The organism is Bacillus sp. LQ01 (genome assembly GCF_057624735.1).
The window spans coordinates 172,394-230,064 of sequence record NZ_JBYEZL010000003.1 but is presented as its reverse complement, the minus strand read 5'-3'; the positions used below and the strand labels follow the sequence as shown (position 1 = coordinate 230,064).

Annotated in this window: 58 protein-coding genes, 1 tRNA gene, 1 other RNA gene and 1 pseudogene (1 of these 61 cut by a window edge); 48 read left to right on the top strand and 13 right to left on the bottom strand. The window is 36.9% G+C overall.

Annotation, left to right across the window (positions count from 1 at the left end):
* Window positions 1-90: 90 nt before the first annotated feature.
* From AC22L0_RS21855 to AC22L0_RS21760, 20 genes and pseudogenes are all read left to right on the top strand, one after another.
* Window positions 91-318 carry a hypothetical protein gene (locus tag AC22L0_RS21855; protein ID WP_000524139.1) on the top strand — a complete coding sequence of 76 codons (228 nt, stop codon included), beginning with the start codon at window positions 91-93 and terminating at the stop codon, window positions 316-318.
* A gap of 100 nt (window positions 319-418) precedes the next feature.
* A complete protein-coding gene (locus AC22L0_RS21850; protein WP_000260337.1) occupies window positions 419-1,180 on the top strand; it encodes a MerR family transcriptional regulator in 762 nt (253 codons plus the stop codon).
* Window positions 1,177-1,797 carry a hypothetical protein gene (locus tag AC22L0_RS21845; RefSeq protein WP_000025225.1) on the top strand — a complete coding sequence of 207 codons (621 nt, stop codon included), beginning with the start codon at window positions 1,177-1,179 and terminating at the stop codon, window positions 1,795-1,797. Before AC22L0_RS21850 ends, AC22L0_RS21845 begins: the two co-directional genes overlap by 4 nt.
* A gap of 45 nt (window positions 1,798-1,842) precedes the next feature.
* The gene (locus tag AC22L0_RS21840; RefSeq protein WP_000152001.1) at window positions 1,843-2,274 is read left to right on the top strand and encodes a DUF4362 domain-containing protein; all 432 of its coding nucleotides are present in this window, start codon (window positions 1,843-1,845) and stop codon (window positions 2,272-2,274) included.
* A gap of 150 nt (window positions 2,275-2,424) precedes the next feature.
* Complete coding sequence (gene uvrB / locus AC22L0_RS21835) at window positions 2,425-4,401, top strand: excinuclease ABC subunit B (protein WP_000441055.1); 1,977 nt, start codon at window positions 2,425-2,427, stop codon at window positions 4,399-4,401.
* A 5-nt stretch (window positions 4,402-4,406) separates the two neighbouring features.
* Window positions 4,407-7,283 carry an excinuclease ABC subunit UvrA gene (uvrA, locus tag AC22L0_RS21830; protein WP_087965229.1) on the top strand — a complete coding sequence of 959 codons (2,877 nt, stop codon included), beginning with the start codon at window positions 4,407-4,409 and terminating at the stop codon, window positions 7,281-7,283.
* A gap of 59 nt (window positions 7,284-7,342) precedes the next feature.
* A pseudogene (locus AC22L0_RS21825) lies at window positions 7,343-7,791 on the top strand (DUF4275 family protein).
* Between the two features lie 115 nt (window positions 7,792-7,906).
* Window positions 7,907-8,287, top strand: a complete 381-nt coding sequence (locus AC22L0_RS21820) for a phage holin family protein (RefSeq protein ID WP_001267308.1) — start codon at window positions 7,907-7,909, stop codon at window positions 8,285-8,287.
* Between the two features lie 156 nt (window positions 8,288-8,443).
* Complete coding sequence (gene hprK, locus AC22L0_RS21815; RefSeq protein ID WP_001127250.1) at window positions 8,444-9,373, top strand: HPr(Ser) kinase/phosphatase; 930 nt, start codon at window positions 8,444-8,446, stop codon at window positions 9,371-9,373.
* Window positions 9,374-9,399: 26 nt separating this feature from the next.
* Window positions 9,400-10,212, top strand: a complete 813-nt coding sequence (lgt, locus tag AC22L0_RS21810; RefSeq protein ID WP_000922848.1) for a prolipoprotein diacylglyceryl transferase — start codon at window positions 9,400-9,402, stop codon at window positions 10,210-10,212.
* 67 nt (window positions 10,213-10,279) lie between these two features.
* The gene (gene ppaX, locus AC22L0_RS21805; RefSeq protein WP_002097946.1) at window positions 10,280-10,930 is read left to right on the top strand and encodes a pyrophosphatase PpaX; all 651 of its coding nucleotides are present in this window, start codon (window positions 10,280-10,282) and stop codon (window positions 10,928-10,930) included.
* A 33-nt stretch (window positions 10,931-10,963) separates the two neighbouring features.
* Window positions 10,964-11,476: an acyltransferase gene (locus tag AC22L0_RS21800; protein ID WP_001255073.1), complete on the top strand. Its 513-nt coding sequence runs from the start codon at window positions 10,964-10,966 to the stop codon at window positions 11,474-11,476.
* 139 nt (window positions 11,477-11,615) lie between these two features.
* Window positions 11,616-13,127 (top strand): tetratricopeptide repeat protein, encoded by a 1,512-nt coding sequence (locus tag AC22L0_RS21795; RefSeq protein WP_000517720.1) that lies wholly within the window; start codon window positions 11,616-11,618, stop codon window positions 13,125-13,127.
* An 85-nt stretch (window positions 13,128-13,212) separates the two neighbouring features.
* Complete coding sequence (trxB, locus tag AC22L0_RS21790; protein WP_001288079.1) at window positions 13,213-14,169, top strand: thioredoxin-disulfide reductase; 957 nt, start codon at window positions 13,213-13,215, stop codon at window positions 14,167-14,169.
* A gap of 165 nt (window positions 14,170-14,334) precedes the next feature.
* Window positions 14,335-15,141: a DUF368 domain-containing protein gene (locus tag AC22L0_RS21785; protein WP_000455196.1), complete on the top strand. Its 807-nt coding sequence runs from the start codon at window positions 14,335-14,337 to the stop codon at window positions 15,139-15,141.
* 229 nt (window positions 15,142-15,370) lie between these two features.
* Entirely contained in the window at window positions 15,371-15,829 is a 459-nt protein-coding gene (locus AC22L0_RS21780; RefSeq protein WP_001190080.1) for an NUDIX hydrolase, read from the top strand.
* A gap of 20 nt (window positions 15,830-15,849) precedes the next feature.
* On the top strand, window positions 15,850-16,731 hold the full coding sequence (rapZ, locus tag AC22L0_RS21775) for an RNase adapter RapZ (protein ID WP_000138459.1): 882 nt from the start codon (window positions 15,850-15,852) through the stop codon (window positions 16,729-16,731).
* A gap of 3 nt (window positions 16,732-16,734) precedes the next feature.
* Window positions 16,735-17,688 carry a gluconeogenesis factor YvcK family protein gene (locus AC22L0_RS21770; protein ID WP_087965231.1) on the top strand — a complete coding sequence of 318 codons (954 nt, stop codon included), beginning with the start codon at window positions 16,735-16,737 and terminating at the stop codon, window positions 17,686-17,688.
* 88 nt (window positions 17,689-17,776) lie between these two features.
* Window positions 17,777-18,727, top strand: a complete 951-nt coding sequence (gene whiA / locus AC22L0_RS21765; protein WP_000006560.1) for a DNA-binding protein WhiA — start codon at window positions 17,777-17,779, stop codon at window positions 18,725-18,727.
* Window positions 18,728-18,750: 23 nt separating this feature from the next.
* Window positions 18,751-18,999: an HPr family phosphocarrier protein gene (locus AC22L0_RS21760; protein ID WP_000250307.1), complete on the top strand. Its 249-nt coding sequence runs from the start codon at window positions 18,751-18,753 to the stop codon at window positions 18,997-18,999.
* A 327-nt stretch (window positions 19,000-19,326) separates the two neighbouring features.
* On the opposite strand, the gene clpP is transcribed toward AC22L0_RS21760, so the two are convergent.
* The 8 genes from clpP to AC22L0_RS21720 all read right to left on the bottom strand — a co-directional run bounded on the left by clpP (window position 19,327) and on the right by AC22L0_RS21720 (window position 23,915).
* Window positions 19,327-19,908, bottom strand: a complete 582-nt coding sequence (gene clpP / locus AC22L0_RS21755) for an ATP-dependent Clp endopeptidase proteolytic subunit ClpP (protein WP_001049162.1) — start codon at window positions 19,906-19,908, stop codon at window positions 19,327-19,329.
* Window positions 19,909-20,148: 240 nt separating this feature from the next.
* Entirely contained in the window at window positions 20,149-21,018 is an 870-nt protein-coding gene (locus AC22L0_RS21750) for a DUF421 domain-containing protein (protein WP_000018924.1), read from the bottom strand.
* 20 nt (window positions 21,019-21,038) lie between these two features.
* Entirely contained in the window at window positions 21,039-21,245 is a 207-nt protein-coding gene (locus AC22L0_RS21745) for a DUF1657 domain-containing protein (protein WP_000215909.1), read from the bottom strand.
* An 11-nt stretch (window positions 21,246-21,256) separates the two neighbouring features.
* Window positions 21,257-21,607 (bottom strand): stage V sporulation protein AE, encoded by a 351-nt coding sequence (spoVAE, locus tag AC22L0_RS21740; protein ID WP_000575919.1) that lies wholly within the window; start codon window positions 21,605-21,607, stop codon window positions 21,257-21,259.
* Window positions 21,604-22,620: a stage V sporulation protein AD gene (spoVAD, locus tag AC22L0_RS21735; RefSeq protein ID WP_000938972.1), complete on the bottom strand. Its 1,017-nt coding sequence runs from the start codon at window positions 22,618-22,620 to the stop codon at window positions 21,604-21,606. Before spoVAD ends, spoVAE begins: the two co-directional genes overlap by 4 nt.
* Window positions 22,621-23,097 carry a stage V sporulation protein AC gene (gene spoVAC, locus AC22L0_RS21730; protein ID WP_000095408.1) on the bottom strand — a complete coding sequence of 159 codons (477 nt, stop codon included), beginning with the start codon at window positions 23,095-23,097 and terminating at the stop codon, window positions 22,621-22,623.
* A 29-nt stretch (window positions 23,098-23,126) separates the two neighbouring features.
* Window positions 23,127-23,615 carry a YhcN/YlaJ family sporulation lipoprotein gene (locus AC22L0_RS21725; protein WP_001226064.1) on the bottom strand — a complete coding sequence of 163 codons (489 nt, stop codon included), beginning with the start codon at window positions 23,613-23,615 and terminating at the stop codon, window positions 23,127-23,129.
* 93 nt (window positions 23,616-23,708) lie between these two features.
* Complete coding sequence (locus AC22L0_RS21720) at window positions 23,709-23,915, bottom strand: DUF1657 domain-containing protein (protein WP_000216166.1); 207 nt, start codon at window positions 23,913-23,915, stop codon at window positions 23,709-23,711.
* Window positions 23,916-24,119: 204 nt separating this feature from the next.
* Between AC22L0_RS21720 and AC22L0_RS21715 the strand changes: the two genes are divergently transcribed.
* The 9 genes from AC22L0_RS21715 (at window position 24,120) to eno (ending at window position 33,175) form a co-directional block, all read left to right on the top strand.
* Window positions 24,120-24,195: transfer RNA gene (locus tag AC22L0_RS21715), tRNA-Arg, on the top strand.
* 258 nt (window positions 24,196-24,453) lie between these two features.
* Complete coding sequence (gene rpoN, locus AC22L0_RS21710) at window positions 24,454-25,761, top strand: RNA polymerase factor sigma-54 (RefSeq protein WP_000647955.1); 1,308 nt, start codon at window positions 24,454-24,456, stop codon at window positions 25,759-25,761.
* A gap of 9 nt (window positions 25,762-25,770) precedes the next feature.
* Complete coding sequence (locus AC22L0_RS21705; RefSeq protein ID WP_000869730.1) at window positions 25,771-26,016, top strand: glutaredoxin family protein; 246 nt, start codon at window positions 25,771-25,773, stop codon at window positions 26,014-26,016.
* Window positions 26,017-26,151: 135 nt separating this feature from the next.
* Window positions 26,152-27,180: a gapA transcriptional regulator CggR gene (gene cggR, locus AC22L0_RS21700; protein WP_001258185.1), complete on the top strand. Its 1,029-nt coding sequence runs from the start codon at window positions 26,152-26,154 to the stop codon at window positions 27,178-27,180.
* A 26-nt stretch (window positions 27,181-27,206) separates the two neighbouring features.
* Window positions 27,207-28,211 (top strand): type I glyceraldehyde-3-phosphate dehydrogenase, encoded by a 1,005-nt coding sequence (gene gap / locus AC22L0_RS21695; RefSeq protein WP_087965233.1) that lies wholly within the window; start codon window positions 27,207-27,209, stop codon window positions 28,209-28,211.
* A gap of 139 nt (window positions 28,212-28,350) precedes the next feature.
* Complete coding sequence (locus AC22L0_RS21690; RefSeq protein ID WP_001036350.1) at window positions 28,351-29,535, top strand: phosphoglycerate kinase; 1,185 nt, start codon at window positions 28,351-28,353, stop codon at window positions 29,533-29,535.
* A 32-nt stretch (window positions 29,536-29,567) separates the two neighbouring features.
* The gene (tpiA, locus tag AC22L0_RS21685) at window positions 29,568-30,323 is read left to right on the top strand and encodes a triose-phosphate isomerase (RefSeq protein ID WP_001231038.1); all 756 of its coding nucleotides are present in this window, start codon (window positions 29,568-29,570) and stop codon (window positions 30,321-30,323) included.
* A complete protein-coding gene (gene gpmI / locus AC22L0_RS21680; protein ID WP_001231158.1) occupies window positions 30,320-31,849 on the top strand; it encodes a 2,3-bisphosphoglycerate-independent phosphoglycerate mutase in 1,530 nt (509 codons plus the stop codon). The genes tpiA and gpmI overlap by 4 nt, the downstream gene beginning before the upstream one ends.
* A 30-nt stretch (window positions 31,850-31,879) precedes the next feature.
* Window positions 31,880-33,175: a phosphopyruvate hydratase gene (gene eno / locus AC22L0_RS21675; protein ID WP_001142111.1), complete on the top strand. Its 1,296-nt coding sequence runs from the start codon at window positions 31,880-31,882 to the stop codon at window positions 33,173-33,175.
* Window positions 33,176-33,226: 51 nt separating this feature from the next.
* Here the strand turns inward: eno and AC22L0_RS21670 are convergent, their stop codons facing one another.
* Window positions 33,227-34,177, bottom strand: coding sequence for a nucleoside hydrolase (locus AC22L0_RS21670; protein WP_001125064.1), 951 nt, complete (start codon window positions 34,175-34,177; stop codon window positions 33,227-33,229).
* A gap of 352 nt (window positions 34,178-34,529) precedes the next feature.
* Between AC22L0_RS21670 and AC22L0_RS21665 the strand changes: the two genes are divergently transcribed.
* The 13 genes from AC22L0_RS21665 (at window position 34,530) to alo (ending at window position 47,702) form a co-directional block, all read left to right on the top strand.
* Window positions 34,530-34,898 carry a CidA/LrgA family holin-like protein gene (locus tag AC22L0_RS21665; protein ID WP_000673222.1) on the top strand — a complete coding sequence of 123 codons (369 nt, stop codon included), beginning with the start codon at window positions 34,530-34,532 and terminating at the stop codon, window positions 34,896-34,898.
* Window positions 34,895-35,587 (top strand): LrgB family protein, encoded by a 693-nt coding sequence (locus tag AC22L0_RS21660; protein ID WP_000078304.1) that lies wholly within the window; start codon window positions 34,895-34,897, stop codon window positions 35,585-35,587. Before AC22L0_RS21665 ends, AC22L0_RS21660 begins: the two co-directional genes overlap by 4 nt.
* Window positions 35,588-35,681: 94 nt before the next feature.
* Window positions 35,682-35,915: a preprotein translocase subunit SecG gene (gene secG, locus AC22L0_RS21655; protein WP_000557264.1), complete on the top strand. Its 234-nt coding sequence runs from the start codon at window positions 35,682-35,684 to the stop codon at window positions 35,913-35,915.
* 161 nt (window positions 35,916-36,076) lie between these two features.
* On the top strand, window positions 36,077-36,817 hold the full coding sequence (gene estA / locus AC22L0_RS21650; protein WP_000761976.1) for a carboxylesterase: 741 nt from the start codon (window positions 36,077-36,079) through the stop codon (window positions 36,815-36,817).
* A 142-nt stretch (window positions 36,818-36,959) separates the two neighbouring features.
* Window positions 36,960-39,386, top strand: a complete 2,427-nt coding sequence (gene rnr / locus AC22L0_RS21645; protein ID WP_000391096.1) for a ribonuclease R — start codon at window positions 36,960-36,962, stop codon at window positions 39,384-39,386.
* Between the two features lie 126 nt (window positions 39,387-39,512).
* A complete protein-coding gene (smpB, locus tag AC22L0_RS21640; protein WP_001123919.1) occupies window positions 39,513-39,980 on the top strand; it encodes an SsrA-binding protein in 468 nt (155 codons plus the stop codon).
* A gap of 126 nt (window positions 39,981-40,106) precedes the next feature.
* Window positions 40,107-40,461: a transfer-messenger RNA gene (gene ssrA / locus AC22L0_RS21635) on the top strand.
* A 399-nt stretch (window positions 40,462-40,860) separates the two neighbouring features.
* Window positions 40,861-41,538, top strand: coding sequence for a response regulator transcription factor (locus AC22L0_RS21630; protein ID WP_087965235.1), 678 nt, complete (start codon window positions 40,861-40,863; stop codon window positions 41,536-41,538).
* Between the two features lie 327 nt (window positions 41,539-41,865).
* A complete protein-coding gene (locus AC22L0_RS21625; protein ID WP_087965237.1) occupies window positions 41,866-42,882 on the top strand; it encodes a siderophore ABC transporter substrate-binding protein in 1,017 nt (338 codons plus the stop codon).
* A gap of 19 nt (window positions 42,883-42,901) precedes the next feature.
* Entirely contained in the window at window positions 42,902-43,918 is a 1,017-nt protein-coding gene (locus AC22L0_RS21620; RefSeq protein WP_000042063.1) for an ABC transporter permease, read from the top strand.
* A complete protein-coding gene (locus AC22L0_RS21615; RefSeq protein WP_000631245.1) occupies window positions 43,915-44,979 on the top strand; it encodes an iron chelate uptake ABC transporter family permease subunit in 1,065 nt (354 codons plus the stop codon). The genes AC22L0_RS21620 and AC22L0_RS21615 overlap by 4 nt, the downstream gene beginning before the upstream one ends.
* The gene (locus AC22L0_RS21610) at window positions 44,976-45,728 is read left to right on the top strand and encodes an iron ABC transporter ATP-binding protein (RefSeq protein WP_000590071.1); all 753 of its coding nucleotides are present in this window, start codon (window positions 44,976-44,978) and stop codon (window positions 45,726-45,728) included. Before AC22L0_RS21615 ends, AC22L0_RS21610 begins: the two co-directional genes overlap by 4 nt.
* A 435-nt stretch (window positions 45,729-46,163) precedes the next feature.
* Complete coding sequence (alo, locus tag AC22L0_RS21605; RefSeq protein WP_087965239.1) at window positions 46,164-47,702, top strand: anthrolysin O/cereolysin O family cholesterol-dependent cytolysin Alo; 1,539 nt, start codon at window positions 46,164-46,166, stop codon at window positions 47,700-47,702.
* Between the two features lie 34 nt (window positions 47,703-47,736).
* On the opposite strand, the gene AC22L0_RS21600 is transcribed toward alo, so the two are convergent.
* The 3 genes from AC22L0_RS21600 to AC22L0_RS21590 form a co-directional block, all read right to left on the bottom strand.
* On the bottom strand, window positions 47,737-49,017 hold the full coding sequence (locus AC22L0_RS21600) for a purine/pyrimidine permease (RefSeq protein WP_061655240.1): 1,281 nt from the start codon (window positions 49,015-49,017) through the stop codon (window positions 47,737-47,739).
* 127 nt (window positions 49,018-49,144) lie between these two features.
* Window positions 49,145-49,594, bottom strand: coding sequence for a cyanase (gene cynS, locus AC22L0_RS21595; RefSeq protein ID WP_025709810.1), 450 nt, complete (start codon window positions 49,592-49,594; stop codon window positions 49,145-49,147).
* Between the two features lie 55 nt (window positions 49,595-49,649).
* Window positions 49,650-50,231, bottom strand: coding sequence for a beta-class carbonic anhydrase (locus tag AC22L0_RS21590; protein WP_087965432.1), 582 nt, complete (start codon window positions 50,229-50,231; stop codon window positions 49,650-49,652).
* A gap of 167 nt (window positions 50,232-50,398) precedes the next feature.
* On the opposite strand from AC22L0_RS21590, the gene AC22L0_RS21585 reads away from it, so the two are divergent.
* Window positions 50,399-50,830, top strand: a complete 432-nt coding sequence (locus tag AC22L0_RS21585; protein ID WP_025709812.1) for an Lrp/AsnC family transcriptional regulator — start codon at window positions 50,399-50,401, stop codon at window positions 50,828-50,830.
* 208 nt (window positions 50,831-51,038) lie between these two features.
* Here AC22L0_RS21585 and AC22L0_RS21580 read toward each other — a convergent pair whose 3' ends face one another.
* Complete coding sequence (locus tag AC22L0_RS21580) at window positions 51,039-52,004, bottom strand: DUF4822 domain-containing protein (RefSeq protein ID WP_087965434.1); 966 nt, start codon at window positions 52,002-52,004, stop codon at window positions 51,039-51,041.
* Between the two features lie 442 nt (window positions 52,005-52,446).
* Between AC22L0_RS21580 and AC22L0_RS21575 the strand changes: the two genes are divergently transcribed.
* The 5 genes from AC22L0_RS21575 to AC22L0_RS21555 form a co-directional block, all read left to right on the top strand.
* The gene (locus AC22L0_RS21575; protein WP_000635744.1) at window positions 52,447-53,409 is read left to right on the top strand and encodes a nuclease-related domain-containing protein; all 963 of its coding nucleotides are present in this window, start codon (window positions 52,447-52,449) and stop codon (window positions 53,407-53,409) included.
* A gap of 49 nt (window positions 53,410-53,458) precedes the next feature.
* Window positions 53,459-53,863, top strand: coding sequence for a phosphate-starvation-inducible protein PsiE (psiE, locus tag AC22L0_RS21570; RefSeq protein WP_000834708.1), 405 nt, complete (start codon window positions 53,459-53,461; stop codon window positions 53,861-53,863).
* A gap of 142 nt (window positions 53,864-54,005) precedes the next feature.
* Window positions 54,006-54,521, top strand: coding sequence for a spermidine N1-acetyltransferase (gene speG / locus AC22L0_RS21565; RefSeq protein WP_001071092.1), 516 nt, complete (start codon window positions 54,006-54,008; stop codon window positions 54,519-54,521).
* Between the two features lie 437 nt (window positions 54,522-54,958).
* A complete protein-coding gene (locus AC22L0_RS21560) occupies window positions 54,959-56,506 on the top strand; it encodes an ABC-F family ATP-binding cassette domain-containing protein (protein ID WP_087965438.1) in 1,548 nt (515 codons plus the stop codon).
* A gap of 5 nt (window positions 56,507-56,511) precedes the next feature.
* Window positions 56,512-57,671 carry the 5' portion of an MFS transporter gene (locus AC22L0_RS21555; protein WP_001293750.1) on the top strand. The gene runs 34 nt beyond the window's last position, so only the first 1,160 of its 1,194 coding nucleotides appear in the window; it begins with the start codon at window positions 56,512-56,514; the stop codon falls past the right edge of the window.

Sequence of the window (57,671 nt, the reverse complement as noted above, 5' to 3'; positions counted from 1 at the left end):
ATATAAGGATTGGTTTTGATTTATTAATTAGCATCGCATCAACGAGCGTGTTAGCAACAAGGAATAATAGATAGAAAAAGGGGAACTGGGATGGGATTACCGGTGTTATGTGTCGCTACAGCTATATTTTCGCTTCTTTGGGGAATGCAAAACTTTTCTCGTAATCCAGTGCCGAGCATTTGTATTATGATTGGTACTGTAGGTTTATCGTATTATTTATTATTATTAGCCCATTATCATAAAACGGCAACGAGTGTTGTTGTTGGAGCACTTATTTTATTTTGTGGGCGCGCCATACAAAAGGGGTTATTTCCATAAAAGCTGTTTATACACTTTGTATAAACAGCTTTTTGTATTTTTTTTACAAAACGCTTGAAAGTTACGTAACGTCATCTTTTATAATGAGAGGGAAGAGGTGATGGTAGTGATTTCAATACAAGAATTGACGAAAGAAACAGGGGTTACAGTACGTACACTACGTTATTATGATCAAATAGATTTATTAAAGCCGAGCGGAAAAACAGAGGGTGGACATCGGTTATATAGTGAAAATGACGTTATTCGTTTGCAACAAATTTTATTTTTGAAAGAAATGGGATTTTCATTAAAAGAAGCTGCGAATATGTTAGTAAAAGGTGAGCTGGATTTAAAAAATTCGCTTGAAAAACAACTTCGGTTTGTACAGGAAGAACAAAAGAAATTTAATCGAATGGAGCGTGTTTTACAAGCAGTTGTTTATTCGGTAGATGTAGAGGGAGAACTTGATTGGAAAGTTATGTTTGAACTTATTCAGCTTTCAAAACAGTCTCCTCGTATACGTGAAATATTTCAAAATGAAGTATTTTCAAAGGAAGAACAAAAATTGCTTCAGAATTTGCCAAATATGAGTGAGGAAGATCCGAATGTTTTAGAATGGGTAGATTTATTAAAGCAATTACGTACTTTTATGAAAGACGGTAAAGAAGTCGCAAGTGATGAAGTACAAGAGGCAACGAAGAAATTAATGCAGAAATGTTTAGAAATGGCTAATGGTGACGAAGCGTTTTTAGATAAGTTATGGGAAGTTAGAAAATCGAAGGAAGATTCACAGAAAATGAGCATGTATCCAATTGAAGAAGAACTTTTAGCATATATGGATGAGGCTTTTCGTATTTATGATGAAAGGGAGAAGGATAAATGAGTATACTCGCAGAATATCGTTGGTATTTTTTAATTGGGGCAGAAATTGTATTTTGGTTATCAGCTATCGGTTTCTTTTTACTTCGCTACGGATTCCGTTTGAAAAGAGCGAGTTTTATTATGGGGATTGTACTCCTCGTAAATGAAGTATTTATTTTAACTTTAGGGGTAGTGGACTATTATCAAACAGGAAAGTTCTCTAACTTTCAGATTATTACTGTAATCATTTTATTATATGCAGTTTTCTACGGGAAAAAGGATTTAAAGAAGCTTGATATATTTGTACAAAAATCAGTTGCGAAATGGCGTAATGAACCGGCGCCTATTATTGAAGAACAGGTAGAATTAACAGGTATGGCCTATGCAAAGCAGGAAATAAAAAATTGGGTATTACATCTTGTTTTATTCGTTGGTGTGCACATATTCTTTTTCTTCGCGTATGGATTTATTCCATTTGAACAATGGGGTAATTGGTTAGAATCGGGAATCGTTTTAAATAAAGCTGCAAGTCGCGTGAGTCAAGTGTGGGCGATTATATTTTTAGTTGATACAGCGATTTCATTTTCATATGTGATTTTTCCGAAGAAGGAGAAAGGAAAAGAAAAGCTACTTTCATAATTGAAAGTAGCTTTTCTGGTATACAAATAATTTTTATAGGAGAGGATGACAATAGGAAAAAGAACCAGTTTTATAAGTCTATTTCTCTTTAGTTTAGTAGCATGTTCACCATCTAGCACTACAATTGATAAGAAGAATGATGTCATTGTAAAGGGAGCAGGAATTCTCAATCTAGATAAATTTGAAAAGTTCGTTTTGAATGTCGAGCAAAGGGAAGTTGATAAAATAAGAATTGTACAGTATACCCTTGAAGGGGACCCGATTTTTCAAACGTTAGAGTATAGTGGGAACGATATATTTTATGTGTCAGATAATAGAAAAGACAAATTTGCTGGGAAGGATAAAGGGTTACATAAAGATAGTTGTAAAGGTATTGTTAAAGAGCAGCGCGAATCAGAAAGTACTTATCGGTTAATAGATTGTATGAATGAAGCTGGGCGCAATGGATATGACTTAGTATATGTACCTAAAAAATAGAATTAGTAGAGGAAGGAAGTATTTACTCCTTCCTTTTTCTATGTGTATATTGTCGAAAACTTTACCGAATATCTGTTCGTTTTTTTAGGTTTTTTATAGGTATTCGTGGTAAAATAATAATACAGATTTTTATGAGGAGGTCGGATTTTCTTGGAACGTCAATTTGAAATTGTCTCAGCGTATTCCCCGCAAGGTGATCAGCCGGTAGCTATAGAGAAGCTTGTAGAGGGAATTAATAGTGGAAAGAAAAAGCAAGTGTTGCTTGGAGCGACAGGAACGGGTAAGACATTTACGATTTCAAATGTCATTAAAGAAGTGCAAAAGCCAACACTTGTTATGGCTCATAATAAAACGTTAGCAGGGCAGTTATATAGTGAGTTGAAAGACTTTTTCCCGAATAATGCAGTTGAATATTTTGTTAGTTACTACGATTATTATCAGCCAGAAGCGTATGTACCACAAACAGATACGTTTATTGAAAAAGATGCGCAGATTAATGATGAAATTGATAAATTGCGTCACTCGGCAACGTCTGCATTATTTGAACGGGACGATGTAATTATCGTTGCGAGTGTTTCGTGTATATATGGCTTAGGTTCTCCAGAAGAATACCGCGAGCTAGTTGTTTCGCTTCGAGTTGGTATGGAAAAAGACCGTAATCAATTGCTTCGTGAACTTGTTGATGTACAGTATGGACGTAATGATATTGATTTCAAGCGTGGTACATTCCGTGTACGCGGAGATGTAGTTGAAATCTTCCCAGCATCACTTGATGAGCATTGTATTCGAATTGAGTTTTTCGGTGATGAAATCGATCGTATTCGTGAAGTAAATGCGTTAACAGGTGAAGTATTAGCAGAACGTGATCATGTAGCAATCTTCCCAGCATCTCACTTCGTTACACGTGAAGAGAAAATGAAGGTCGCTATTGAAAATATCGAAAAAGAATTAGAAGAACGTTTAAAGGAGTTAAATGATAACGGTAAGTTGTTAGAAGCGCAGCGTATAGAGCAACGTACACGTTATGATTTAGAAATGATGCGCGAGATGGGCTTTTGTTCAGGTATCGAAAACTACTCCCGTCATTTAACACTTCGTCCAGCGGGGGCAACGCCGTATACGTTATTAGACTATTTCCCGAAAGATTTCTTAATTGTTATGGATGAGTCGCACGTATCAGTACCACAAGTAAGAGCGATGTATAACGGTGACCAAGCACGTAAACAAGTGCTTGTGGATCATGGATTCCGTCTGCCATCGGCTCTAGATAATAGACCGCTTATGTTTGATGAGTTTGAAGAGAAAACAAATCAAGTTATTTACGTTTCAGCAACGCCAGGACCGTATGAGTTAGAGCAGTCACCAGAAGTAATAGAACAAATTATTCGTCCAACAGGGCTTTTAGATCCACCAATTGATATACGACCAATTGAAGGGCAAATTGACGATTTATTAGGAGAGATTCAAGATCGTATTGCAAAAAATGAACGTGTATTAATTACGACTTTAACGAAGAAAATGTCAGAGGATTTAACGGATTACTTAAAAGATGTAGGAATTAAAGTTAACTATCTTCACTCTGAAATTAAAACGTTAGAACGTATTGAAATTATCCGTGATCTTCGCCTCGGTAAATTTGATGTACTTGTCGGCATTAACTTATTGCGAGAAGGATTAGATATTCCGGAAGTATCACTTGTAGCTATTTTAGATGCTGATAAGGAAGGGTTTTTGCGTTCAGAACGTTCATTAATTCAAACAATTGGTCGTGCCGCGCGTAATGAAAACGGCCGCGTTATTATGTATGCAGATCGTATAACGAAATCTATGGGGATTGCGATTGAAGAAACGAAGCGTCGTCGTAGTATACAAGAAGCTTACAATGAAGAGCATGGTATTACACCGAAAACGATTCAAAAAGGCGTTCGTGATGTTATCCGTGCAACGACAGCTGCTGAAGAGACAGAAACATACGAAGCAACTCCTTCTAAGAAAATGACGAAAAAAGAGCGCGAAAAGACAATTGCGAAGATGGAAGCAGAGATGAAAGAAGCAGCAAAAGCGTTAGACTTCGAGCGTGCAGCTGAACTAAGAGATTTACTATTAGAATTAAAAGCGGAAGGGTGAAAAAAGTGAGTAAGAGCAAGGATTTTATCGTTGTAAAAGGTGCTAGAGCACATAACTTAAAAAATATTGATGTAACCATTCCGAGAAATCAGCTTGTCGTTGTAACGGGATTGTCTGGTTCGGGGAAATCATCATTAGCATTTGATACGATTTATGCAGAAGGGCAGCGCAGATACGTAGAATCATTATCTGCGTATGCGCGCCAGTTTTTAGGACAAATGGATAAGCCAGATGTGGACACGATTGAAGGATTGTCACCAGCGATTTCAATCGATCAAAAAACGACGAGTCGTAATCCACGTTCAACTGTCGGAACGGTAACGGAGATTTATGATTATTTACGTTTATTATTTGCGCGAATTGGTACGCCAATTTGTCCAAATCATGGAATTGAAATTACATCACAAACAGTAGAGCAGATGGTAGACCGTGTTCTTGAATATCCTGAACGTACGAAATTACAAGTGTTAGCTCCTATCGTGTCTGGGCGTAAAGGTGCACATGTGAAAGTACTTGAAGATATTAAGAAGCAAGGATATGTTCGTGTACGTGTTGATGGTGAAATGCTTGATGTATCTGAAGATATTACGTTAGATAAAAATAAGAAGCATTCCATTGAAGTTGTAATTGACCGTATTGTTGTAAAAGAAGGAATCGCAAGCCGTCTTGCTGATTCACTTGAAAGTGCATTAAAGCTTGGCGGAGGCCGAGTGTTAATTGATGTAATGGGAGAAGAGGAACTTCTATTTAGTGAACATCATGCTTGTCCGCATTGTGGTTTTTCAATCGGAGAATTAGAGCCGCGTATGTTCTCATTCAACAGTCCGTTCGGAGCATGTCCTTCTTGTGATGGACTTGGTTCAAAGCTAGAGGTAGATTTAGAGCTTGTTATCCCGAACTGGGATTTATCGTTAAAGGAACATGCGATTGCGCCTTGGGAACCGACAAGCTCACAATATTACCCGCAACTTTTACAATCTGTATGTAATCATTATGGCGTTGATATGGATGTGCCTGTGAAAAATATACCGAAAGATTTATTTGATAAAGTGTTATACGGAAGCGGTGAAGAGAAGGTTTATTTCCGCTATGTAAATGAATTTGGTCAAGTAAAGGAAAATGAGATTTTATTTGAAGGTGTTATTCCAAATATTGAACGTCGTTATCGTGAAACGAGTTCTGATTATGTTCGTGAGCAAATGGAAAAATATATGGCAGAGCAAGCTTGTCCGAAGTGTAAAGGTGGACGCTTAAAGCCTGAGAGTTTAGCTGTTTTCGTTGGCGGAAAAACGATTGCTGACGTAACGAAGTATTCAGTTCAAGAAGTACAAGAATTCTTCTCGAATGTAGAGCTAACGGAGAAGCAACAAAAAATAGCTCATTTAATTTTAAGAGAAATTCAGGAGCGCGTTGGGTTCTTAGTGAACGTTGGTTTAGATTATTTAACGTTAAGTCGTGCCGCAGGAACTTTATCAGGTGGTGAGGCGCAGCGTATTCGTTTAGCGACGCAAATTGGTTCTCGTCTAACTGGCGTACTTTATATTCTTGATGAACCTTCAATTGGTTTACACCAGCGTGATAACGATCGTCTTATTCGTACATTGCAAGAAATGCGCGATTTAGGTAATACGTTAATCGTTGTTGAACATGATGAAGATACGATGATGGCTGCTGACTATTTACTTGATATAGGGCCTGGTGCAGGTATTCACGGTGGACAGGTCGTTTCAGCGGGGACGCCGGCTGAAGTTATGCAAGATGAGAATTCATTAACAGGGAAGTATTTAAGTGGCAAAGAGTTTATTCCAGTTCCACTTGAAAGACGTAAAGGTGATGGACGTAAAGTAGAGATTGTCGGCGCAAAAGAGAATAACTTAAAGAATGCGAAAATGTCATTCCCACTCGGTACGTTTGTAGCGGTAACAGGGGTATCTGGTTCTGGTAAAAGTACGATGATTAATGAAGTACTATATAAATCGCTAGCTCAAAAGTTATATAAAGCGAAAGCGAAGCCAGGTACTCATAAAGAGATTAAAGGTCTTGAACATTTAGATAAAGTAATTGATATTGATCAATCACCAATTGGTCGTACACCACGTTCTAATCCAGCGACGTACACAGGTGTATTTGATGATATTCGTGATGTGTTTGCACAAACGAATGAAGCGAAAGTGCGCGGATATCAAAAAGGACGTTTCAGCTTTAACGTAAAAGGTGGCCGTTGTGAAGCGTGCCGTGGTGATGGAATTATTAAAATCGAAATGCATTTCCTACCAGATGTGTATGTTCCGTGTGAAGTTTGTCACGGTAAACGATATAATCGTGAAACGTTAGAAGTGAAATATAAAGATAAGAATATTTCTGAAGTGTTAGGGATGACAATTGAAGATGGAGTAGAGTTCTTCGCTAATATCCCAAAAATTAAGCGTAAACTTCAAACGCTTGTAGACGTTGGGCTTGGTTATATGAAATTAGGGCAACCAGCTACGACGTTATCTGGTGGTGAAGCACAACGTGTAAAATTAGCTTCTGAATTACACCGTCGTTCTACAGGACGTACGTTATACATTTTAGATGAACCAACGACTGGTTTGCATGCGCATGATATTGCACGTCTTCTAGAAGTGTTGCAACGTCTTGTTGAGAGCGGTGAGACGGTACTTGTAATTGAACATAATTTAGATGTAATTAAAACGGCTGATTATATCGTTGACCTTGGACCAGAGGGTGGAGATAAAGGTGGACAAATCGTTGCTTCCGGAACGCCAGAGCAAGTAGTGAAAGAAGAGCGTTCATATACAGGTAAATATTTAAAAGAGATTTTAAATCGTGATAAAGCAAGAATGAAAGAGAAGATAAAAGAAGTAGAGTTATCTCAATAAGTGTATTACGAAAAACCGAGTGGAAATGGCACTCGGTTTTTCGTTCATAGGGGGAGAAAATGGAATTTGTAGATGTTTTAAGAAAGAAAAATATGAAGGTAAGAGAGTTTCAAAATTGGGGTGTATATTTTCGGAAGCGCTGGGAGGATAACTTTGCAAATCATTTAAGTGATGAAGAAAAAGAAGACATTTTTCTTTATGGAGATAAGTATGGATGTGGTTATCTATGGCACATATTTAGTTATGAGAAAAAGAAGTGTTTAGAGGGGAAAGAAGCAAAGAACGCGTTTCATAATGAAGTGAAAAAGAGTGCTACATTTTCTATCAACACTGTGATGAGGTACTGTTAATAAAGGATGCGAGTTTGTTACATATGGATGATATATTGTGTGAGAGGGACGATGCGTATAAAGGTGATATCTATATTGTAGATAAAGAGTTCACTTGGACTTTTGTAAAAACTCATGAACATAGATGGTGCGGCCCTTATTTTACTAAGAAATGTTAGTAGGTATACAAGCATGAAAGATAGAATAAGTTGATATAAGTGTTCGTATCATACTTGCGTTTATTATCTATTAGCGTATGATGAAATATATATGTTTAAAAGGATGTGTGACGAAATGAGATGGATTGTATCACTTCTTGTAAATAGCGTTGTGTTAATCGCTGTATCGGGACTTTTAAAAGGGATTGCACCAGATGCATTTTACGTAGCAAATATACAAACTGCAATTATTGCGAGTATTATATTGGCGGTTTTAAATGTGTTCGTAAAGCCGTTTTTAATTTTAATTACGCTACCAATTACTGTTGTAACTTTCGGCTTCTTCTTAATTGTTATTAATGCGATTACGTTAAAAATAGCAGATTCATTATTAGGAGATGCTTTTAATATATCAGGATTTGGTGTAGCGATTGTTGCGGCAATTTGTATTTCAATTTTTAATATGATAATTGAAAAGGCAATTGTTGAGCCTCTATATGAAAAAAAGAGAAAGTGACAAAAAGAAAAACATTTCATTATTCGTATGAAATGTTTTTTTCTATTTATTAGAAACCGTATTTCTTGTTTTCAGAAAAAAATGGTACAATATCCGATAGAATGGAATTTTACATCAAACGAGACTGAACCCGCAGCGGAGTGGAGGTTTATACATATGCCGAAAGTAAGGACAAAAGATTTAATTGAACAATTTCAATTGGAGTTAATCAGTGGTGAAGAAGGTATTCATCGTCCAATTGATACAAGTGATTTATCACGACCTGGAATTGAAATGGCAGGATTTTTTACATACTATCCAGCAGATCGTGTGCAGCTTCTTGGTAAAACGGAGCTTACTTTCTTTGACACGTTAACGTCAGAGCAAAAACAAGAGAGAATGAAAGCGCTTTGTACTGAGGAGACGCCATGTATTATTGTAACTCGTAATCAAGATGTACCAGATGAGTTATTACAAGCATCACGTGAATCAGGTATGCCTTTATTACGTTCTTCTCAAACGACAACGAGATTATCAAGTCGTTTAACAAACTATTTAGAAGGTAAGTTAGCACCAACAACAGCTGTTCATGGTGTGTTAGTAGATATTTACGGCGTTGGTGTTTTAATTACAGGTCAAAGTGGTGTTGGTAAAAGTGAGACAGCTCTTGAGCTTGTAAAGCGTGGTCACCGTCTTGTTGCGGATGATAGTGTAGAAATTCGTCAAGAAGATGAAGATATGTTAGTCGGAAGTTCACCAGATTTAATCGAGCATTTATTAGAAATTCGTGGTCTAGGTATTATTAACGTTATGACGTTATTCGGTGCAGGGGCAGTACGAAATTATAAGCGTATTACACTTGTTATTAATCTTGAAATTTGGGATCAAAAGAAAAATTACGATCGCTTAGGTCTTGATGAAGAGAAGATGAAAATTATTGATACAGAACTTACGAAGATTACACTTCCAGTTCGTCCTGGTCGAAACTTGGCTGTTATTATTGAAGTAGCAGCGATGAACTTCCGTTTGAAACGTATGGGAGTCAATGCAGCACAGCAGTTCTCTGAACGATTAATGAGTGCAATTGAGTTAGGAAATCAGGAGTAAACTTTGGAGAGGGAGGTCATATACATATGCTGTTAGCTTCTGTACCACAGCTTGACCGTGTAGCTATCCAACTTGGGCCGTTTCCTGTGTATTGGTACGGGATTATTATCGGTACAGGTGTGCTATTAGGTCTTTGGCTGGCAACTCGCGAGGGAGAAAGGCTAGGTATTCCAAAAGATACATTTGTTGACCTTGTATTAATTGCAGTACCAATCGCTATTCTTTTTGCGAGAATGTACTATGTTATTTTTGAATGGGAATATTACGCACAAAATCCGAGTCAAATTATTAATATTCGTCAAGGCGGTTTGGCGATTCATGGTGGTTTAATCGGAGCTGTTATTACCGGAATTCTTTTTGCGAAGCGACGCGGGGTTTCCTTCTGGAAGTTGGCTGATATTGCTGCACCAAGTATTTTACTAGGACAAGCAATTGGCCGATGGGGAAACTTTATGAACCAAGAGGCGCATGGTGATGAAGTAACGAGACAGTTTTTAGAAGGTCTTCATTTACCGGATTTCATTATTAATCAAATGTATATTGAGGGTGTGTACTATCATCCGACGTTTTTATATGAATCATTATGGAATTTTGCAGGCGTAATTTTACTACTTGCATTAAGAAAAGTGAATTTACGTCGCGGGGAGTTATTCTTCACATATTTAATTTGGTATTCAGTAGGACGCTTCTTCGTAGAAGGCTTACGTACAGATAGTTTAATGCTAGGACCACTTCGTATTGCACAAGTAATGTCAATTGGACTTGTTGTTATTTCTATTATTTTCATTATTGTGAGACGAAAAATGGGGCAAGCTGATAAAAGATATTTAGAAAATTAGAGACAAGTAGCATCTTATTATAAGATGCTGCTTCTTTCATATTCAGGAAGGCGAAAGGACTAAGGCGATGAGAATAAATACCGTGTTATTTGATTTAGATGGAACTTTAATTAATACAAATGAACTTATTATTTCTTCGTTTTTACATACTTTAAATACATATTATCCAAATCAATATAAGCGTGAAGATGTGTTGCCATTTATCGGTCCATCTTTGCATGATACTTTCAGCAAGATTGATGAAAGTAAGGTTGAAGAGATGATTACTAGCTATCGCAAATTTAACCATGATCATCATGATGAATTAGTAGAAGAATATGAAACTGTATATGAAACAGTTCGAGAGTTGAAGAAGCAAGGTTATAAAGTTGGTATTGTTACAACGAAAGCGAGACAAACCGTTGAGATGGGATTACAGTTGTCAAAGCTTGATGAATTTTTTGATGTTGTCGTGACAATTGATGATGTAGAGCATGTGAAACCACATCCGGAGCCACTTCAAAAAGCGCTTGAATTATTAGATGCAAAACCAGAAGAGGCATTGATGGTTGGGGATAATCATCATGATATTGTCGGTGGTCAAAATGCGGGGACGAAAACAGCTGCGGTTTCATGGACGTTGAAAGGTAGAGCGTATTTAGAGGCTTACAAGCCGGACTTTATGCTAGATAAAATGAGTGATTTGCTACCGATTTTGTCTAACATGAACCGTTCATAAAGGTCCAAGTAAGTTAGTAGAGGAGCGAGCTAAGTGCGACGGACAACGCGCTATCCTGTTTCAGGAGAAAATTCGTTATGGAATGTGTATAAAACAGTGTCTTTTTGGAAGGTAATGAAAAACTTTATTATTATCCAAATTGCGCGTTATACGCCATTTTTATCCGTAAAAAATTGGTTGTACCGCACTTTTTTACGGATGAAAGTAGGAAAGAAAACATCATTTGCGCTTATGGTAATGCCGGATATTATGTTCCCAGAAAAGATAACTGTGGGAGAGAATTCGATTATTGGCTATAACACAACGCTTTTAGCACATGAATATTTAATTCGTGAATATCGACTTGGCGAAATCGTCATTGGAAATGAAGTAATGATTGGAGCGAATGTAACAATATTACCAGGTGTGAACATTGGAGACGGTGCGACTGTCTCAGCTGGCACACTTGTTCATAGAGATGTACCGAGCGGTGCTTTCGTAGGTGGAAATCCAATGCGTATTATTTATACGAAAGAGCAAATGACCGCAAGAGAAGGTTCATGGTGAAAATGTAACATTTCTCCTCTTTTTTTATGAATAAAAAGGAAATAATTGAGTATAATATACTGTTTTGTTTTTTACGGAATCGTTTATACTTATAGATAGAAGAATGTGTGAACGAAGAAAACAAAAAACTGGAGGATATATGGGGAAAAATCAAAGGATATATAAGGAGAACGGACAAGTTATCTCTTTTAATCAATTAGCGGACTTCTTTTATAAAAAAGGGATGAGAGCTTACAAAGGACAAAAATTGCAAGATGCAATTAAATATTTTCGAAGAGCGGCACAAAGTGAGAAGGAGCCGTTTATTTTATGTCAATTAGCATCAGTATTATCTGAGGCTGGTGAATATCAAGAATCGAATCAAATCTTCTTAAAGTTAGTTAGATCTAATCCAGAACTTGAACAGTGCTATTATTTTATTGCAAATAATTATGCATATATGGGGTTATTTCAACAGGCGAAGAAATATGCAGATCGTTATTTAGAAGTTGCAAAAGAGAAGGAATTCGTAGAAGATACATTAGAACTTCTTGAGATTATGGAAGAAGAAGCAATGGGTGCGGAAGAGATTGAAGATGAAGATGATTTAATTGTTATGCAGGAAGAAGCTAATCGCTATATTCGTAATGGACAATTGGAAGAAGCAATTGCTACATTAGAAATTGTTACGAAAGATTATCCGGAATTTTGGTCAGGTCATAATAATTTAGCCATTGCACATTTTCAATCTGGTAATGTAGACAAAGCACTGAAGTTAACAGAAATGATTTTAGAGAAAAACCCTGGTAATATACATGCGCTTTGTAATACGCTTATTTTTCTATATTCAATTGGAGAGCATAAACAAGTAGAGGCACTAGCGGGACAGCTAGTTTCGGTATATCCGATTTCATTTGAACATCGTTTGAAACTGGGAACTACACTCGCAACAATTGGTTATTTCGAGCATGCATATAAGTGGTTCAAACTATTAAAGCGTCAAGGATATGAGGGAGACGTTAGTTTTTATTATTGGTTTGCATATTCTGCGTATATGGTGAAAGACCAGCAACTAGCTGAAAAAATGTGGCAATATGTCGTGGAATTACATCCTGATAAAAAGGGAAAAGAACCGTGGAATGCGCTGAATTTAGCAGATGAAGGGCAAAATGTGTTATTTGAAGAATTACGAAAATCATTTCAGCAAAGTGCGACGCTAGAAGAACAAATGCTAGCTTTATATTTAATGAATGAATTGTCAACGCCGGAGAAGGTTGGATTCTTCTTTGATATAACGCAAGCGAAGAACGGTGTTCCCATCGTATCGCAACTTGCAAAGTACTTCTTTTTACTTAATAGTCATAAGAGTATTCCAGCTGATTTACAGCAATTTGAGCAGTGCGCGAGAATTGCGGATGCATTATACAATTATACGAAAAAAGATGATGAATTAATCGAAGAGTGTTTACACTTTTGGTTTTGTACGTTCATACGTTTATATACATCTGGAGACATATTTACAAATGTGTACGGCTGGTCAGCTGCGATTGAATACATTGTACGCGGCGAACAAGGAAATAAAATGACACAGTCGGAGCTTGGAGATGTATATAATGTATCTGTAGCTACTGTCCGAAAGTATGTGCAAGCTGTTAAGCGTACGCACACATAAGATAAGCAAATCATTGGGAAAAAAATGATGCTAACAGTATAATGAGGGTAACTTAATTGTGTAGGAATGGATAGGAGTGAATAGTGTGTCAGAAGAAAAAATTTATGATGTCGTTATTATTGGTGCAGGACCAGCTGGTATGACAGCTGCAGTATATACATCTCGTGCAAATTTAAGCACATTAATGCTTGAGCGAGGTATTCCAGGTGGCCAAATGGCAAACACGGAAGATGTAGAAAACTACCCAGGTTATGAGTCTATTTTAGGACCAGATTTATCAAATAAAATGTTTGAGCATGCGAAGAAATTTGGTGCTGAATATGCATACGGTGATGTGAAAAAAGTCATCGATGGTAAAGAATACAAAACAATTATTGCTGGTAAAAAAGAATATAAAGCACGTGCAATTATCGTTGCAAGCGGTGCAGAGTATAAAAAAATTGGTGTACCGGGTGAAACAGAACTTGGCGGCCGCGGTGTATCATATTGTGCAGTATGTGACGGAGCATTCTTTAAAGGAAAAGAGCTTATCGTAATTGGTGGCGGAGATTCTGCTGTTGAAGAGGGTGTGTTCTTAACACGCTTCGCATCAAAAGTAACGATCGTTCACCGTCGTGACACGCTTCGTGCACAGAAAATTTTACAAGACCGTGCTTTCCAAAACGAAAAAGTAGATTTCATTTGGAATCACACTATAAAAGAAATCAACGAAGCAAGTGGTAAAGTAGGAAGTGTAACACTTGTGGACGTAAATAGTGGAGAAGAGAAAGAAGTCAAAACTGACGGCGTATTTGTATACATCGGTATGTTACCTTTATCAAAACCATTTGTTGAACTAGGTATTACAAATGAAAATGGTTACCTTGAAACGAACGAGCGTATGGAAACGAAAATCCCTGGTATTTTCGCAGCTGGTGATGTTCGTGAAAAAATGCTTCGTCAAATTGTAACTGCAACAGGTGACGGTAGTATTGCAGCGCAAAGTGCACAACATTACGTAGAAGAATTATTAGAGGAATTAAAAACTGTATCAGAAAAATAAGGGATAATATACCTTGTGAGAAGAAAGCTACCGACAGGAGCTTTCTTCTTTTTTTGTGTGAAAATGTCAAAGTTTTGTCAAAAAATATAAGGATTATAAGCTTTCTTATTGATATACTGGACTTTACGGAAAAAATCACTATAAGAAATGAGGAATTTATTCAGTATGGAATGGCGTAATATATATCGTGGATTTTGTATGGGCGTTAGTGATTTAATTCCTGGTGTGAGCGGCGGTACAATCGCTGTTGTGTTAGGGATTTATGAACAATTGCTTGCGGCAATTAGTGGATTCTTTAGTCGTGAATGGAAAAAACATTTAGGATTTTTAATTCCCCTTGCAGCTGGTGTGGCAGCGGCATTTTTAACGTTAAGTCACGTTATTAAATATTTACTTGCAAATCATTATGAACCGACTCAATTTTTCTTCCTCGGTTTAATTATTAGTATATTACCGATGTTAATGAGGGAAGCTGATGCAAAGTCGTCGTTTAAAGGTAAGCACATCGTTTTATTAATAGTTGCAGCAATTCTTGTTGCGATTACAGCTTTCTTTAAACCAGATAAGGCAGCAGATCCAATTACGACTTTAACAATTTTAAATGCAATTGGTTTATTTTTCGCAGGATGGATGGCTAGTATGGCAATGCTGCTTCCTGGGATTAGTGGATCGTTTATTTTATTAATTATTGGTGTGTATCCAACAGCAATTAACGCTTTAACTACACTTAACTTACCTTTAATCGTGGTTATCGGTGCTGGTGTTATGGTTGGATTTGTTGTAAGTAGTAAAGGCATTAGTTTTTTATTAGATCGTTATAAAAGTATGACATTTGCGGCAATTATTGGACTTGTAATCGGTTCGATTGTAATTGTATTCCCTGGGATTCCGACTGGTGGATTTTCAATTATAAGTTCAATCATTACCTTTATTTTAGGATTTGCGATTGTTACTTATTTCGGTAAGAAATAAGTACTTTAATCCCCTTGGCGATAAAAAGCGTTAAGGGGATTTTTCATGCTATTCATTAAAAGTCTAAGCATTTACATTGCTTGTTATAGAAAGCTTTTTTAAAATTGCTGAGTAGCATATGCTTAGCGAAAGAGGACTGGCTCCTTCGTTGTAGCAAACTGTTTTTGATAGTATAATGAAAGAAGTATGCAGTGAGGAATTTTACTGCAAGTAGCTGAGGTGAAGAAACATGCAAAGAGTGACAAACTGTGTGTTAATTAGAGATAATGAAGTACTCTTACTCCAAAAACCTCGCCGGAATTGGTGGGTTGCACCAGGCGGGAAAATGGAGCGTGGTGAGACTGTAAGAGATTCCGTTGTTCGCGAATATCGCGAAGAAACAGGTATTTATTTGAAAAACCCAGCGTTAAAGGGGGTCTTCACCTTTGTCATCCAAGAAGGTGATAAAGTTGTTTCTGAATGGATGATGTTCTCCTTTTTAGCGACAGATTTTGCAGGAGAAAACAAACTAGAGAGCGAAGAAGGCATCATTGGTTGGCATACATTTGATAAAATTGATGATTTAGCAATGGCGCCAGGAGATTATCACATTATTGATTATTTAATTAAAGGAAATGGCATAATCTACGGTACATTTGTATATACCCCAGATTTTGAGTTGCTTTCATATCGATTAGATCCGAGTTAAACCTTCAAGGAGAGGATACGATGACAGAGAATAATGATATAAAAATGGTAATTATTACAGGGATGTCTGGAGCTGGAAAAACAGTAGCTTTACAAAGTTTTGAAGATTTAGGATATTTTTGTGTAGATAATTTACCACCGATGTTATTGCCAAAGTTTATTGAGCTTATGGCGGATTCAAAAGGGAAAATGAATAAAGTGGCACTTGGTATTGATTTACGTGGCCGAGAGTTTTTTGAACATTTATGGGGAGCACTTGATGATTTATCAGAACGTACATGGATTATTCCTCATATTTTATTTTTAGATGCGAAAGATAGTACGCTTGTAACTCGTTATAAAGAAACGAGACGTTCGCATCCACTTGCACCAACTGGTTTGCCGTTAAAGGGAATCGAAGCAGAGCGCAATTTATTAACAGATATGAAGGCACGAGCGAATATTGTGCTTGATACATCGGATTTAAAACCGAAAGAATTACGTGAAAAAATTGTTCACTTGTTCTCAACAGAAACTGAGCAAGCATTTCGTGTAAATGTTATGTCATTTGGATTTAAGTACGGTATTCCAATTGATGCAGATTTAGTATTTGATGTTCGTTTTTTACCAAATCCATATTACATTCCACACATGAAGCCATTAACAGGACTAGATGAAGAAGTTTCTTCGTATGTACTGAAATTTAATGAGACACATAAGTTTTTAGAGAAGTTGACGGATCTGATTACTTTCATGCTGCCTCATTATAAAAGAGAAGGCAAAAGTCAACTTGTAATTGCAATTGGATGTACAGGTGGACAGCATCGTTCTGTTACGCTTACAGAATACCTTGGGAAACATTTGAAACCAGAGTATAGTGTTCATGTATCTCATCGTGATGTGGAGAAGAGAAAGGGCCATTAAGGGATGAAAAAAGAGAGAAAACCTAAAATTGTCATCATGGGAGGCGGAACTGGACTCTCAGTTTTATTAAGAGGATTAAAGCAATATCCTGTTGATATTACAGCAGTTGTTACAATCGCTGATGATGGTGGCAGTTCGGGTCGATTACGTGATGAGCTAGAAATTCCACCTCCAGGTGACATCCGTAACGTACTTGTTGCGTTATCGGATGTAGAGCCACTGGTGGAAGCTTTATTTCAGCACCGTTTCACAACAGGAGACGGACTGAAAGGTCATGCGTTAGGAAATCTATTATTGGCAGGTATGACCTCGATTACAGGAGACTTTTTCCATGCAATTACGGAAACAAGTAAAGTATTAAATGTCAGAGGACGTGTATTACCAGCAGCGAATCAAAGTGCGGTACTTCATGCGGAACTTGAAGATGGGGAAATTGTAACAGGTGAATCCAAGATTCCTTATTACGGAAAGAAGATTAATCGCGTCTTTTTAACTCCAGAAGATGTAGAGCCATTGCATGAAACGTTGGCTGAGATTAAACGAGCTGATTTACTTGTTTTCGGCCCAGGAAGTTTGTATACGAGTATATTACCCAATTTAGTTGTTAACAAAATTGGAGACGCTGTTCTTGCTGCAAAGGCGAAGAAGGTATATGTATGTAACGTTATGACACAAGCGGGTGAAACGATGGGATATACTGCTTTTGATCATGTGCAGGCGTTACACGATCATTTAGGGCAACCATTTATCAATACTGCAATTGTAAATAGCCGTGAGATTCCTTGTGAATTACGTAAGTTATATGATGAAGAAATGTCTACACCAGTTGTAGTGGATGAAGAACGTTTTGTTGAAAATAATATTGATGTTATTCAAGAGGGATTAGCGAAGTATGATGATCATGTTGTAAGGCATGATACGTTAAAGTTAGCTTCGATTTTATATTCATTGTTATAAATATGCGTTGCCTCGTTTGAGGTAGCGCTCCTCATTCATATAGGACAAGAATTTTGTTCCGCAATAATCGTATAAGGAGGTGTTGACTGTGTCATTTGCATCAGAAACAAAGAAAGAGTTGACGAATCTTGAGATGAAGGAATGCTGTGAGAAAGCAGAATTATCAGCGCTACTTCGAATGAACGGGTCGCTTTCTTTTTCAAACCGTCGTCTATCTATCGATATTCAAACGGAAAATGCGGCAATTGCAAGAAGGATTTATACGCTTTTGAAAAAAGGATATGACGTGACGGTAGAATTACTTGTTCGTAAAAAAATGCGATTGAAGAAAAATAATGTATATATTGTGCGGCTTGTTGAGAAGTCTCGCGAAATATTAGCTGATCTTCATATCGTTCGAGATGACTTTTCATTTATTCGAAATATATCACAAGAACTGATTGAGAAGAAATGTTGTAAACGATCGTATTTACGCGGAGCATTTTTAGCAGGTGGTTCAGTAAATAACCCAGAAACATCATCTTATCATTTAGAAATCTTTTCGTTATATAAGGAACATAATGATGCTATATGTGAACTGATGAACGGATTTGATTTAAATAGTAAGACGCTGGAGAGAAGAAAAGGGTACATTACGTATTTGAAAGAAGCAGAAAAAATTACAGAGTTTTTAAATATTATAGGTGCTCATAATGCACTTTTAAGATTTGAAGATATTCGAATCGTACGTGATATGCGTAATTCTGTAAATCGTTTAGTGAACTGCGAAACAGCTAATTTAAATAAAACAATTGGTGCAGCACTAAGGCAGATTGAAAATATTCGTTACATTGATGAGACAGTTGGTCTTGATATATTGCCGGATAAACTACAAGAGATTGCACAATTACGAAGAGATTATCAAGATGTAACATTGAAAGAGTTAGGTGAGATGGTATCCGGGGGGAAGATTAGTAAGTCGGGTATTAATCATCGTTTGCGTAAAATCGATGAAATTGCAGAGAAATTACGCGCGGGGGAAACGGTAGCAAAAAAATAAGAGGTTAAAGGGGAAATGGAGCTGTGGTTCAAAAACGAGTTCAGGTTTCATTAAAAAACGGTTTACAAGCACGTCCGGCTGCGTTGTTTGTACAAGAGGCAAATCGCTTTCATGCAGATATCTTCATCGAGAAAGATGGAAAGACAGTAAATGCAAAGAGCATAATGGGGATTATGAGCTTAGCAATTGGAACTGGAAGCATGATAACAATTACAACAGAAGGTTCAGATGCAGAAGAGGCTTTAGAAGCATTAGCTGCATATGTACAATAAAAAGCTATCGCGTATATGCGATAGCTTTTTTGTTGTCTGTGCGAATTAGCGAGGAGGGGTATTTAAGGGGTACGTGCTTGTCGAGAATTGTCGGTAAGTCGATAAGTTATGTCGAAACGTCGATATATTAGAATAATCGCCGATATAATCGGAGTTACGGTCGATATATTTGAAAAATCGCTGATATATTTAGAGAGATACTGGATGGGGTATGTGAGCGGGGAACAATATATAAAAGAAGCGCCCAATTATAGGGCGCTTCCACTTTTAGTTGTATCCAGCTCCAGCGACCTGCGATTCTAAACGAGCCGCTTTCGCTTTTAGTTATTAACGATTTGTAAAGATTTTATCGATTAAACCGTATTCTAAAGCTTTTTCTGCTGTCATGAAGTTGTCGCGGTCTGTGTCGCGTTGTAGTACTTCAAGTGGTTGACCAGTGCGGTCAGCAAGAATTTGGTTTAGTTTTTCACGTAAGAATAGGATACGTTTTGCAGCGATTTCGATTTCAGTCGCTTGACCTTGTGCTCCGCCAAGTGGTTGGTGAATCATTACTTCACTGTTTGGAAGTGCATAACGTTTTCCTTTTTCACCTGCTGCAAGTAAGAATGCACCCATAGATGCTGCCATACCGATACAGATTGTTGATACTTGTGGTTTAATAAACTGCATTGTATCATAGATTGCCATACCTGCTGTGATAGAACCACCAGGGCTGTTGATGTAGATGTGAATATCTTTTTCTGGATCTTGAGATTCCAAGAATAAAAGCTGGGAAACGATTGAGTTAGCTACGTTGTCATCAATTGCACTACCAAGCATAATGATGCGGTCTTTTAATAGTCGAGAGTAAATATCGTAAGCGCGTTCTCCACGATTTGTTTGTTCAATTACTGTAGGAATTAAATTCATCTGTTATTTCCTCCTTATAAAGCTTTCTTAGTCTTATAATACAATTATGGTCAATAAAGGTCAAACGAAACCACTTTAAATCAAAAAAATATGTAGTTGTACCATGAAATATTCGCTATGTTTTCGAAATTCCCTGCTTATGTATCTTCAACATCATAACCGAATTACATAAATTTAAACGTTATGAAAACTGGAGAAAAAAGAAAAGAACGCCTTTTAACTGAAGCGTTCTTTCGATAATTAGTCTTTTAAAAGATAGGTTACTTTATTTAAAATCTTTTCGATTTGTTTCGCGTTTTTACTATACATTTCGCTTGCTGATTTCGACTTTGTTTCTAGGGAAAATAGTTCAAGATCAGCATGACATTTTTTTAAAGATGCTAATAATAAAGGTTTGTTTTGAGGAGAAGGCATTTGGAGTTTGTCATTGTAAATGTCGATAGTAAGTTGTCCGTATGAATCCACTTGACCGAGGAAGACATTTTCAATAACAACACCGAGTTTTTCTAATTCTGAATGTAGCCAAGCGCGGTTATGTCCGCTTGCTGAAAGAGGTTCATCTAGTACATTTCCATCCATAATAACAGTTTGTGGTTCTTTCTCGTTTGGTACTTTTAAACCGATATCTTTTGCTGTAAGTGGCTGGGAATCTTTCTTTAATAATACATTTAATTCTCCGCTCGGTTCTAAGACAGCAAATTCGACTTCAGCTACGCTGAACGCACTTTTTCCACGGAGAAGTTCCAGTAATTCGTCACTCGTATATTTTTCTTTCTTTAAGTTATCTTCGAGTATCTTTCCGTCTTTTATTAATACGGTAGATTTCCCTTCAAAGAAGTCCCGAGCTGTTTTGTTCTTTAAAGAGAGGATTCCTGTTAAAAAAGGTACCACAGCGAAAATGAGTATCGCAAAGACGCCGTGAAAAAATTTTGAATCGAGCCCTGTAGATACTTGGGCAGCGATGTCACCAATCGTCATTCCGGCTATGTATTCAAAAAAGGAAAGCTGAGAGATTTGTCTTTTCCCTAACCATTTCGTAATAGCGAATAAAATAATTAATATGAATACAGAGCGAAGAATGACAAGTGTCCATTCCGGCAGGTGAGACATAGTCGTTTCCTCCAGTCTACTTAAAACCCTTTATATTGAGGTTCTTCACGTTCTAATACTGAAATTCTATCCTTTAAATCAGCGATGACGCTGTCCATTTCTAACATACATTCATGAAATACGCGTTTTGATTCTTCGTCTTGTGAATTTAATGAAAGGGAGCTTAAACTTGCTTGAGCGCCCCTTACACTAGCAAGGCAAGTTTTTACGCTAGCGATAACAGTCATATAAACACCTCTTATCCTTTCGGTTTGAATAACAATGCTCCAATGAAGCCGAAAATAATAGCCGCTGATACACCGGCGCTCGTTACTTTAAACATGCCGGTAATAACGCCAACGATGCCATGTTTTGCAGCTTCTTCCATTGCGCCATGAACGAGGGCATTACCAAAGCTTGTAATAGGTACAGTTGCCCCGGCTCCAGCGAAATCAATTAATGGCTCATACAAATTAAATCCATCTAATATAGCTCCAGCAACAACGAGTGTTGCCATTGTATGAGCAGGTGTTAGTTTGCCGACATCAAACATAAGTTGGCCGATTACACATATGAGTCCGCCAATGACGAAAGCCCAGAAAAAAATCATTGCGTTGCACCTCCAAATTCAATCGAAACGGCGTGAGCGATACACGGAATCGTTTCTTCTTGTTGGAATGTAAGTGGAGATAGTAAAGCGCCTGTCGCAACGACAAGTATTTTTTTGAACTCTCCTCTTTTCATTCGGTTTAATAAATGACCGTACACGACTGTTGCAGAACATCCAGGTCCGCTAGCACCAGCTATGACAGGTTGTCCTTCTCTATAAATGATAATTCCGCAATCTTGAAATTGTTCGCTCGTTACTTTCGTTCCGTGTTTATGTAGTAAGTCATAAGCAATTTCGCGTCCTACATGTCCGAGATCGCCTGTTACGATTAAATCGTAGTAAGAGGCATCAATTTGACGTTCACGTAAATGGGCTTCAATTGTATCAACTGCAGCTGGAGCCATTGCGCCTCCCATATTAAACGGATCCGTTAATCCCATATCAACCACTCGGCCGATTGTTGCAGAGGTTACTCTTGGACCGTGTCCAGTATCGCTTAAAATAGCGGCTCCTGCTCCGGTTACTGTCCACTGTGCAGTAGGCGGCTTTTGTCCACCGTATTCGGTAGGGTAGCGGAACTGTTTTTCTACAGCTGTATTATGGCTTGAAGCTCCAGTTAATAAATATTTTGCACCTTTTGCATTTACGATACTTGCCCCAAGTGCTAAACCTTCCATAGAAGTAGAGCAAGCCCCGAATAATCCGAGATAAGGAGTCCCAAGTGTGCGGCAAGCAAAGCTTGTTGGAGTAATTTGATTAATTAAATCTCCTGCGAGTACGAATTGAATATCATCTTTACGAAGTTCTGCTTTTTCAGTAGCGCGACTACAAGCTTCTTCGAATAAAATCTTATGTGCTTTTTCATAGGAATCTTGTCCGAGCCATAAATCTTCATGAAGGATATCGAAGTCTTCTGGGATGTTCCCCTTTGCTTCAAATGGTCCACCGACAACCCCTGTTGAAATAATGACTGGTTTGTTTTCAAATACCCACGTTCGGTGTCCTTGTAACATTTATAGCCCTCCCCATTGAACGAGAATAGTTTTAATAAGTGCGATGACGAAAGCGGAAAATACACCAAATAAAATAACAGAACCAGCTAGTTTAAACATATTACCGCCGACACCGAGTACAAAACCTTCCGTTCGGTGTTCAATACACGCGGAGATAACAGAGTTACCAAATCCAGTGACAGGTACAGCTGTTCCAGCGCCTGCAAACTGACCGAGACGATCGTATACACCGAATCCGGTTAGCAACATTGAGATAAAAATAAGAGTTGCGACTGTTGGATTTCCTGCTGAGCGTTCGGTAAAATCGAAATACGTAATATAAAAAGTTGATATCAGTTGCCCGATTAGGCAGATAAAACCACCAACGAAAAAGGCCTTTAAACAATTTTTTAGAACAGGGCGTTTCGGTTCGCGTTCTTGCTCAAATTTTTTGTATTCCTGTTGTACAGGGGTTAAGTTTTTATCTTTACTTGACATTGCAATCCTTCCTTTTCTATTCGAAAGCGTTAAGTGTTAGATTCCATTTCTGATCCGATTAGCTTTAACTGTTTTTTGATCTCATCTTTCGATACTTCTTTTTTCTTAATTTTGTTTGCAAGCTTTTCGAGTAACATAAAGATTTTTTTATCTGTACTAACACGAACATCGAAAGTAGGATATTCATCACTTAGTTGCTTTTGAAGTTTCTTGCGCAAAGGTTTTAATCCAAACCTTTCATGATGCTCAGGTATAACCGCTATGTAGAGATCTAAATTTGAATTCACTGCTGCGCTTTTTATAATTTCATCCATAGCGAGGGCCTTTTTCTTAGCTCCTTGCGATATAGATTGATTAAAGGATTCTGTACTCATCTTTGTTAATTTTGGACCCTTTTCTTTTTCTGTTCGTTTTGTTTCTTCTTTCTTTACCTTTTTATCTAATGGGCTATGATCACAACCGGTAAAAGAACTAAATAGAAGTATAAATAACGCGGTTATAAGTCCAATCTTTCGCATAATCATCATTCCATTTCTATTGCAATATGTAATGTGATAGAAAAAGGATGACTGCATATCATCCTTTTTCTATTTCACAGCAAGACTGATTCGTTATTGCTGTGAGTATTGTGGTTCTTCTTGTTGGACTTCTTCAACACGTGGGTTTAAAGAATCGATAATCGTTTGTGTTTGCTGCGCAGCTGTTTGGAAAAGTTGCTTAGCTTGTTGGTTATCCGTATCAAGAGCGAATCCCTCTAAGCTAGCTTGTGCGCTTTTTAATCCAGAAACAGTCTGCTTTAATTTTGTAATTACAGTCATTGAATGAAGCCCCCTTTGGAATATCAATTCAAAGATTATAATTTGTGAGTTGGGGAGAATTTATGATTGGAAAATTTAGGGGTGGAATGGATTTTATATGCTTTTAGCTAAGATGCATAAGGTATTACGGGGATATTTTTATTGATTTAGATGGATTTTATTGCTATTATTATGAGAAGAAAATGAAGTGTTTTCTATAATCATGCGCCCATAGCTCAGTCGGATAGAGCGGTGGTTTCCGGTACCACGTCTGCCGGGGGTTCGAATCCCTCTGGGCGCGTCAAAAAGTCCTAACTTACGTTTTGTAGGTTAGGACTTTTTTTATTTACCTCTTGTTATATCTAGTAATAAGATTTACTATTAGTACTTGATAATAATTTTTAATTTTATTATTTTCTTTCAATATTATTCAAATTTCGGTTGTAAGTTGTAAATCTCATTAATACATATAAATTAATAATATTTTGGAATGGGTGTCTGCGTGAGGATTCTCCTTTTACCAAACTTATTGTACAATAGAAACAAGGGGGAGATTAGTTTGAAGGCAAGTCTTTTACAAGAACAAAGCTTACGTTTGGCAATGACACAAGAGTTAAGGCAAGCGATTACAATGCTCCAGTATAATGTACAAGAATTATCGGAGTTTTTGTATGAGCAATCGTTAGAGAATCCCCTTATTGAGTTAGGTGGTTTTGAGAGGGAGAAGAAAAAGAGCTCTAACAACAGTAAAAGTACCAGCAAACAAGTCGAGAATCAGATGGAGATCTACAGTGTGGATTCTACAACGATTCAGCAACATTTATTAAATCAAATACAGTATTATAAAATAGATGAAGAAGAGCGAAAAGTAGCTTCTTTCATTATTATGAACATGGATGGAAATGGATATTTACAAGAAACGAATGAAGAGTTAGCAGAGCTCCTTTCTGCACATATTCATGTAGTCGACCGTTCTGTAGAGCTTGTCCAATCACTGGAGCCAGCAGGGGTAGGGGCGCGTAATATTCAGGAATGTTTAACCTTACAATTGAAGCGCTTACAAAGACGTAATGGATTAGCAGAAGAGGTTGTAGAAGATCATTTCGCTTATTTTGTGAAGAAAGATTGGCGAAAGCTCGTTCAAGTGTTGAAGTGTAGTAATGAGGAATTGCAGAGTGCGGTAAATTGTATAACGTCATTACAACCAAAACCAGGTCTTGCGTTTTCTTCAGATAAACCACTTTACATTGTACCTGATATGGCGGTGAAAAAAGATGGCGATCGCCTCGTTTTACAAATGAATGAGAGAAATATGCCGAGAATTGAAATTCATTCTGAATATAGTGCGCTTCTTAATAATAGTGAAAGTGAAGTAGCATCTTACGTATCAGAAAAGTATCAGCATGTGCAGTGGATTATGCGCAGTTTGAAGCAGAGAAAACAGACATTGCTGCAAGTAATGACTATTATTATGGAAAAACAACGTGATTTCTTCTGGAAAGGTCCAGAGTATTTAAGACCTCTCGCTTTAAAAGAGGTAGCGGAAGAGTTAAGTGTGCATGAATCGACAATTAGTCGTGCGACGCGAAATAAATATGTGCAAACACCGCACGGTTTATTTGAGATGAAATCGTTCTTTAGCAATGCCGTTTCGACGACTGAAGATGAAGCAGTTTCTACAAAACGTGTAAAACAATTTATTCAAACGCTAATTGGGGCAGAGGATAAGAAAAAGCCACTTTCAGATCAAAAGATTTCAAAATTATTAGAAGAAGAGCATGAAATTGTTATTTCTCGAAGAACAGTGGCGAAGTATAGAGAACAAATGCATATCCCAGCTTCGTCATTACGAAAAACGATCGGATAGGTGAAGAAGATGAAAGTTGTACTGTATACTAAAAAAGATTGTGGCCTTTGCGTGAAGGCAAAACAAGTTTTACAGGAAGTACAATGTGAATATTCTTTTCAAATCGAGGAAATAGATATATATGAAGATAATGACCTTTTAGAAAAATATCACTTAATGATTCCGGTTGTAGAAATGGACGGAAAACAAGTAGAATATGGTAACATTCACAAAGGTGTCATAATAAACTATATAAAGAATGCAGTTAAGAGTTGAATAAGTTTCTATCTCCTGTTACAATAATACACGTAGCAGGGATTATTTTTTTAACCTATGTGGGACACAAAATGTCACTACGGGACGCAAAGTGACCACGAGGGAAAATGAACCGATGTAGTGAGGAGAAAAGATATGCGCTCATGGATTCAGAACACAAAAAAATTATTACCTGATCTGCTACCTGTTATGCAAACGAGAATGCAAATTCTTCAATACATTAGGCTCATGCAGCCGATTGGAAGAAGAAACTTATCAGCAAGTCTCGGTATGACAGAACGAGTATTGCGAAGTGAAGTTCAAGTTTTGAAAGAACAAAACTTAGTTCACGTCGCTTCTTCTGGAATGACTTTGACAGAAGAAGGAACAGCTTTAGTTCTTGCTTTGGAAGACTTTATGAAAGAAATTTCCGGGTTAAAGGTTTTAGAAAAGCAACTTAAGGAAACATTAGACTTGGATGAAGTTTTCGTTGTCCCTGGTGATAGTGATGAATCACCTTGGGTCAAACTGGAGATGGGCCGTGCTTGTGTGACTTGTATAAAAGACCGTCTGACAGCGAATAATATCGTTGCTGTGGCTGGAGGAACTACGCTAGCTGCTGCTGCGGACATGATGCAACTTGATTGCAAAGATTTACATATGCTGTTTGTCCCAGCACGTGGTGGAATTGGAGAAGGTGTTGAATTAGAAGCCAATACCATTTGTGCCAAGATGGCGCAAAATACGATGAGTAATTATCGCTTATTGTATGTTCCAGACCATGTTAGTAGCGAAGCATATGCGTCTATTGTGACAGAGCCTTCCGTGAAAGAAGTTCTTGAGTTGATTCGATCTTCCAATATCGTCATTCATGGAATAGGTGATGCGTTAACAATGGCACGTCGCAGAAGTACTTCAGAAGCAGATTGGTTAAAGATTCAGGCAAGCGAAGCAGTTGGCGAAGCTTTCGGTTACTACTTTAATGAAGAAGGAAATGTTGTTCATAAAGTAAGAACAGTTGGTATGCAACTAGAGGACTTACAAAATGTATCTCATGTTGTTGCAGTCGCTGGAGGTTCTTCAAAGGCAAAAGCAATACAGGCTGTAATTAAACAAGGGCACACTTCAATTCTAATTACAGATGAAGGTGCAGCAAAACAGTTAACAAAGGGTTTTACCCTTTAATATAATCCCCCAAGGAGGAAATTCAAATGACTAAAATTGGTATTAATGGATTTGGACGTATCGGACGTAACGTATTCCGCGCAGCTCTTAACAACTCTGAGGTAGAAGTAGTAGCAATCAACGACTTAACAGATGCTAAAACATTAGCTCACCTTTTAAAATATGACACAGTTCACGGAACTTTAAATGCAGAAGTATCTGCTAACGAAAGCAGCATCGTTGTTAACGGTAAAGAAATTAAAGTTATCGCTGAGCGTGACCCAGCTCAATTACCATGGAGCGACTACGGAGTAGAAGTAGTAGTAGAATCTACTGGCCGTTTCACTAAAAAATCAGATGCTGAGAAACACTTAGGTGGATCAGTTAAGAAAGTTATCATCTCAGCTCCAGCTTCTGACGAAGATATCACTGTAGTTATGGGTGTTAACCACGAACAATACGATGCAGCTAACCACAACGTAGTATCTAACGCTTCTTGTACTACAAACTGTCTAGCTCCATTCGCTAAAGTATTAAACGAAAAATTCGGCGTAAAACGCGGAATGATGACAACAATTCACTCTTACACTAACGACCAACAAATCTTAGACTTACCACACAAAGATTTACGTCGTGCTCGTGCAGCAGCTGAAAACATGATTCCAACATCTACTGGTGCAGCTAAAGCTGTAGCATTAGTATTACCAGAACTTAAAGGTAAATTAAACGGTGGCGCTGTACGTGTTCCAACTGCTAACGTTTCTCTAGTTGACTTAGTTGTTGAACTTGACAAAGAAGTAACAGTTGAAGAAGTAAATGCAGCATTCAAAGCAGCAGCTGAAGGCGAATTAAAAGGTATCCTTGGATACAGCGAAGAGCCATTAGTATCTATCGACTATAACGGATGTACAGCTTCTTCTACAATCGATGCATTATCTACAATGGTAATGGAAGGTAACATGGTTAAAGTACTTTCTTGGTACGATAACGAAACTGGTTACTCTAACCGCGTAGTAGACCTAGCAGCTTACATGACTTCAAAAGGTCTTTAATTCTTAATTATATAAGTTATCAATGACAAAACGAGGGAGAGGGTTTGTTCCCTCTCTCTCTTCTTTCGTTTTAAAAGCAAATGTGTTAAGCTTTTGAGTGGGTTTTGTCAATCCTAACTAGTAGTCGGAGGGAAATCCAATGAACAAAAAATCAATTCGTGACGTAGATTTAAAAGGTAAGCGTGTATTTTGCCGCGTTGATTTCAACGTACCTATGAAAGAAGGCAAAATTACAGATGAAACTCGTATCCGTGCAGCTCTTCCTACAATTCAATATTTAGTAGAGCAAGGTGCGAAAGTTATTTTAGCAAGTCACTTAGGCCGTCCAAAAGGTCAAGTAGTAGAAGAAATGCGTTTAACTCCAGTAGCAGCACGTTTAGGCGAGCTTCTTGGTAAAGACGTTAAAAAAGCGGACGAAGCATTCGGACCAGTTGCACAAGAAATGGTTGCAGCAATGAACGAAGGCGACGTATTAGTTCTTGAAAACGTACGTTTCTATGCGGGCGAAGAAAAGAACGATGCAGAACTTGCGAAAGAATTTGCAGCACTTGCTGACATCTTCGTAAACGATGCATTCGGTGCAGCTCACCGTGCTCACGCTTCTACAGCAGGTATCGCAGACTACCTACCAGCAGTATCTGGTCTATTAATGGAAAAAGAGTTAGATGTACTTGGTAAAGCACTTTCTAACCCAGAACGTCCATTTACAGCTATCATCGGTGGTGCGAAAGTAAAAGATAAAATCGGTGTAATTCGTCATCTATTAGACAAAGTAGATAACTTAATCATCGGTGGTGGACTTGCTTACACATTCGTTAAAGCTTTAGGTCATGAAATTGGTCTATCTCTATGTGAAGACGACAAGATCGAACTAGCTAAAGAATTTATGCAACTTGCAAAAGAAAAAGGCGTAAACTTCTACATGCCAGTTGATGTTGTAATCACTGAGGAATTCTCTGAAACTGCAACAACTAAAATCGTTGGTATCGACTCTATCCCTTCTAACTGGGAAGGCGTGGACATCGGTCCTAAAACACGTGAAATTTATGCAGATGTAATTAAAAATTCTAAGCTTGTTGTATGGAATGGACCAATGGGTGTATTCGAAATGACTCCATTCGCAGAAGGTACAAAAGCAGTAGGACAAGCATTAGCAGATGCAGAAGATACATACTCTGTTATCGGCGGTGGTGACTCTGCAGCAGCTGTTGAAAAATTCGGTATGGCTGATAAAATGAGCCACATTTCTACTGGCGGCGGTGCGTCATTAGAATTCATGGAAGGTAAAGAGCTTCCAGGTGTAGTTTGTCTTAACGACAAATAAGTAGCAGCCAAAGAAAAAGGACGGTGCAAAGCATGCGTAAACCAATTATCGCAGGTAACTGGAAAATGAATAAAACTCTATCTGAAGCAGTTAGCTTCGTAGAGGAAGTTAAAGGTCAAATCCCAGCAGCTTCAGCTGTTGATGCAGTAGTTTGCTCTCCAGCTCTATTCTTAGAGCGCCTTGTAGCAGCAACTGAAGGAACTGACTTACAAGTAGGTGCACAAAACATGCACTTCGAAAAAAATGGTGCATTCACTGGCGAAATTAGCCCAGTAGCACTTAGCGACTTAAAAGTTGGCTATGTAGTACTTGGCCACTCTGAGCGTCGTGAAATGTTTGCTGAAACAGATGAGTCAGTAAACAAAAAGACTATCGCAGCATTTGAACATGGTTTAACACCAATCGTATGTTGTGGTGAGACTTTAGAAGAGCGCGAAAGCGGAAAAACATTTGATCTAGTAGCAGGTCAAGTGACAAAAGCACTTGCAGGTTTAACAGAAGAGCAAGTTAAAGCAACTGTTATCGCTTATGAGCCAATCTGGGCTATCGGTACAGGTAAATCTTCTTCTTCTGCAGATGCAAACGAAGTATGTGCGCACATCCGTAAAGTTGTTGCAGAAGCTGTTTCTCCAGAAGCTGCAGAAGCTGTTCGTATCCAATACGGCGGTAGCGTAAAACCAGAAAACATTAAAGAGTATATGGCACAATCTGACATCGACGGCGCTTTAGTTGGCGGTGCTAGCTTAGAGCCTGCTTCGTTCTTAGGTCTTCTGGGGGCGGTAAAATGAGAAAGCCAACAGCTTTAATCATTCTTGACGGTTTCGGACTTCGTGAAGAAACTTACGGGAATGCTGTAGCACAAGCTAAGAAACCTAATTTTGATGGTTACTGGAACAAATTCCCTCACACAACGCTTACAGCTTGTGGCGAGGCAGTAGGTCTTCCAGAAGGTCAAATGGGTAACTCTGAGGTTGGTCACTTAAATATCGGTGCTGGCCGCGTAGTATATCAAAGCTTAACACGCGTTAACGTTGCAATTCGTGAAGGCGAGTTCGATAAGAACGAAACTTTTCAAAATGCAATTAAAAGCGTAAAAGAAAAAGGTACTGCACTTCATTTATTCGGTTTACTTTCTGACGGTGGTGTGCACAGTCACATGAACCATATGTTTGCTCTTCTTCGCTTAGCAGCAAAAGAAGGCGTGGAGAAAGTTTATATCCATGCATTCTTAGACGGCCGCGATGTTGGACCACAAACAGCAAAAGGTTATATCGATGCAACGAATGAAGTAATTAAAGAAACAGGAGTAGGACAATTCGCGACTATCTCTGGTCGTTATTACTCTATGGACCGTGACAAGCGTTGGGATCGCGTAGAAAAATGTTACAGTGCTATGGTGAATGGTGAAGGCCCTACTTATAAATCAGCAGAAGAGTGTGTAGAAGACTCTTATGCGAACGGTATCTATGATGAATTCGTATTGCCGTCTGTAATTGTTAACGAAGATAACACGCCAGTTGCAACAATCAATGATGATGATGCAGTTATCTTCTATAACTTCCGTCCAGACCGTGCAATTCAAATTGCTCGTGTATTTACAAACGAAGACTTCCGTGAGTTCGATCGTGGTGAAAAAGTACCTCACATTCCAGAATTCGTATGTATGACACACTTCAGTGAAACTGTAGATGGATACGTGGCATTCAAGCCAATGAACCTTGATAACACTTTAGGTGAAGTTGTTGCGCAAGCGGGATTAAAGCAACTTCGCATCGCGGAAACTGAAAAGTATCCGCACGTTACATTCTTCTTTAGCGGTGGTCGTGAGGCTGAATTCCCAGGAGAAGAACGTATCTTAATTAACTCACCAAAGGTTGCAACGTATGACTTGAAACCTGAAATGAGCATTTACGAAGTAACGGACGCTTTAGTAAATGAAATCGAAAATGATAAACATGATGTTATCATTCTTAACTTTGCGAACTGTGATATGGTTGGCCATTCTGGGATGATGGAACCAACAATTAAAGCAGTAGAAGCAACTGACGAATGTTTAGGAAAAGTTGTAGAAGCGATTCTTGCAAAAGATGGTGTAGCACTTATTACTGCTGACCATGGTAATGCTGATCAGGAGTTAACTGCTGATGGTGGTCCTATGACAGCTCATACAACTAACCCGGTTCCTTTCATCGTTACAAAAAATGATGTAGAGCTTCGTGAAGGTGGTATTTTAGGAGATATCGCTCCAACAATGCTTACACTTTTAAATGTGGAACAACCGAAAGAAATGACAGGTAAAACAATTATTAAATAATTTGCTTATATAAAAAGGAGAGAATTTATTATGCCAACAATTATTGATGTTTATGCTCGCGAAGTCCTTGACTCTCGTGGTAACCCAACTGTAGAAGTAGAAGTTTATACAGAAAGCGGCGCTTTCGGACGCGCTATCGTACCAAGTGGTGCATCTACTGGTGAACACGAAGCAGTAGAATTACGTGACGGTGACAAATCTCGTTACCTTGGTAAAGGTGTTATTAACGCAGTAAACAACGTTAACGAAATTATCGCTCCAGAAATCGAAGGTTTCGATGTAACTGACCAAGCTGGTATCGACCGTGCTATGATCGAATTAGATGGCACTCCAAACAAAGGTAAACTAGGCGCTAACGCTATCCTTGGTGTATCTATGGCAGTAGCTCACGCAGCAGCTGACTTCGTAGGTCTTCCATTATACCGTTACCTTGGTGGATTCAATGCAAAACAATTACCAACTCCAATGATGAACATCATCAACGGTGGTTCTCACGCTGATAACAACGTTGACTTCCAAGAGTTCATGATCTTACCAGTTGGTGCTCCAACATTCAAAGAATCAATCCGTATGGGTGCTGAAGTATTCCATGCACTTAAAGCTGTATTACATGACAAAGGTCTTAACACTGCAGTAGGTGACGAAGGTGGATTCGCTCCAAACCTTGGTTCTAACCGTGAAGCTTTAGAAGTAATCATCGAAGCTATCGAAAAAGCTGGTTACAAAGCTGGCGAGAACGTATTCTTAGGAATGGACGTTGCTTCTTCTGAGTTCTACAACAAAGAAACTGGTAAATATGACCTTGCAGGCGAAGGCCGTACTGGCTTAACTTCTGCAGAAATGGTTGATTTCTATGAAGAGCTTTGCAAAGACTTCCCAATTATCTCTATCGAAGATGGTTTAGACGAAAACGACTGGGATGGTCACAAATTATTAACTGAGCGTATCGGTGATAAAGTACAATTAGTTGGTGATGATTTATTCGTAACTAACACTCAAAAACTTGCTGAAGGTATCGAAAAAGGTATCTCTAACTCAATCTTAATTAAAGTTAACCAAATCGGTACTTTAACTGAGACTTTTGAAGCTATCGAAATGGCTAAACGTGCTGGTTACACAGCAGTTGTATCTCACCGTTCTGGTGAAACTGAAGATGCTACAATCGCTGACATCGCAGTTGCAACTAACGCTGGCCAAATCAAAACTGGTTCTATGAGCCGTACTGACCGTATTGCTAAGTACAACCAATTATTACGCATCGAAGACGAACTAGGCGAAATCGCTGTTTACGATGGTATCAAATCTTTCTATAACATCAAACGATAATTGTAGAAAATAAACGACAGACCGTGAGAAATCACGGTCTGTTTTTTTATGCTAAAATTGTTCACCCGTCATAAGTGACATGAAATGTTTGAAGAAGCGGTTATAGTCAAAATCAATTGCGATTTGATGAACCGGCCAATCAATAAATGGCTTCTGGTTCACTAGAGAGCGAAATTCCCCTATGCTTGCTCCTTGTGCAGAGGATTCTGTCATGACAACAATAGGTGATTTATGATACGTGAACATAGAGTTATCAAATAAAGCGAGTATTGGCATTGTGTCATGGAAGGGGCTCCCCTTTAAATGTGGTAGGGCGTCTTTATAATATCCGTAGTAATAATGATCAAATAACGGTTTGACAAGTGGAGCTTTTCCTTTTGCCTCAATGTATTCTGCCATTTCTGGTGTAATGATGGAGTATTGAGTGACGTTTAATGGGTATATGTACATGTTAACTGCGGATTGAAGGACTATATTAGCAGCAGTAGGATCGCCATAAAAGTTTGCTTCGGAAATAGGGGTAACATTACCAGGATGTAAAAAGGCACCGCCCATTACGTAGTAAGATTTAATTTGTTTCATTAACTGTTTGCACATGATAAACAAAATTGCTAGGGAGGTAAGTCTTCCTAAACTCACAATGATTAATTCATCTTTATACTGTTCAATAAGAGGAATGACTTCAAAAAAATTCTCCATTTCTCCGTTAGTCACATTCACCTTTGGAATAATTGGACCGAGCCCCTGTTTCCCATGTACATCCGTAAAAAACGCAGGTGAGGCACCAGTAAGGGGACGTTCTGAACCACCGAATATCTTGATATTTCTATTCTTTGTTTCGTTATTAAAAAAATGAGCATTTTCTACGGCCGTTTTTTTTGGAACATTGCCGTAATCAGCAACGATACCGACGATTTCTATTTCATCGATAAAGAATGCTAAGAGGAGAGCCATCGTATCATCAATCCCAGGATCACAAAAAATGAGAACTTTTTTGGGCATATGTTCACCACCTATCTTGTTTATCCGGTACAAATCCGCTTGGTGAGGGCTAATAATTAATGGGGATGAGGAAAACCTCAATGATTAAAGTTTCACTTTATATATATGTAAGTTTAAGGATAAAAAGATTATTTTATTGAAATAATAGTCTTTTAAATTCAGAAAATAAAAACTTTTTATATTAGGTCAAGGTTTTTGACGTAATTTTCGTTTAGAAATGCAGTCATATCAAGGTTGTAAGCGTATAACATAGGCTGTTTTTGCTGTCAAGTTGATAAATTGCAGCTTTTTACAATTTATACTATGATAAAGATATTAACAGAAGATCGTATAAACATGAGGGATGATGAACATGAAATTTACAAAGATTCTTGTCCAAATTGCTGCTCTTTACGTGTTTTATATGGTTGGAACTTGGGTGCAAGAAATGTTAAATATTCCGATTCCAGGAAGTTTGATTGGAATGTTCCTCTTACTTGTTTTACTTAGCCTAAAAGTTCTTCCAGTGAAATGGTTCGATTTAGGAGCAGAAACACTCGTTGCTATTATGCCGTTTTTATTAATTCCGCCAACGCTTGGCCTAATGAATTACGGTGCTTTTTTTATGAGTAAAGGAATTTCTCTTTTCATTACAGTTGTAGCGAGTACATTTTTAATTATTATTGTCGCAGGACATACAGGACAATATCTTGCGAATAGGAAGGAAAGAGAGTCGCGATGAGCCAAATATTAATCGGAATCGGTTGGGTTCTTTTTACGGTGCTATTATATCAATTATCTAAAAAAATCTATAAATTATTTCCAACACCATTCACCATTCCAATGCTTGTAGCAACTGGATTAATGGCTTTCCTATTTATCGTGCTTGATATACCATATCAACATTATATGGAAAGTGGTGGTGGCTGGATTGCAAAGCTACTTGGACCCGGTGTTGTAGCATTTGCAATTCCTCTTTATAAACAACGTCATGTTCTGCAAAAATATGTTGTACCGATTGCTGGCGGGGTATTAGTAGGTACAACAGTTGCAATCGCTAGTGATTTTGCGATTGCTTCACTTATGGGAACGGATAAAAGCTTAATCTTATCGTCATTACCAAAATCGGTGACAATGCCAGTTGCGATGAGTGTTTCAGAGCAAGTCGGTGGTGTACCTTCCTTAACAGCAGCTTTCGTTGTTATCGCAGGTATTACTGGAACGATTACAGGACCCCTTTTATTAAAATGGAGCCGTGTTACAAACTCAGTTGGTAAAGGTATCGGATTTGGATGTGCTTCTCATATTATGGGCGTGATGAGAGCGATGAAAAATAACGAACATGAAGGTGTTATTGGATCGGTAACAATGACATTAACAGCAATTTTGACATGTTTACTTGGACCGTTATTTGCGATGATGTTTATGTAATAGAAGAAAAGCGAGAGCGCCTCTATAGCTCTCGCTTTTCTATAGAATTTATGCTACAGTTACAATAACTGAATCTTTGTAGGAGGTACGCCAAGTGCATACGTTATTATCAGTTTTACTTATTATTGTATCGATTTTAATGATTGTTATGGTACTTATGCAATCTAGTAATAGCTCAGGCCTTTCAGGTGCAATTTCAGGCGGTGCGGAGCAATTATTTGGTAAGCAAAAGGCACGTGGAATTGAAGCGGTATTAAACCGTATTACAATTGTTTTAGCTGTATTGTTCTTTGTATTAACAATTGGTGTTACGTACTTCAATTTATAAAATTGAAAGAAGAAGCGTTAGTGAATGGTACTAATGGTTCTTCTTTTTTTGTTTTGCTATTTGAAAGATGTTTCTAATTAGATTATAGAAATACAAATATGGTACACTAGATATAGAAAGAATACGACTAGATTACAGAAGAGAAAGAGGAGAAATACATGATGAAATTAGCATCTCCGAAACCATTTACATTTGAGGGTGGAGACCGCGCTGTTTTATTACTACATGGATTCACAGGGAACTCAGCTGATGTACGTATGTTAGGGCGTTTCTTAGAAAAGAAAGGCTATACTTGTCATGCGCCAATTTATAAAGGGCACGGTGTACCACCAGAAGAGCTTGTTCATACAGGGCCTGAAGATTGGTGGCAAGATGTAACGGAGGCATATCAGCTTTTAAAAGATAAAGGTTTTGAGAAAATTGCAGTTGTTGGATTGTCACTTGGCGGCGTATTTTCTTTAAAATTAGGTTATACAGTACCGGTTTTAGGTGTAGTACCAATGTGTGCACCGATGTATATTAAGAGCGAAGAAACGATGTACCAAGGTATATTGGCATATGCCCGCGAATATAAAAAACGTGAGCAAAAATCACCTGAACAAATTGAACAAGAAATGTTGGAATTCCAAAAGACACCGATGAATACATTAAAAGCATTACAACAATTAATTGCTGACGTACGTAACAATGTGGATATGATTTATGCGCCAACATTTGTTGTACAAGCACGTCATGACGAAATGATTAATACAGATAGTGCTAACATTATTTATAACGGTGTAGAATCTACGTTAAAAGACATTAAATGGTATGAAGACTCTACGCATGTCATTACACTTGATAAACAACGTGACGAGCTACATGAGGATGTATATAACTTCTTGGAGCAACTAGATTGGTAAGATCTAGTTGCCTCTTTTTTTCATAAGGAATTTTTTGTGAAAACTGTAAAAATCATAAGGGGAGTATTGAAGTTTCACTTTATACATCCCCTATCTTTCGGATACACTAAATAATATAAGGTTTTAAAGGAGGTATTTTTGCTTGGAAGAAATCATACAAGAACATATTGATAAGTTGTTATTATTTATGAGAGAAGAAGCGTATAAACCGCTAACGATACAAGAGTTAGAAGAGGCATTTGGGATTGAAGGTTCTGAGGGCTTTAAAGATTTCGTAAAGGCACTTGTAACGATGGAAGAAAAGGGACTTGTTATTCGTACTCGTAGCAACCGTTACGGTCTTCCTGAAAAGATGAATTTAGTAAGAGGTAAGTTAATTGGACATGCACGTGGTTTTGCATTCGTTGTACCAGACGAGAAGAAAACGGGAGACGATGATCTTTTCATCCCGCCTACAGAATTAAACGGTGCACTTCATGGCGATACAGTATTAGCACGCCTTAGTTCTCAATCGAGCGGTTCGCGTCAAGAAGGTTCAATTGTACGCATTTTAGAGCGTGGAACGAAAGAACTAGTTGGTACATATACAGAATCGAAAAACTTTGGATTTGTTATACCTGACAATAAGCGCTGGACGAGTGATATCTTTATCTTGAAAAGCGCATCGATGGGTGCTGTAGAAGGTCATAAAGTAGTTGTGAAAATTACGAGCTATCCAGAGAATCGTTTAAGTGCAGAAGGTGAAGTTATTCAAATTCTAGGTCATAAAAATGATCCTGGAGTAGATATTTTATCTGTCATTCATAAACATCATTTACCTTTAGCATTCCCTGAGGAAGTGATGGAGCATGCAAACAGTGTACCAGAAACGATTTCAGAAGAAGATTTAAAAGATCGCCGCGACCTGCGTGATCAAATGATCGTAACGATTGATGGTGCAGATGCGAAAGACTTAGATGATGCTGTTACAGTAACGAAGCTTGAAAATGGTAACTACAAGCTAGGCGTTCACATTGCGGATGTAAGTCATTACGTTCAAGAAGGCTCTCCAATTGATGTTGAAGCAGCGGAAAGAGCGACAAGTGTGTATCTTGTTGACCGTGTAATCCCGATGATTCCGCATCGTCTATCTAACGGTATTTGTTCATTAAATCCGAAAGTAGACCGTCTGACATTATCTTGTGAAATGGAAATCAACAACTTAGGTGATGTTGTTAAACACGAGATTTTCCAAAGTGTGATTAAAACGACAGAGCGTATGACGTATGCTGACGTAAGAAGCATTTTAGAAGATGAGGACGAAGAGTTAATTAAGCGTTATGAGCCGCTCGTACCGATGTTTAAAGAGATGGGTCAATTGGCACAAATTTTACGTGAAAAACGTATGCGCCGTGGTGCAATTGACTTTGACTTTAAAGAAGCGAAAGTATTAGTAGATGAAGAAGGAAAACCGACAGACGTTGTCATGCGCGATCGTTCTGTATCAGAGAAGTTAATTGAAGAATTTATGCTTGTTGCGAATGAAACAGTAGCAGAGCACTTCCACTGGATGAACGTACCGTTTATGTACCGTGTCCATGAAGATCCGAAAGAAGATAAGCTTGAGCGTTTCTTCGAGTTTGTAACGAACTTCGGATATGCGGTAAAAGGACGTGCGAATGAAGTGCACCCTCGTGCGCTGCAACAAATACTTGAAATGGTTCAAGGACAGCCAGAAGAAGTAGTTATTTCAACAGTTATGCTTCGTTCTATGAAGCAAGCTCGTTACGATGCGGATAGTTTAGGACATTTCGGTTTATCAACTGAGTTCTACACACATTTCACATCACCAATTCGTCGTTACCCAGATACAATCGTTCATAGATTAATTCGTGAATACATTATTAATGGTAAAGTCGACAACGAAACGCAAGCAAAATGGCGTGAAAAATTACCTGAGATTGCAGAGCACTCTTCTAATATGGAACGCCGTGCTGTTGAAGCAGAGCGTGAAACAGATGAGATGAAAAAAGCAGAGTATATGGTTGATAAGATCGGTGAAGAGTATGACGGTATGATTAGCTCTGTAACAAACTTCGGTTTATTCGTAGAGCTTCCAAATACAATTGAAGGTCTTGTACACGTTAGCTACTTAACGGATGATTACTACCGTTATGACGAGCAACATTTCGCTATGATCGGAGAACGTACAGGAAACGTATTCCGCATCGGTGATGAAATTACAATTCGCGTTATTAACGTAAACAAAGACGAGCGTGCAATCGACTTTGAAATCGTTGGCATGAAAGGCACACCTCGCCGTAAGTTCAAAGATCGTCCAGTCGTTATCGAGCAGCCAAGAACAGGCAGAAAGAAACGCGGTGGACGTAGCGAGCGCAGTAATGAGCGCGGCGGTGAACGTGGCACAGGTAGAAAATTTGACCGTGGTGGCAAAGGAAAAGGAAGAGGATCCGCATCTGCATCCGCTTCTGCTAGCCAGCCAGGAAAAAAAGATGGTAACGGTAAGAAGAAAAAAGCATTCTTCGAAAACGTACCAGGATTCAAGAAGAAAAAGAAAAAGCGTAAGTAAGAAAAGAGTGGCTTCGCTTTGATGAAAAGCGGGGCCGTTTTCTTTTTTCTTCGTGGCTTGAGAGCGAGCCACTTTCGCTTTTTATTAACATTTGTTACAATAGTAAAAATAGAGGAGGGACGTTATATGCCAAAGGGTACAGGTAAGGTTATTGCACAGAATAAAAAAGCATTTCATGATTATTTCATCGAAGAAACATACGAAGCAGGGCTTGTCCTTCAAGGAACGGAAATTAAGTCGATTCGCGCTGGACGCGTAAACTTGAAAGATGCGTTTGCACGTGTACATAATGGTGAAGTATGGGTTCATAATATGCACATTAATACGTACGAACAAGGGAATCGTTTCAACCATGATCCACTTCGTACGAGAAAATTACTTCTGCATAAAAAAGAAATTGATAAACTAGCGGGCGCTGCGAAAGAAACAGGTTACGCATTAGTTCCACTTAGAATTTATTTAAAAAATGGATTTGCAAAGATGGCACTTGGTTTAGCAAAAGGTAAAAAGCAATACGATAAACGTCACGATTTAAAAGAGAAAGAAGCTAAACGTGAAATTGCACGCGCGTTCCGTGATCGCCAAAAGATGTAATACAGATATTTACATTTGTAAAATGGAGCGCGTATGTTATAATAACTTATGTAAGATTGTTGCACATTGAAAAACAGCTCTTAGTAGCTATCACGATATTTTCTTCGTATGCTCCATTTTTATCATGGGGACGTTACGGATTCGACAGGGATAGTTCGAGCTTAGGTTGCGAGTCGAGGGGATCGGCCTCGTTAAAACGTCAAAGCCTATAATTGGCAAACAAAACAATCTTTCTTTAGCTGCTTAATTGCACTAAAGGTTCCTCCCTCCATCGTCCATGTGGTAGGGTAAGGGACTCAAACTAAGTGGACTACGCCGGAGTTCGCCGTCTGAGGACAAAGGAAGAGAACAACCAGACTAGCAACTTGGAAGCCTGTCGATAGGCCGAAGAGTTCGCGAAATGCTAATATATCGACTACACTCGTAGAAGCTTAAGTGCCGATATTTTTGGACGTGGGTTCGACTCCCACCGTCTCCACCAATACATATTTGGTGGTTTTTTATTTTGTATAATATGAACCATAATTTTGCCAGGTTGGTGAGGTTATGGTTCTTTTTGTTTGTGGTTTTATAGAATGCTGAAGTTGATGGGACGGTATCCCTGAAAGAGAGAATAAAAAATGGTTATTGATGATAAGCGGGTAGATACTATAGCAGATTGTAAACGCTCAATTGTTAAGTAGTTATTATTTTTTTACTTTATTCGAATCTTCATATGTTTTGTGTTTTTATCCATACCTATTGTAAGATTATATAGAGTTCTCCTAATAAACTGTTTTAATGGATTATTTAGGGGTTTTAAATTTATAAATCTTAAATTATTTTTTCGGGATAATTTTTTTATCTAAATAATTTATATTGAAGTAGAGGTGAACCATCGGTGAAGCAGGTGTTGGTGATTAAAAATGAACGGTCTTCAGCAAAGAAAATCGTAAGCGGTTTAACGCAAGAGGGCCATTTCATTTTAAAACTTCACAATGAAAACGAAGGTTTAAATATAATATATGAACAAGATTGGGATATTATCATATTGGATTGGAATTCATTAAGTATATCGGGACCAGAAATTTGTAGACAAATACGACTTGTTAAAACGACACCAATCATTATTGTGACCAACAATATTTCTAGCGAGGATTGCATAGCAGGGTTACAAGCAGGAGCAGATGATTATATTAGAAAACCATTTGTGAAGGAAGAATTAGTAGCGAGAGTTCAAGCTATTTTAAGAAGAAGTGACTATAACCAGCAAAATGAGACAAACTTTTTTCAGTTTAAAGATCTCTTTGTTGATGCATCTAGCAATATTGTGAAAAAAGGTGGCAAAAATCTCTCGCTTACGAAGCGCGAGTACGATTTACTTGTATTTTTAATTAAGAATAAAAATACGATATTAAGCCGTGAAATGCTTTTGAATCAAGTTTGGGGATATGACGTAGTAGTAAATCCGAATGTAGTAGACTTATATATTGGGTATGTAAGAAAAAAGCTAAAGTGCGAGAAGAAAGATAGATATATTCAAACGATACATGGCAGAGGCTATTCAATGGTTGAATGATAAAAATAAGATAATAAAGTAGTTTCTGTGAAATATTAGCTATTACTGCGCGTATTTTGTAAGGGAAGGTCTCTGTCCCGTATTTGTTGAGAAAGTATTTAATGAAGGTTAATCAACAGTCCTGACCGCACATATTACTTTTTATGCTTGATTTTATGAATTCATACGATTCACAAGATTTTCACAGAATTAATGACTATACTAATTAACAGGATGTTCAAATGAAAATGATTATCAATAGCGATTCGATTGAATAAAAGTTACCTTCTAATTCAATCTATGGATGTCATCATTTTCGAAATAAATCACACTATAAGGAGTATACATATGAAAAAATCTATGCTTTTAAAATTAGTGAGTATTCTAGCAATTTTTACTTTAATGTTAGTGGCTTGCTCAGATTCAAGTAAAGAAACTTCGAAGGCTAATAATAAAGATAATGGTAGTGATAAGCCAAAAACGGTTGAAATCACTGATGCTCATGGAACTGTTAAAGTACCTGTAAACCCAAAGAATGTAGTTGCTTTGGATAACAGAACTTTTGAAACTTTATCTGATTGGGGAATTAAATTAGCGGCTGCTCCAAAGGATATCATGCCTGCTGATTCAGCATATAAAAAGGATGAAAAAGTTCAAAATATTGGAAATCACCGCGAACCAAATCTTGAAATTATTGCAGCGGCAAACCCTGACCTTGTAATCGTTGGTCAAAGATTTGCTGATCATTACGAAGAAATCAAAAAATTAGTGCCAAATGCAGCTGTTATTGATCTTAATTTTGATGTTTCTGAGAAATCTACTACGCCTGGGAAAAATTTAGTAGATGGACTTAAAAATTCTACAACTACTCTAGGAAAAATCTTTGATAAAGATAAAGAAGCTAAACAATTAGTAGCTGATTTCGATAAATCTATTGAAAAAGCAAAATCTGCTTATAACGGAAAAGATAAAGTTATGAGTGTTATCGTTACTGGTGGAAATATTGGCTTTGCTGCGCCGCACTCTGGTCGCGTTTGGGGACCTATGTATGACATTTTCGGTTGGACTCCAGCATTAGAAGTTTCGAATTCTACTGCAGGTCATAAAGGTGATGACGTTTCTGTTGAAGCTATTGCACAAACAAATCCTGATTGGCTTTTCGTATTAGATCGTGATGCTGCAACATCTGATGCAGCTAAGTCAACACCTGCTAAGGATGTTATTTCTAAATCACCTGCTCTTCAAAACACAACTGCTGTTTCTAAAAAACAAGTTATTTATGCACCAGAAGATACTTACACAAATGAATCAATTCAAACTTATATAGAGTTATTTGGAAATCTTGCAAAAACTTTAGCTAAGTAGTGTAAAGGGGTACGAAACAGTGTCAAAAAATATGATTTCTAGGGTTGAGAATATTTCTCAACCCCAGTTTTATAATCACAATAAAATATGGACAAAACCTTTTATAATAGCGGTTATAGTTGTTATAATTTTAGGGATTATATCACTGTTTACTGGAGTTTATGATATACGTGGACAAGAGGACGGAATGGAGATGTTTTTCATCACTCGTGTTCCGAGAACAGTTGCATTAATGCTTACTGGAGCTGCAATGGCGATGGCAGGGCTCGTCATGCAACTCATTACACAGAATCGTTTTGTTGAACCTACTACAACGGGGACGATTGAATGGTCAGGCTTAGGCCTGCTTTTTGTGTATTTACTATTTCCTGCCCCGACTTTAGTTCAAAGAATGACTGGTGCAATCATTTTTTCTTTTATAGGAACTATGATTTTCTTTTTATTTTTAAGAAGAGTTAAGCTTCGTTCGTCTTTAATTGTCCCGATTATTGGATTGATGCTTGGAGCAGTTATTTCTGCAGTGTCTACTTTTTTAGGACTCCTTTTTCAAAAGACGCAAAGTATTGAAACTTGGTTTGTAGGTTCATTTGCTAACATTCAGGTGGGAAGATATGAATATTTATGGCTGATTGTTATCATTACTTTTCTTATTTTTATGTATGCTAATAGATTGACTTTAGCTGGACTAGGAGAAGATGTCGCAACAAGTCTTGGAGTTAATTACAATAGAATTGTTCTTTTTGGGACTGCTCTTATCTCTGTTGCAGTTGGAATTGTTGCAGCTGTTATTGGACACTTACCTTTCTTAGGATTAATTGTGCCAAATATCGTTTCAATGTTTAGAGGTGATGATCTTAGGAGTAATTTACCTTGGGTTTGTGTGATCGGAATGGGATCAATAACTGCCTGTGACATCATTTCTCGAACAATTATACAGCCTTTTGAATTACCTGTTTCTTTAATACTTGCAACAGTGGGAGCAGTCGTGTTTATTACTATTTTATTGAGACAAAGAAAACCAAGGAGGCTACGATGATCACATTAGAATATAGAAAAAAAGAAAATGTCGAAATCGATTCTAGCCTTCATAATGAAAGTAGATCAGCTAGCGCTTTTCGGTCTAAGAAGGAAGCAAGACGTTATTGGATTTTACTCATAACATTGATTGCTTTAGGTCTTCTTTCTTCATATGGACTTTTAGTTTATAACAATCCAGTTCCGATAGATTCACCTTCTTTTATCCCAGTCGTTAAGAGAAGGATAGTAGCTATTGTTGCAATGATTATTGCTGCGGTTTGCCATAGCTTGTCGACAGTTGCTTTCCAATCTATTACGAATAATAAAATTATTACTCCTTCACTTTTAGGTTTCGAATCACTTTATTCAGCAATTCAAACGAGTACAGTATTCTTCTTTGGTGCTAGTGCGTTAATAAATTTTAATGGAATTGGATCATTTTTATTCCAAGTTGTTGTTATGGTCTTCATGAGTTTGATACTTTATGGATGGTTACTTTCCGGTAAATACGGGAATTTACAACTTATGCTTTTAGTTGGAATTATTATTGGTACCGGGCTAAATTCTGTGTCAACTTTCATGAGAAAACTACTTGCGCCTTCAGAATTTGATATTTTACAAGCAAGATTATTTGGTTCTGTTAATCATGCAGATCCTGCATATTTTCCTATTGTAATTCCGATGATCATAATTGTAGCAGTATTAATTTTTGCTCATTCTAAGAATTTGAATGTTTTGTCACTAGGAAAGGATGTTGCTACTTCTTTTGGAGTTAAATATCAACCTAGTGTAATTTATACACTTGTATTAGTTGCTATTCTGATGTCCATTTCAACCGCTCTAATTGGGCCACTTACTTTCTACGGCTTTTTAGTAGCAACTTTGAGTTATCAGGCGGCGTCAACTTATGATCATAGATATATTTTCCCAATGGCTTTTGCTATAGGATTTTTAATAATGACGAGCGCATACTTTTTAATGTATCATGTATTCCATGCTCAAGGTGTAGTTTCAGTTATTATTGAATTATTTGGTGGAATTATATTCTTAACTATAGTTTTAAGGAAGAGGGCTTTATGATAAAAATTGATAATGTTAAAAAGTTCTATACTGATAAGGTAAAAATAGGACCTTTGGATATTGAAATACCAAAAGCAGGCTTTACTTCTTTAATTGGACCAAATGGCGCTGGAAAGTCCACGACACTTTTGATGATTGGCAGACTTTTAGATATGGATGAAGGCCAAATTCAGGTAGCAAATATGGATGTTTCTGAATCCAAATCAAAAGACTTAGCAAAAGTTTTGACTATATTGCGACAAGAAAATCATTTTGTAACTAGGCTTACAGTTAGACAATTAGTTGGATTTGGGCGCTTTCCTTATTCAAAGGGAAGATTGACTAAAGAAGATGAGGTTATCATTTCTAAATATATCGATTTCTTAGATTTAACTAGTTTAGAGAATAGATATTTAGATGAGCTTTCTGGTGGTCAAAGACAAAGGGCATATGTAGCGATGGTATTGTGCCAAGAGACGGAATATGTACTTTTGGACGAACCTTTGAACAACCTTGATGTTGCTCGTTCTGTTCAAATGATGGAGCATTTAAGACGTGCAGCTAATGAATTTGGAAGAACAATTTTGACTGTCATGCATGACATAAATTTTGCAGCTAAATACTCGGATAAAATTTGTGCTATGAAAGATGGACAAATTGCTGCTTTTGGAACAGTAGAAGAGGTTATGGACTCAACACTTTTGACAGATATTTTTGAAACAAAAATAGAAATTATTAATGGTCCTTATGGGCCAATCGCAGTTTATTAGTTATAAAATGTCTTGCGTAGATTATGCAAGCTACTCTAGTTGAAGTTGCTGTCTATATTTTATAGGCAGCAGCTTTTTTTATGTGATTACTCATAAAATGCAAAAGAATGCTTCACCTTTTCAAGTATGTACCAAACGAAAAAATATCTCTGTATAATTTTTCAAAAGAATTCAGCTTGTTTTTTGTATATGTAATATTGCATATCAGAGTGTATTGATAAAAGTGTAAGGGGTCACTATAATGAGGGCATAAAGATAAATCACATTTTCGTAGCAATAAAAAGGAGGAAATAATATGGAAATCGCAATGGCAGTTTTAAAATTTGTAGGTGGCGTAATCCCGTTAATTCAAGAACTTTTAAAAGCATTTATGTAAGTTTATCAGTTAGCTATCATTTATCAATCATTATCATATTTTACTAAAAAAAGAACGGGGTGATTTTTCTGAATATTAAGAAAAACAATAAAAGAAGAAAGTTCCTTACATGTTTATTAGTTAGTTTATGCACTATTAATTATTCATCTATTTCCTTCGCAGAAACACAAGCAAGTAATGTAACTGATGTAACCAAAAATGCTAGTGGCATTAATACTGGTATAGCAAATCTTAAATATAATAATCAAGAGGTTTTAGCTGTAAATGGTGATAAAGTAGAAAGTTTTGTTCCGAAAGAAAGTATCAATTCAAATGGTAAATTTGTAGTAGTGGAACGCGAGAAAAAATCACTTACAACGTCACCAGTCGATATTTCAATTATTGATTCTGTAGTGAATCGCACGTATCCAGGAGCTGTACAACTTGCAAATAAAGCTTTTGCAGACAATCAACCAAGTTTATTAGTGGCTAAGAGAAAGCCTTTGAATATTAGTATAGACTTACCGGGCATGAGAAAAGAAAATACAATCACTGTCCAAAATCCGACATATGGTAATGTAGCTGGAGCAGTAGACGATTTAGTATCTACTTGGAATGAAAAGTATTCTACAACACATACGTTACCTGCAAGAATGCAGTATACGGAATCTATGGTTTATAGTAAATCACAAATAGCAAGTGCTCTTAATGTTAACGCTAAATATCTTGATAACAGTCTAAACATTGATTTTAATGCGGTTGCAAATGGAGAGAAAAAAGTGATGGTAGCGGCGTATAAGCAAATATTTTATACGGTAAGTGCTGAACTACCTAACAATCCATCCGACCTTTTTGATAATAGCGTTACTTTTGACGAGTTAACTCGAAAAGGCGTAAGTAATTCGGCTCCACCTGTTATGGTTTCAAATGTAGCTTATGGTAGAACGATTTATGTAAAATTAGAAACAACATCTAAGAGCAAAGATGTACAAGCTGCTTTTAAAGCCTTACTTAAGAATAACAGCGTTGAAACAAGTGGACAGTATAAAGATATTTTTGAAGAAAGTACCTTTACTGCTGTAGTATTAGGCGGAGATGCGAAAGAGCATAACAAGGTTGTTACTAAAGATTTCAATGAAATCCGAAATATTATTAAAGATAATGCTGAATTAAGTCTTAAAAATCCAGCATACCCAATTTCATATACAAGCACTTTCTTAAAAGATAATGCAACTGCTGCTGTTCATAACAATACAGATTATATTGAGACGACAACTACAGAATATTCAAGTGCTAAAATGACACTTGATCATTACGGTGCTTACGTTGCTCAATTTGATGTATCTTGGGATGAATTCACATTTGACCAAAAGGGTAACGAAGTACTAACACATAAAACGTGGGATGGTAGCGGAAAAGACAAAACGGCTCATTACTCTACAGTTATCCCTCTTCCACCGAACTCAAAAAATATAAAAATTGCAGCAAGAGAATGTACAGGTCTTGCATGGGAATGGTGGAGAACAATTATTAATGAACAAAATGTTCCATTAACAAATGAAATAAAAGTTTCAATTGGAGGAACAACATTATACCCAACAGCTAGTATTAGTCATTAAGTATAAAACAAGCGCCCTATAAGTAGGGCGCTTTTTACTCTTTCCAAAATTGTTCTAATAGAATGACAAGTATGGTACCCACAAGTAAGCCATTACTTAAAACATATTGTAAGGAAGAAGTAATACCGCTAAATGCACTTTCTGGAAGAAACATTATTCCTAAACTGATTAGTAATGAAATTCCTAATATAGTTAATCGGCGTTGATTTACTTCTTCGCGTAAAATGGATTGAAATGAAATTCCTATTACTTGGACAAGTGTTGCTAAAAGTGCAGCATTAGCAATAGGTCCTGGTAGCAAGGATATAAAGTTTACAATTGAGGGAATAAAAGAAATTCCTGCTAATATAAGACTTGCTATAAGGAACGACTTCACTTTTCTTTGTCCTGTTAGTTGGATAAATCCTGCTGATGCAGGTAATGGTACAATTCCAATTGTAGAGAACAACGACGAGATAATATGTGATATACCTCCGACCCAGACACCACGGTTCAGTGTTTGCCTTTCATTTTCTTTAGATAATGGGGCCACTTGTTTTACAGCCGAAATAGCAGCAATTGTATTTGCAACTAAAAGAAATGTAAATAAAGTTGCAGTTAGAGTCATTCCAATATCGAATCTAGGTGTGCCCCAAGCAAATATTTCTGGTAACTTAACTAGCGTTGTGTGCGAAGGCATATGAGATGATTTTCCTAATACTGCATACAAAAGCCAACCGCATGAAATTCCAAGTAATACAGCGTAACTTTTCATCCATCCTCTCCCTTTAATTGATAAGAAAGTAATAAGGGCAAAAACAAAGAGAGCAATAGTAGCTGTTGTATAGTCAGGATGAGTTGCAGATCCTTGTAATCCCATCATTCCTTTTAGTAACACACCACTAAGCTGAAGTGCTAAGATTAAAAGAAAAGTTCCTGTAACTAAAGGGGTAAATAAACGTAAGATTCGATGAACAAGCCCTGTTATACCAAGAACGAAGAGTAATATGCCTGAAATAATTAATCCACCTTCTAAAAGTTGCAAAACGTCTTTTGCACTTTGTCCCTGATGCATAGCGACTTGTCCCAATATGACAAATATACTTACCCATGAACCGGCTGGCCCATCCGCAATGGGATAGCGATGCCCAAACCATGATTGTATAAATGAACTTACTCCTACAACTAAAAAAGTTCGCTGCATTAATGTTGAGACATCTTCTATTGGTAAATGAAATATGCCACCAATAATTATAGGTAATGCAATTGCATTTGCTAATAGAAACACAAACCATTGTAGAATATTAAAGCTCGTATTAAAGTATTTTTTATTCATATTATTCTCCTTTGCCGAAAAAGAATTTCATAGTAAAAATCCATCCTTTCTACACAGTTAGATTAAAAAGGATGGATTTTGTAAATCTATAAAATTAATTTAATTATATAGATAGATTTTAAATTAATTACCATGCACGGAATGGTAAGAATTTACCGTTAAGTGTAATCACGATACGAGGATCGCCACCTTTTGGATCTTCTTGTGTATCTACACCCAAGTTGAAGTTAATTGCACTCATTACACCTTCGCCAGCTTTTTCTAAGATTAATTCTCTAATAGTTGGTGCATATTGTAACATCATTTCATATAAACGATATGCAATCGGGTCCGTAGGAGGCATCTCCATTATTTGGCCACGAAGTGGAACTACTGTTAATGCTTGAACTACTTCTTCATCTAATTCTAATAGTTTACCGATTTTTTCTGCTTCTGGACGTGTCATTGTAGCTTGTCCTAATAATGCTGTTACAACCCAAGTCTCAGAGTTTTCACTTACTTTTGCAATTTCTTCCCAAGTTAACCCTTTTTTAATTTTTGCCGCTAGAATTTTTTGCGTAGCTTCTTGTCTATTCATATCTAATACTTGTTTTTTCATATCTCATAACTTCCTTTCATATACGTGATAATCATTATTTTGTTTCACTATTTAACGCTTTATAGCCATCAACCACTACATCTAATTTACCTGTGTGAGGGTCAATAACTAAACCATGTACAGGAACATCTTTTGGGATAAGTGGATGATTTCTTACTAAATCAACATTAGCTTGCGTTGAGTCGCAAACATCATCAAATCCGAATAACCATTTTTCAAGATCAATACCAGCATATTCAATCGCTGATAAAATTTCTGGTGAAACTACTCCGCGATCTAATATTTTTTGAAGTGTTCCTTTTGGATTCGTTTGGCTCGCGCCACATCTATGGTGTCCAATAAGGAAAATCTCATCTGCATTTAAATCGTATACTGACGCTACAACACTTTGCATAACACTATCAAAAGCAGAAGCAATTTTACCACCTGCATTTCTGATAACTTTTGCATCACCATCGTGTATATCTAAAGCTTTTGGAAGTAGCTCAATTAAACGAGCATCCATGCAAGAAACAACAACCATACGTTTTTTAGGCATCTTTGTCGCTTCACGATGAGCGTATTCCTTATTTTCTACAAAGTGTTCATTGAACGCTAGAATTTCTTGTAATAACATATTTGTAACCTCCTTTAAATCTAGATGTATTTTTTTGTTGTGTCCTCTGTGTTATAAGTAAATATAGCTGATAAATAATGTGATGTAAGAGGATAAACTAAGTATAGTGAATTGTATCGATAAGCAGAATAAGTTGGCGAAATACTTTCGGGCTTTCTACTTTCACGGTGAAAGGATTGGTTTATATCATTGATCAAACAGATTTTGAGATACTGAAATTATTAGGAGAAAACTCAAGAATACAATGGAAAGAACTTGGCCAAAAAATACATATGACGGGGCAAGCTGTGGGAAATCGAATTCGAAGATTAGAGGATCTAGGGATTATTGAACAGTATACAATTGCAATAAACCGAATTAAATTAGGGCAAGTAGTGACTGCATTTGTTACTTTGTTCGTAACAACAGCCAATCACCAAGAGTTTATGAATTTCTTTCAAGGAGAAGAAGGGGTTTCTGAAGTACACCGTATAAGTGGTGAGGGGTGTTATTTATTAAAAACACATTTTGCTTCCAATGAAGACTTAGATAACTTTCTAGGACGACTATTAAAATACGGGAATTATCGTGTTAACTTATCAATAGGAAAGTTGAAATAAGGTTTCTTTTCCTTGGAGGGGATGATAATATCAGTTGTTAAACTTTATTTGTATAGATGGAATGAAGTCTTTTAATTTTTATCTTAAATAGTCAGAGCCTTACTACAATTTATGTGTAGTAAGGCTTTTTAAAGTTTTCATATTCAACAATCAAGCTGAAGTGTTGAGGGTGGATATGAGATGATTTTTTAAAGAGAATCAAACGTTTTTAAAAGCTAAATTGTGGTTTCATATCACCTTTATAAGGTTCATGTTCAACGAATATAGTTATATCGTTACCAGCTTGGTCTTTACCAGTTCTTTTATACGTAAATTTATTTTTATTTAGTTCAGTAAGTTCAAGAGCAGCACCGTATTTGTTATTTCCAATTGAAACATGGGCTCTTATTTTATTTTCGTGTACAACATCGAAGTAGCCATAATCACCGCGGCTTTGACCTGTTTCGCTATTGAAAAACTCATATTTATTAGATTTGTCATCAAATTTTGCTAGACTTATAAAATTCGAATTAAACTGTGTTACATCGTTACCAGCTTCGTCTAATACCTTTGTTCCGTGCCAAAGGGTACCGCCCAAAATTTTATCTCCATCAACGTTTTTAACAATATCTCCTGTAGTCGTGTTCAGCTGCTTGTCCGGATCAGTGAAAGAAAGTTCTTTTTCTTTATATGGAACATGTTCAACGAAAACTTCTACATCTTTACCGTTAGCGTCTTTCCCTATTCGTTTATAAGTAAATACATTTTTATTTAGTTTTGTCATGTCAACGACAGCTTGATACTTCATTGATTCTGAAATTAATATTCTCTTTTTCCCATCATTTGTGATAAAGAAAGTTCCTTTATCGCCACGACTTGCACCTGTTTTAGCATCAAAAAATTCATATCTGCCGGACTTCGCATCATATTTTGCAAGACCAATGAAGTTTGCATTCTCTTTTGTTAAGTCATTCTTATCTTTGTCATACACTCGTGTACCTTGCCAATTTGTCTTGCTAAGAATATTAGCCATTTTTTGCCCTTTAGTTAATTTATTTTCCTTGTTTGTTTCTTTAGCAACTTGTTCTTGCTTTTGTTTCCCATGATTTTCTTCAGCTTTAGTACCAGCACACCCTGTTAATGCTAATGTGAATCCGAGCAGTATGGATGATAGTGCTTTTGTTTTTTTGTTCATGTTTTATCGTCTCCTTATTTTATGGTTTTAAGTAGTACGGTTAGCGATTATAGTAGCAGTACGTCATATATGAACTTAGTTGCTACGTTTCTTATGTTAATACCCGACTATAAACTGCCTCTAAATAAAACATTAAAAAAAGATAAACTAATTCCTAAAATTTTTTCATACTTATAAAAAGGTCTTTTACATGGGGGTGAATGTAAATTTCTTATTTTGAAACTGGCGTAATCACATTGGGGTATACACATTATGCTTACATTGCGATTTTAGATGTGATGTTATACTGTGTATAAGATTTTATGTGTGTATGTTGTGTCGGTTTTTGTCGGTAAGTCGATATATTTCGAAAATCGCTGATATATTTGGAGTTGCGCCGATATATTTCGAAAATCGCCGATATATTTGGAGTTGCGCTGATATATTTTGGAGGGGGATAAAAATGATTGTGAAAGAGCGGAAAATGCCCGTATATTTGCTGCAATTAGAAGCTTTACTTAGAAGATTGCCTGCTCATCATCCAAAAAGGAATGTGGTGGTTGAAAGTCTAGCGAAATTTATGGCCGGCTATAAAGGAGAGCAGGCGATTGAGTATCCACTTAGTTTTTTACCCGAAACAGAATACAGTATTTTACATGATATTAGGTTATTTGATCAAAAACATTATTTCCAAATTGATACCCTCATAGTTTCATCCTATTTTCTTCTTTTTCTTGAAATAAAAAATATTATTGGTACATTAATTTTTGATACAAAGTTCAATCAACTTATTCGAATAGTAGATGGTAATACGGAAGAAGGATTCCCAGATCCGCTTTTACAACTGAAACGGCAAGAGATGCAACTGAGAAAATGGCTGAATCTACATGATTTACATAATATTCCGATTGAAGCCCTCGTTGTAATTAGTTCCCCTCGTACAATTATTAAAACTTCAGATGAAATACTGTCTAGTAAAATTATCCACAGTGCAAATTTACCTAATAGAATAAAACAGATCAAAAATCAATATAAAGAAAAAGTGATTGATAATATAAATGGACTTATAGGCCAGATTATGAATGAGCACATTCCGCAACGTCAAAATGTTCTTGCGCAATATAAAATTAAAAAAGAGGAATTGCTAAAGGGTGTACAGTGTGAGGAATGTTTTACAATGGCAATGTTAAAAGAAAGACAGGGATGGCGTTGTTCAAATTGCAATAGTATGTCTAAACATGCTCATTTACGTGCTGTACAAGATTACACACTTCTGTTTAGTGTGATAACTACTAATAGCGAATTGAGGGAATTTCTTAATATGGAATCTAGTTCTGCGGTTAAAAGACTCCTCCAAACAATGAACATCACCTTCACTGGCAATAACAAAGGACGAATATATGATTTAACTTCTTTCCAATCGTAATTTTGCTATAATAAATAAGTACTTATACGAAGGGGAGTCTAAAGAGAGTATGAAGTCATTTAATATCGATCATGTTATAGCTAGTGTTTTGCAATGGATATTAAATATAGCCTTAATTATATTATCCATTGTGTTATCAATTTTCTTAGTGAATGAGACAATTACGTTCGTGCAGTATATTTTTTCGGCAAAAGAGTATACGTCTTATAAATTGGTTGAAAGTATCATCGTCTATTTCTTATACTTCGAGTTCATTGCATTAATTATTAAGTATTTTAAATCGAACTATCATTTCCCGTTACGTTATTTTATTTATATCGGAATTACGGCCTTAATTCGATTAATTATTGTGTCTCATGAGGAACCGATGGAGACGTTATTATACGCAGGAGCAATTCTTGTTTTAGTTATTGCTTTATACATATCAAATATGAGAGATTTGAGAAAAGAGTAGTAGTGCAGACATAAGTCAGCACTACTTTTTTACATCTTGACCTTCAAGTTGCTTGAAAGTTTACAATGAAATTAGGGCGTTTGAAATCGAAAAAAATTGAGAAATTAAGTGAAAAGGTTTCTTTTACTTGGAGGTTATAGGAATGAATCAGGAATTGAAGTTACGTCCATTAGAACGAGAAGATTTAAAGTTTGTACACGAACTGAATAATAATGCGCATATTATGTCGTATTGGTTTGAAGAGCCGTATGAGGCATTTGTGGAGCTGCAAGACTTATATGATAAACATATACATGATCAAAGCGAACGCCGATTTATCGTTGAGAAAGACAATGAAATGGTTGGATTAGTTGAGTTAGTAGAAATCGATTATATTCACCGTAGAACAGAATTCCAAATCATTATTGATCCGAATTATCAAGGATATGGTTATGCAGTGGATGCGACGCGTTTAGCAATGGATTACGCTTTTTCCGTACTAAATATGCATAAGATTTATTTAGTTGTGGATAAGGAAAATGAAAAGGCAGTACATGTTTATAAAAAAGTTGGGTTTATGGTAGAAGGTGAGCTTATCGATGAGTTTTTCGTTGATGGTAACTATCATAATGCAATAAGAATGTGTATGTTTCAGAAGCAATATTTTGAAAACAAATAGTTGAAAGATTCGGAAGTAATGTTGACGCTTCGTAAAACCGTATGCTAAAATCCTTTTTAAGTATTAAGGAAGGTGCATAATATGCTTTATATAAAATTTGTAAAACTCATTAGAAAACTTTGCTCCGCACAAATGTATACGGTGAAGCGTTGTACGGAGCTTAATCAAGGGGCATAAATCCCCTATATTCATCGGCTGAATAACTTTTGTAAAAAAGTATAGTTTATCTATGCTTATTTCGTTATGGTTTTTCAGCTGGTGTATAAAATAGATTAAGGGGCCATAGACAATGCTTTGTCTATGGCCCTTTGTGTATATTATTCCGATGAGTCTTTACTATAAATTGGAGTAGTATAGGAAAAACCACGAAGCAGAGGGCTAGTGTCGAATGACGCTATCTCTCTGCTTTTTTTAATTTCAGGAAAAGAGGAATAAAAATGAGTTTACTTAAAGTGGAAAGTTTATCACATAGTTTTATAGATAAAGTATTATACGAAAATGCTTCTTTTGATTTGCATAAAGGGGAGCATATGGGAATTGTTGGACAGAATGGTGCAGGAAAAAGCACATTAATGAAAATATTGGTGGGGGAAATTATTCCTGATAAGGGAGACATAAAGTGGCAACCTAATATTCAAATTGGACATCTTGATCAATACGCAGAAATTGATGAGGGTTATACCATTTCACAATATTTAAAGAGAGCCTTTTATGATTTGTATGAAATGGAAAAGAGAATGAACAAGTTATATGAAGAAAGTGCGATGACTGGAGATGAAAATCAACTATTGAAAGCGGCAGAAATTCAAGGACTGCTCGAGGCTCGTGATTTTTATTCAGTAGATAGTATTACGAATAAGGTGGCAGCCGGTTTAGGTATTGATGTGATTGGGATGAATCGTGTGATTGGTGAATTAAGCGGAGGGCAGCGTGCAAAGGTAATTTTAGCGAAGCTCTTATTAGAAGAGCCTAATATTTTATTGCTAGATGAACCGACGAATTTTCTCGATAAGGAGCATGTGGAGTGGCTTGCTAATTATTTAATGAATTTTGAAGGAGCGTTTATTGTCGTATCACATGATTTTGATTTTCTGGAAAAGGTAACTTCTTGCATATGTGATGTAGAGTTCGGAACAGTTAAGAAGTATTACGGCAAATACTCAGATTTTGTAAGACAAAAGGAGCATTTGCGAAAAGATTATATTCGCCAATATTATGCACAGCAAAAGAAAATTGAAAAAACGGAAGAGTATATTCGTAGAAATATTGCTGGGGTGAATTCAAAAATAGCGCAAGGTCGTAGAAAACAATTACAGCGTATGGAAAGAATTGCGCCACCAAGTTTTACTCATAAACCGTCTATTCATTTTCAGGAACTTCCCATTTCAGTTCAGACAGTTCTTGAAGTAAATAATCTTGAAGTTGGTTACGACTTCGCTCTCTTACCAAAGTTGAATTTTTCAGTAATGGGTGGGCAAAAACTTGTCATTACAGGTTTCAATGGAGTAGGGAAATCTACTTTATTAAAAACAATCGTTGGAAATATTGCTAGTATTTCTGGAGAGTTTCACTTTTCAGAGCAAATAAAGATTGGATATTATGAGCAAGATTTAAATTGGAGCAAGGATTCTTTAACGCCGCTTCAAATTATTTCAGAACAGTTTCCTAAACTGAATATGAAGGAAATACGCCATCATTTAGCTGCGTGTGGAGTGAAGGATACGCACGTTTCGCAAGAAATTCGTACGTTAAGTGGTGGTGAACAATCGAAGGTGAAACTGTGTGGATTATTACTATCACCTTGTAACTTCTTAATTTTAGATGAGCCGACAAATCATTTGGATGCAGAAGCGAAGGAAGCTTTGCAAAAGGCGTTAATTAAGTTTAAGGGCAGCATTATACTCGTATCTCACGAAGCAAGTTTTTATCTTGATTGGGCAGATAGCATCTTTCATATAGAGACGGGATTAGTTAAGGGGGTGTGAAACATATGAGTGAAAACAATTGGAAAACGAAAATTATATTATTTTTGACCGCTCAAACTATTTCGTTGTTCGGTTCCTCTCTCGTGCAATACGCGATTATATGGTATATCACCCTTACAACATCATCAGGAGTGATGTTGACTATTTCAACTGTTTGCGGTTTTCTACCACAAATTGCGATATCTTTGTTTGCAGGTGTTTGGATTGATCGTTATGACCGTAAAAAGATGATTATGTTATCGGATGGAATTATAGCGATTGCGACGTTAGTCTTAGCAATTTTATTTTTAACAGGATATAAAAGTATTTGGTTACTTTTTATTGTGTTACTCATTCGTTCAGCTGGAACAGGAGTACAAACGCCAGCTGTGAATGCATTAATTCCGCAAATCGTTCCGAAAGAGTATCTTATGAAAGTAAATGGAATAAATAGCAGTATTACATCTTTAATTATGTTTCTTTCTCCAGCAGCAAGTGCTGCGATTCTTTCTATTGCCAGCATTGAAACAACATTTTTTATTGATGTTATTACAGCTATGATTGGAATTAGTATTATGTTTGTCATTCATGTGGAAGGACATGTGAATGTAGAAAGTAAGCAAAAATCTAATCTACAAGGAATTAAAGAAGGGTTCACTTATTTAAAAGAAAATGTATTTATTAAAAGGCTAATCGTTTTATTGATTATCGTCATGATTTTAATAAGTCCAGCTGCTTTTTTAACACCTTTAATGGTAACTCGTTCTTTCGGGGCCGAAATGTGGAGACTTACTGCTAGTGAGATGACCTTTAGTGCGGGTGCGGCAGCTGGTGGCGTATTGATTGCAGCGTGGGGTGGTTTTCGTAATCGTATGCATACAACAGCGCTAGCTTGTGCATTATATGGACTGCTTATGATTGGACTCGGAATAGCACCGATATTTATTATGTATTTAGTCTTTAATTTTTTAATTGGTATAACAATGCCGTGCTTCAATACACCAGTTACTGTGTTATTGCAGGAGAAAGTAGAACCATCAATGCACGGACGGATGTTTAGCCTTGTACAAATTGCGAATTCATGCGCGCTTCCTTTAGGAATGATAATATTTGGTCCGTTGTCGGATATGTTTAGTGTAGAGATTTTGTTAATTTATGCTGGGATATTCGTGCTATTTTGCGCAAT

Bases quoted from the DNA above. Each gene is read 5' to 3' on its own strand.
- AC22L0_RS21855 (WP_000524139.1), top strand. From the start codon at position 91: ATGGGATTACCGGTGTTATGTGTCGCTACAGCTATATTTTCGCTTCTT.
- AC22L0_RS21850 (WP_000260337.1), top strand. From the start codon at position 419: ATGGTAGTGATTTCAATACAAGAATTGACGAAAGAAACAGGGGTTACA.
- AC22L0_RS21845 (WP_000025225.1), top strand. From the start codon at position 1,177: ATGAGTATACTCGCAGAATATCGTTGGTATTTTTTAATTGGGGCAGAA.
- AC22L0_RS21840 (WP_000152001.1), top strand. From the start codon at position 1,843: ATGACAATAGGAAAAAGAACCAGTTTTATAAGTCTATTTCTCTTTAGT.
- AC22L0_RS21820 (WP_001267308.1), top strand. From the start codon at position 7,907: ATGAGATGGATTGTATCACTTCTTGTAAATAGCGTTGTGTTAATCGCT.
- hprK (WP_001127250.1), top strand. From the start codon at position 8,444: ATGCCGAAAGTAAGGACAAAAGATTTAATTGAACAATTTCAATTGGAG.
- lgt (WP_000922848.1), top strand. From the start codon at position 9,400: ATGCTGTTAGCTTCTGTACCACAGCTTGACCGTGTAGCTATCCAACTT.
- ppaX (WP_002097946.1), top strand. From the start codon at position 10,280: ATGAGAATAAATACCGTGTTATTTGATTTAGATGGAACTTTAATTAAT.
- AC22L0_RS21795 (WP_000517720.1), top strand. From the start codon at position 11,616: ATGGGGAAAAATCAAAGGATATATAAGGAGAACGGACAAGTTATCTCT.
- AC22L0_RS21785 (WP_000455196.1), top strand. From the start codon at position 14,335: ATGGAATGGCGTAATATATATCGTGGATTTTGTATGGGCGTTAGTGAT.
- AC22L0_RS21780 (WP_001190080.1), top strand. From the start codon at position 15,371: ATGCAAAGAGTGACAAACTGTGTGTTAATTAGAGATAATGAAGTACTC.
- rapZ (WP_000138459.1), top strand. From the start codon at position 15,850: ATGACAGAGAATAATGATATAAAAATGGTAATTATTACAGGGATGTCT.
- AC22L0_RS21770 (WP_087965231.1), top strand. From the start codon at position 16,735: ATGAAAAAAGAGAGAAAACCTAAAATTGTCATCATGGGAGGCGGAACT.
- clpP (WP_001049162.1), bottom strand. From the start codon at position 19,908: ATGAATTTAATTCCTACAGTAATTGAACAAACAAATCGTGGAGAACGC.
- AC22L0_RS21750 (WP_000018924.1), bottom strand. From the start codon at position 21,018: ATGTCTCACCTGCCGGAATGGACACTTGTCATTCTTCGCTCTGTATTC.
- AC22L0_RS21745 (WP_000215909.1), bottom strand. From the start codon at position 21,245: ATGACTGTTATCGCTAGCGTAAAAACTTGCCTTGCTAGTGTAAGGGGC.
- spoVAE (WP_000575919.1), bottom strand. From the start codon at position 21,607: ATGATTTTTTTCTGGGCTTTCGTCATTGGCGGACTCATATGTGTAATC.
- spoVAD (WP_000938972.1), bottom strand. From the start codon at position 22,620: ATGTTACAAGGACACCGAACGTGGGTATTTGAAAACAAACCAGTCATT.
- spoVAC (WP_000095408.1), bottom strand. From the start codon at position 23,097: ATGTCAAGTAAAGATAAAAACTTAACCCCTGTACAACAGGAATACAAA.
- AC22L0_RS21725 (WP_001226064.1), bottom strand. From the start codon at position 23,615: ATGCGAAAGATTGGACTTATAACCGCGTTATTTATACTTCTATTTAGT.
- AC22L0_RS21720 (WP_000216166.1), bottom strand. From the start codon at position 23,915: ATGACTGTAATTACAAAATTAAAGCAGACTGTTTCTGGATTAAAAAGC.
- AC22L0_RS21705 (WP_000869730.1), top strand. From the start codon at position 25,771: ATGAAAGTTGTACTGTATACTAAAAAAGATTGTGGCCTTTGCGTGAAG.
- cggR (WP_001258185.1), top strand. From the start codon at position 26,152: ATGCGCTCATGGATTCAGAACACAAAAAAATTATTACCTGATCTGCTA.
- gap (WP_087965233.1), top strand. From the start codon at position 27,207: ATGACTAAAATTGGTATTAATGGATTTGGACGTATCGGACGTAACGTA.
- AC22L0_RS21690 (WP_001036350.1), top strand. From the start codon at position 28,351: ATGAACAAAAAATCAATTCGTGACGTAGATTTAAAAGGTAAGCGTGTA.
- tpiA (WP_001231038.1), top strand. From the start codon at position 29,568: ATGCGTAAACCAATTATCGCAGGTAACTGGAAAATGAATAAAACTCTA.
- gpmI (WP_001231158.1), top strand. From the start codon at position 30,320: ATGAGAAAGCCAACAGCTTTAATCATTCTTGACGGTTTCGGACTTCGT.
- eno (WP_001142111.1), top strand. From the start codon at position 31,880: ATGCCAACAATTATTGATGTTTATGCTCGCGAAGTCCTTGACTCTCGT.
- AC22L0_RS21670 (WP_001125064.1), bottom strand. From the start codon at position 34,177: ATGCCCAAAAAAGTTCTCATTTTTTGTGATCCTGGGATTGATGATACG.
- AC22L0_RS21665 (WP_000673222.1), top strand. From the start codon at position 34,530: ATGAAATTTACAAAGATTCTTGTCCAAATTGCTGCTCTTTACGTGTTT.
- AC22L0_RS21660 (WP_000078304.1), top strand. From the start codon at position 34,895: ATGAGCCAAATATTAATCGGAATCGGTTGGGTTCTTTTTACGGTGCTA.
- estA (WP_000761976.1), top strand. From the start codon at position 36,077: ATGAAATTAGCATCTCCGAAACCATTTACATTTGAGGGTGGAGACCGC.
- smpB (WP_001123919.1), top strand. From the start codon at position 39,513: ATGCCAAAGGGTACAGGTAAGGTTATTGCACAGAATAAAAAAGCATTT.
- AC22L0_RS21625 (WP_087965237.1), top strand. From the start codon at position 41,866: ATGAAAAAATCTATGCTTTTAAAATTAGTGAGTATTCTAGCAATTTTT.
- AC22L0_RS21615 (WP_000631245.1), top strand. From the start codon at position 43,915: ATGATCACATTAGAATATAGAAAAAAAGAAAATGTCGAAATCGATTCT.
- AC22L0_RS21610 (WP_000590071.1), top strand. From the start codon at position 44,976: ATGATAAAAATTGATAATGTTAAAAAGTTCTATACTGATAAGGTAAAA.
- AC22L0_RS21600 (WP_061655240.1), bottom strand. From the start codon at position 49,017: ATGAATAAAAAATACTTTAATACGAGCTTTAATATTCTACAATGGTTT.
- cynS (WP_025709810.1), bottom strand. From the start codon at position 49,594: ATGAATAGACAAGAAGCTACGCAAAAAATTCTAGCGGCAAAAATTAAA.
- AC22L0_RS21590 (WP_087965432.1), bottom strand. From the start codon at position 50,231: ATGTTATTACAAGAAATTCTAGCGTTCAATGAACACTTTGTAGAAAAT.
- AC22L0_RS21580 (WP_087965434.1), bottom strand. From the start codon at position 52,004: ATGAACAAAAAAACAAAAGCACTATCATCCATACTGCTCGGATTCACA.
- AC22L0_RS21575 (WP_000635744.1), top strand. From the start codon at position 52,447: ATGATTGTGAAAGAGCGGAAAATGCCCGTATATTTGCTGCAATTAGAA.
- psiE (WP_000834708.1), top strand. From the start codon at position 53,459: ATGAAGTCATTTAATATCGATCATGTTATAGCTAGTGTTTTGCAATGG.
- speG (WP_001071092.1), top strand. From the start codon at position 54,006: ATGAATCAGGAATTGAAGTTACGTCCATTAGAACGAGAAGATTTAAAG.
- AC22L0_RS21560 (WP_087965438.1), top strand. From the start codon at position 54,959: ATGAGTTTACTTAAAGTGGAAAGTTTATCACATAGTTTTATAGATAAA.